The organism is Paenibacillus sp. NPDC056579 (genome assembly GCF_042793215.1).
Lineage (GTDB): Bacteria > Bacillota > Bacilli > Paenibacillales > NBRC-103111 > Paenibacillus_S.
The window spans coordinates 1-57,671 of record NZ_JBHTVD010000010.1 but is presented as its reverse complement, the minus strand read 5'-3'; the positions used below and the strand labels follow the sequence as shown (position 1 = coordinate 57,671).

Here is a 57,671-nt window from a genome sequence, read left to right as displayed (position 1 = left end):
ATACGCTACCGCTCGTATTCGGTTCGTGGGGCACGTTCTACGACAAAGCCATGTTCACGAAAAATAACTGGGAGGAGCCTAAGGATTTCGCCGGGTTCCTTGCGGTCGCAGACAAAATCAAGGCTTCCGGCACCAGCCCTTATATTCATACGGGAGTATATCCTTACTACATCGCAGGAGGACTTCTGGACTCTGCAACGGTGTCCGCCAACAAGGACGACGCTTCAATTCTGAAAAAGGTAGCGGCTCTGGAGCCGGGTATTTTCAAAAGCGAGCCGGTTATGAAAGCGTTGGATAAAATCGTCCAGCTGAGAGATAAAGGATTCATCGATGCGGGCTCGGTATCCCTCAACCACACCGACTCCCAGTCGCTATGGCTGCAGCATAAGGCGGCGTTTATCCCGAACGGGCTGTGGCTGGAAAACGAAATGAAGAAGGACATTCCTCAAGGCTTCGATTTTGGTTTTGTTCCTTCCATCGCGCAGGATAAAGGCGGCAAATACGTAGCTATTCCTTACACAAGCACCATTGCCGTAGCCAAAAAGGCGAAAAACCCGGAAGCGGCCAAAGCGTTCATCCAATTCCTGTTCACCAAGCAGCACGCCGTTCGCTGGGCCGAACTCACCGGGGCATTGATGAATGTCAAAGCGGATCTGGAATCGTCCAAAGCAAGCAACGTCGTTAAATCGGCGATGAAATATTACAATTCGCCTAACACGGTAGTGGCTCCTGAGGTCGTACTGCCGGCGGATGTGGAGAAAGCGCGCAACGACGCCATCGTTGCACTGACGACAGGCAAGATCACTCCTGCGGAATGGGCGGATCGTATGGAGAAGGCGGCTGAAAAAGCCCGCGGCAGCAAGTAATCATTATTGCCCCACAACATGGTGAAGGCAGGGAGCGGAAGCTTCGCTGCCTTCCCATCCGCTTAATCCGAAGAAAAGGCGGGTTCAACCCATGAGCGCCAATATGAAACGGCTAATGTTCATCGTGTCTTTTATCGTTCCGACGTTCCTTCTGTTCTGCTTGTTTACGGTCTATCCGATCTTAAAAGGGATTTATATCAGTTTGTTCGATTGGTCCGGAAGCTCCGAGCATATGGACTTCATAGGCTTGCAAAATTTCCGCGAAATGATTAGCGATCCGGTAATCCGCACGGCGATCTACAACGACTATTTCCTTGTATTTTGGAAAGTAATCGGCATTATGCTGCTGGCAACGTTGTTTGCCGTAGCATTAACCCGCTTTCATATGAAGAAAGCCGCGTTTTTCCGCGTCGTCTTTTTCTTCCCGAATGTCATTTCCGTTGTCGTCATCGGGGTGCTATGGCGTTACGTTTACAACCCTAATTTGGGGTTCTTGAATTCATTCCTCTCTTTATTCACTGACGAACCGGTCAAGACGCCATGGCTTGGAGACGAAAAGCTGGCGATGTGGTCCTTGCTTCCGCCGTCCATTTGGGCCGGCATCGGCTTTTATATGATCTTGCTTATTGCGGCCATATTAAGCATCTCCGATTCGCTGTACGAAGCGGCTGAAATCGACGGCGCAACGCAATGGAAGCAGTTCTGGCAAATTACGCTTCCGCTCATTTGGGAGCAGATGAAGGTGTCCATTTTGTCGATCGTTATGACCACCCTGAACGGTTCCTTCATTATTGTTACGATTATGACGGAGGGCGGGCCGGACAACGCCACGCAGGTTATGGGCTCCTATTTGTACCAAATGGGATTCAAGCAATTCCATATGGGTTATGCCGCCGCAATCGGCGTGCTCATACTGGTCTTATCTCTCATCACTACAGTGGCATTGCAGCGATTAATGAAGCGGGAAGTCATTGAAATTTCTTAAGAGAAAGGGGAGGGGGCATCATGAAAACCGGTATAGCCAATCCGTTTCTGGGCTTTTGCATAAGACTTCTATTGCTGCTCTGGACCCTGTGCGTGCTGTATCCGCTGGTTTGGACGGTTCTCGGGGCGGTTAAGGACAATGCGCAGTTTATGCAGGGAAAGCCTTGGGATCTCCCGCAGATACCCTTATTATGGTCCAACTATTCTTATGTATGGGATAAATATCATATCGGAGGCTATTTTCTGAACTCGTTGACCGTAACGGTTGTCAGCACAGCGCTGGCGGCGTTATTGTCCGCTACGACGGCTTATGTTTTGGCTCGATTTACTTTCAGAGGCAGCGGTCTGCTCTATACGATCTACATCGCATCCATGATGATTCCGATGATCTTAGGGTTAATTCCTCTGTTCTTTCTATTAAATGATATGCATTTGATCAACAGCCATTTCGGGCTGAGCCTAGTTTACGGAATCGGGGCCTTGCCGTTCGGAGTGTTCGTGCTGGTCGGCTTTTTCAAGTCGCTGCCCAAAGAAATGGAAGAAGCCGCATCGATGGACGGAGCAAGCCATTACCGGACTTTTTTTCAAATTATGCTCCCGCTCGCGCGTCCCGGTATTGTTTCGGTCAGTATCATGAACGTACTGAATATATGGAATGAATATATTATGGGGACGGTGTTCCTGAACGATCCATCCAAGTATACCCTGCCTGTAGGCATCGCGATTATGCAGGGGGAGATGCAATACCGTACGGAGTGGGGGCCTTTGTTCGCGGCGCTGCTTATCTCGATGGTTCCGGTGCTGTTGTTTTATGTGCTCTTTCAAAAGCAAATTGCAGGGGGAATTACAGCCGGCGCGGTAAAATGACATTGTACATCTATAGTGAAGAAGCGGGACATGAGTCCCGTTTTTCCTTTCAACCCGTTCATACATAAATAAACCGGGGAGGAGAACAATAAAGCTGCATATTAGGCAAAGGATGAGATCTCATTGAAACGTGTATCGTTTGCTGTTCTTTTGGCGATTTGTGTTCTCTTTAGCGGTTTTGGACCGCTGTTTACCGTATTGGCCGCTCCGGACAATCCCCCTATCGAAGCTTTGCAGGAAGAAGGGGTATACATCGTAATAAATAAGCGGAGCAACTCCCTTATCGTGTACGTCAACGGACGGGCCCAGTATTATTTTCCCGTAGCTACCGGAAGAAGAAAGGATTTGACCCCGGTAGGCGAGTTTCAGATCGTAACGAAAATCGTCAAGCCCTTTTATGTCAGAAAACAAATTGCCGGCGGTCATCCCAAAAATCCGCTGGGAAGCCGTTGGCTTGGGTTGAGCGTTCCCGGGACAGGCGGATATACGTACGGGATTCATGGGACGAATCGCCCGTACTCGATAGGCAGTCATGCCTCATCAGGATGCGTTCGAATGCACAACAAGGATATCGAATGGCTGCACCGTCACATCCCGATCGGGACAAAAGTAATAATTCGTGAAAACTGATGTATAGAAAAAAGCAATGCGGACATAATACATTTAGCGGTGAAAAGAGAGGTGTGGTTCCGTTGAACGATTCAACGAAACAAACCGGGAATATTGTGGTAGACTCCAGATAGAAGCGAGGGGATGTGCCAAAGACACATTAATGTAGTACACGTACTGCAATAAGTGAACGAGGTAGTCGCTAGCTTTTGGAAGGTTTCGAGGCAAGTCCAAAAATCAATTCACCGCGAAAGGGATCCCGAAAGGGGTCCTTTTTCTCATTCGGGGCTCCCTGCAAAGTATCTGATTGCCTTCGAAGCCAAAGCTCCACTTTGTGGGGCTATTTTGTTTGCTGCCAAGAGGCAAAAATACCAAATTTTTTACACTTTTTTCACATTTACGTCATAGTTTTATCATGAATATGCGCTAAGTTGGTGATAAGATGGTGCATCGTTTCTCGGGAGCCTGGGTTCGTTGGCCACAGTGCCGCGGCATTTCCCGATTAAGGAAGATGGACAAGTATACATGGAGGTATGGGAATGATCAGGTGGATCCAAAACGTATCCAAAAAGTGGGTGGTTGCTGCGATTGCGGTGATTGCGATCGTTGCCGTCGTAGGAACCATGTTCATGAACGGGGCAGCGCCGAAGCAAGGACAGTCGGCGGCACCGAACGCGCAGCAAAGGGGAGGCCCGAGACAGTTTCCGGTAGAAACGCAAATCGTGAAGAAATCGGATGTGGGCGGAGGACAAGTGTTCACCGGATCGGTGACGCCGCTGTATACGACCAACATCTCGTCCAGAGTGGCCGGCAGAGTGGTGGAGCTCATGGTGAAGCCGGGGGATCGGGTCAAAGCGGGCGACGCGCTGGCCAAGATCGACACGACGCAGCTGCAGCAGCAAATTGCGCAGTCCCAGAGCGCCCTCGCGGTCAGCGAAGCTCAGCTTCAACGGACGACGAACGATCGGGCGAACAGCGAGGCGACAGCGGAAAAGCAGCTGGCTGTGCAGCGGGCGAATCTGGAAAAAGCGATAGCCGATCAGCAAAATGCCGTTACGTCGGCGAAGCAGCAGGTCGCGATTTCGCAGGCGAGCTACAACAGGGCGCTTAACGATCAGCAAAACTCGATTGCTTCGGCGAAGCAGCAGGTAGCGATTTCGCAGCAAAACTTGAATAACGCCATTACTACATATAATACGAATCTTACGAATGCTCAAAATACATTAAACGCTCAGCAGGACAGTATCCAAACGTCGCAGGTCAATTCCAGCAACTCGTTGGAGACGCTTCAATTAAAGCTCCAGCAGGCGATTATCAACTATCAGAATGTCAAGGAAGCGAGCGGCAACAAGCCGACGGATGTAGAGAATGCTTTGCAAAAATTGCAGCAGGCACAGCTGGATCTCGACCAGGCGCAGCAGACGACGCCAAGCTCGCTAGTATCAGCGACAAGTGCATTGTTGAAAGCGCAGTCAGATCTGGTTGCAGCCCAAAACTCGCAAACCGTTCAAATCTCACAAGAGCAATTGACACGGGATTCTATAACTCTTGCCAATGCGCAGAACACGCTGTCGGTCATTATGGATTCCCAAGAGCAGTCGCTGCAAAAAGATCAGCTCGCTCTGGCTAATGCGGTCTCGAACCAGCAGCTTAGCCTTAATGTGTCGAAAGCACAAGTCGCTCAATCGGAGCAGGCCTACCAAACGTCGCAATCGACGGACAGCGTAGCCGTGAGCCAAGCCCAATTCGAGCAAGCGCAGACGAATCTGAAGGTGTTGACCGAGCAGCTGCAGGACGGCGTGCTGCTGTCGCCGGTAGACGGCGTTGTCACCACAATCAATACGCCGATCGGACAAAATGCGGGGAACAACGGCAATATCGTCTCGGTAGCTGCGCTGAATCCGACCCAGGTTACAGTGAATATCCCCGAATCGGGCATCGGTAAAATTAAAGTCGGAATGGAAATGAAAGTCAACGTTCCGACGTTGAACAAAACGTTCGATGGGACGGTAGCGGCCATCCGCCCTACATTGGATGCGGTAACGAAGGCTTATGGAGTCGATATTCGCGTCAACGATCCGAAGAGTGAGCTGCTGCCCGGCATGTTCGCAACGTCCAGCCTGAAGAGCGAGGGGCGCCAGGCGATCATGGTTCCGGCGGATGCCGTGCTCAGCCAGCCGAACGGTACGGCTGCTTTCGTCGTGAAGGACGGCAAGGCGAAGAAAGTAACGGTCAAAATCGGCACGATGACCAGCTCGCTCTTCGAAGTGACGAGCGGCTTGGCCGAAGGGGACGAGCTCGTCGTCAAAGGACAGGAGCTGCTGTCCGACAAAGCGGCGGTACAGATCGTACAGCCGGGACAAGACGGCGCCCAAAAGCCGCAGGGACAGCAAGGGGCTCCGGCAGGCGGCCAGCGACCGCAGGGACAACAAGGCCAGCAAGGGCAGCAACAAGGGCAGGGACAGCAAGGCCAGCAAGGTCAGCGTCCTGCAAGCGGCGGCGCAGCGCCCGCACAGGGCGAGAAAGCGACGACGCAGCCGGCTCAAGGGGAGAAGCCTGCCCAAAGCGATAAGCCTGCTCAAGGCGACAAGCCGCAGGATAAGGCTGAGAAGAAGAACGAGAAGGATCAAACCGAAAAAGCCGAAAAAGCCGAAAAATCGGATAAATCGCAGGATGCCAAAGCAAAGCCGCAGGAGGGGCAGGGCCAGCAGCCGCAAGGCAACCGTCCGGCTAACCAAGGCGGCGGCGCCAACGGCCAAGCGGGAGCAGGTGGAGGACAGTGAACTTAGCGAATTTCTCCGTCAACCGTCCTGTCACGATCTTGATGATCATGATAGCGATAACGATTCTCGGCTCCATAGCGGCTCCGCTGCTTCCGGTCGATCTGTATCCGAACATGGAAATACCGACCGCATCGGTATCCGTCAGCTGGTCCGGCGCATCTCCGGGGCAAGTCGAGAATCAGGTGACCAAACGGGTCGAGGCGTCAATGGCCACGTTAGCCAACGTCACGTCGGTGACCTCCGTCTCACGAACGGGAAGCAGTAACGTCACGGTCCAGTTTAACTTCGGGACCGATATCAGTGAAGCGACGCTGGCGATGCGTGACCGGCTGGACCGCGTGCGCAGGCAGCTTCCGACCGACGCAGAGGCGCCCGTCGTATCGAAGGCGGACCCGAACAGCCAGCCGATCATGAGCTTGTCGCTGTACGGCAATGACGTTGACCTGATTACGCTACGTGATCTGGCGGACAACATTGTCAGCCCCGCCGTTCAGCGCGTCGAGGGCGTGGCGTCTGTCGGCGTTACCGGCGGCCGGGTAAGGCAAATTCAGCTGTTGGTCGATCAGAACAAGCTGACTCAATACGGCATCACATTCAACCAGGTTACCCAGGCATTGGGCAACGACAACCAGTCTATGGATGCCGGTCTCGTCTACAAGGGCGAGCAGCTGGTACCGCTTCGCATAAGCGGCGAGTTCAAATCGGCGACGGAAATATCGAAGGTCAGAGTTCAGCTGGCAAGAGGCCAGACGGTCGAGATCGGAGAACTCGGACAAATTATCGATACATACCAGGACGTAACGTTCGAGTCCCGGCGTAACGGTGAGCAGAGCGTTGGTTTGTCGGTGCAAAAGCAGTCCGACGGCAATACCGTCGCAGTTGCGGACAACATCCGTGAAGCGATGGAGGACATTCAGAGCAAGCTCCCTGAAGGAGTGAAGCTCGCCATTCTTAACGATTCGTCCAAATTTATCAAAAGCTCCATTAATACGGTTATTGAACATACATTGCTCGGTGCGGTCTTCTCGATTATTATTCTGATGCTGTTCCTGAACAGTATCCGCGCGACGTTGATCATCGGGGTCGTTATCCCGATTTCCGTTATCGGAACGTTCAGCATGATGTATTTCTCCAACCAGACGATCAATACGATTACGCTAGGCGGCTTGGCGCTCGGTCTGGGCTCGCTTGTCGACTTTGCAGTCGTCGTGCTGGAGAGCATTTACCGGAAGAAAGAAGAGGGGCTGTCGCCGATCGAAGCAGCCAAGCAGGGTACTACCGAGGTAGGGACCGCCGTATTGGCGTCCGCACTCGCGCAAATCGCCGTATTTGCACCGACCCTGTTTATTGACGGCATGATCAAAAACTTCTTCGTGCCGATGGCGCTCACGGTCAGCTTCTCCCATATCGCGGCGTTGTTCGCGGCTATTACGCTCGTTCCGATGCTGGCAGCCAAAATACTGACCAAGCATCACGATGAATCGCTTCCTGAGGGGCGCTCATACAATCCTGCCGTATGGTTCGGCCGCGGAATGAACCGTTTCACGCAGAGCTATGTCCGTTTGCTCCGCTGGTCGCTCGGCCATCGCTGGATCATCATCCTGATTACGGTCGGCATGCTGGGAGGCAGCGTCTATTTGGCCAAATTCGTCGGGCAGGAAATGATGCCACGATCCGATGAAGGCCAATTGAACATTAACATCAGCCTGGCGCAAGGCACCAAATTTGAAATTACGAACGCACTTGCGACCAAAGTGGAAGATTTGATCAAAGACATTCCGGATATCGACACGATCTTTACGACAGTCGGCAGCGCAGGAGGCGGCGCTTTCCAGAGCGCGTCCACCAACTCGGCCAACATAAGCGTTACGCTTAAGCCGTTGGATGAGCGGCAGCTGAAGACGGAGCAGGTCGTCGAGCAAATCCGTAACCTGACGCAAGGCAACCCGGGTGCGCAAATTTCGGTCAACAGCCGTTCGTCCGTAAGACTGCCGGGTTTGGGCGGCGGAGGAGGCGGAGCCGACATTACCGTCAATCTGAACGGTCCGGACATGCAGGTGTTGAGCAAGCTCGGCGATATGGTAGCTGAAGAGCTGCGCACGCTTCCGACGCTGCGCAACGTACAAAATACGCTGGAGCGGAGTATCCCGGCTTACGATTTGACGGTCGATCGCGATGCAGCAGCCTACTACGGCATATCCGTGCGGGAAGTAATGACGGCGGTGCGGACAGCCTACCAAGGCTCCGTTGCCACTAACTTCAAAACCGGGGATGCGCAAATTTCCGTTCTCGTCAAATATCCGAAGGAATTTACCAATAACCTGGAAAACCTGAATCAGGTCGTGCTGAATACGAATTCCGGCGCGCAAATTCCATTGAGCGCCATTGCCAAAGTAGCTCCGGGTTCGAGTCCGGTGCAAATCCGGCATACGAACCAGCAGCGGTTGACCACCGTTCAGGCTGCCATTACCGGCGCGGCGCAGGGCGAGGTGGAGAAGCAGGTTCAGGAGCGTCTTGATACGATCCAGGCTCCGGACGGCTATTCCATTTCGCTCGGATCGAAGGCGGAGTCCAACGATACGTTTAAAAGCTTGTACATCATGCTGGGCCTATCCGTTGTACTCGTATATATGGTTATGGCCAGCCAATTCGAATCACTGTACGGGCCGTTCATTATCATGTTCTCGCTTCCGCCTACGTTCATCGGCGCGATTCTCGGTTTGTACTTGACGAACCGGACGATCAACATGAACTCGGTCATGGGGATGATCATGCTGATGGGGGTCGTCGTGAATAACGCGATCGTACTGATCGACTACACGAACCAGCTGCGCAAGCGGGGCTATACGCTGTCCGAGGCATTGCTGGAGGCGGGGAAAATCAGGCTGCGGCCGATATTGATGACTACGGCAACGACGGTATTGGCGATGCTTCCTCTCGTCATCGGCTTCGGGGAAGGAGCGGAGGCGCAAGCTTCCATGGCTACGGTAGTGGCCTTCGGTCTAACCTTGTCCACCATGGTCACGCTCCTGCTGGTTCCTGTCGTCTACACGCTGATGGATGGCATGATGGAGGCGATCCGTTCCAAATGGAAGCGCCCAACCCCTCCAGCCCTGTCTGCCGATCATGACTCGAACCTGTAATTTGACAGGGTGCTTATAAATGGAACGTACATTGGAGGAGAGAAAGAACATGATTCGAAACCTTCGTAACAATACGCGATCCCGTATCGTATCGTGCGTGATGGCAGCCGCACTGGCGGTGTCCGGATTGCTTGGAGCCGGCTCCGCCAAGGCGGAGGAGACGCCCTCGGAGGCGTCCTCCTCTCCGGCTTCATCGGTGCCGAGCGCAATTCCTTCCCTTGGCATAGTGCAAATAACGGGCGGGCTAAGCCATACGGTTGCTTTGAAAAGCGACGGCTCGGTATGGACGTGGGGAGACGGCTTCCACGGAAAGCTCGGGACCGGACCCAACGTGAACCGTTACACCCCATCACGGGTGAAGGAGCTGTTCGATGTGACGGCGATTGCCGCCGGGATGAATCATACATTGGCATTGCGCAAGGACGGCACCGTATGGTCCTGGGGCCAAAATACAAAAGGCCAGCTGGGTGACGGAACAAGGGAAGACCGCACGGCTCCCTACGAAATTCCCTACTTGAGCAATGTTGTAGCGATAGCGGCAGGCAACAACCATTCTATGGCGCTAAAAAGCGACGGAACGATCGTCACCTGGGGAGATAATTCCAAAGGCCAGCTTGGTGACGGAACGTTCGAGGACAAGCTGGAGCCACGTCAGCTTTCTTATCCGAGAGATGTGAAGGCGATAGCGGCGGGTGGCAACCATTCGCTGGCGCTGCTCGACGATCAATTCGTCGCTGCCTGGGGAGACAATGCGTACGGCCAGCTGGGCGATGCCGTCACGCAGGAGAAAGCGAATACGCCGACGCGGGTCAACTTTACGAATGAAACCAAAGCCATCGCAGCCGGAGGCAATTTCTCCGCAGCCTTGAAGGACAATGGCGAGGTATGGACCTGGGGCTACAATTCATCGGGCCAGCTAGGCAACGGGGGTGGCTTTAAAGACCGGAATTTTGCGGCGAGAGCTACCGGAGTGAACGATGCCGTCAGCATAGCGGCCGGCAATTCGCATATTATTGTTCTGCACAAGGACGGGACCGTCAGCGGCTGGGGTTTGAACAATTACGGCCAGCTGGGCACGGGGGATCTCAAGGAAGCCATTGTGAACACGAATATTGACAGCTTGAAACAAATCGCTGTTATTGGAACAGGTTTGTTCCATTCCATGGCAGTGAAGCCGGACGGAACGGTTTACGCTTGGGGCAACAGTACCTTGGGGCAATTGGGAGACGGGGAAGCCAAGAACCGGATTATTCCATCTGTCGTTCCAAGGTTCAGCTTGCTGGTAGCGCCGCCGGACATGTCAGTAGACGGCAAATACAGCTACACGAATACACTCGTACCCAAAGCGCTTGCGGCGGGAGACAGCTATACGATGGTTTGGAAGGCCGGCTCACTGTGGACGTGGGGCGAGAACGTTTATGGCCAACTGGGTCGAGACGGAATTATGGGTAAAAACAAACCCGGCGCAATGAATGGTATTACCGATGCGGCGTCTGTAGCAAGCGGCAGCGGTCATGCGGCGGTGCTTCACCCGGATGGCACCCTATCCGGCTGGGGGCTGAATTTGGGCGGGCAGCTGGGCGAGGAGCCGTCCATTGGACGCAAGACGCCTCAGGCACTACTGGGCGGATGGAAAGATATGACCGCGGTTGCGGCGGGCAACGCCTTCACTATAGCGCTCAGGAAGGACGGAACTGTCTGGGCTTTGGGCGACAACGCCTTCGGCCAGCAAGGCGACGGGACGATGGACCGTCACACCAGCCCCGTGCAAATACCTGGATTAATGCGCATCAAAGCGATTGCGGCCGGGTATAACCATGCATTGGCACTGGCCGACGATGGCACGGTCTGGTCGTGGGGCGACAACAGCAACGGCCAGCTGGGCGACGGATCGACGATGCTGAAGCGGTCCGCTCAGCAAATCGTCGGTCTGGAGGGCATCATTGCCATCGCCGCCGGCAAAAACCATTCCATCGCCCTTAAATCCGACGGTACCGTATGGACCTGGGGCTATAACGGTTACGGTCAGCTGGGCGATGAATCGACGACGAACCACTCGTATCCGGGCCGGGTGGCGGGGATCTCCAACGTGACCGCCATTGCCGGCGGCGCGTTCCATACGCTCGCCGTGCGTTCCGACGGCACGGTATGGGGTTGGGGCTATAACGCCTTCGGCCAGCTAGGCGATAACACCACCGAGAACCGGAAGCGCCCGGTTCAGGCCATAGGCATCCGCGGCGCAACGCAGATCGCCGCGGGGAGCAGCCATTCCGCCGCGATGTCGGCGGATGGTACCGTGTGGACATGGGGCGGCAACATGTCCGGCCAGCTGGGCGACGGTACGTTCAAGAACCGTACCGTGCCCGCGGCGGTGACCGGCTTCGTTCGCTCGATGAGCGATACGGCCGGTCACTGGGCGGAGGAGACGATCGCCTCCGCCTTGGAGAAGGGCTATGCCGACGGATACCCTGACGGCAGGTTCCAGCCCGACGGCACGGTGACTCGTGCCGAATTCGCCAAGCTGGCGGCATCCGCCGTCAAGCTGACGATTCCTGCCGCCGAAGCGGGGCAGGAATGGTACGCGCCGTACGCCGCCGCTTTGGCTAATGCAGGCTATTACGGGCCGGAGGATACCGGAGCGGCGTGGAACGAGCCGATTACCCGCGGCGAGATCGCGGCCATCGCCGTTCGCGCTGCAGACAAAGAGCTGCAGAAGCCGAACACGGTCATGACGAAGGAGTACGCGATGCAGACCGCCGTGCAAAAAGGCATTCTGCAAGGGCTGGACAACGGCCGTCTCGCACCGGAGGAAACGACAACCCGCGCCCAAGCGGTCACGATAATCGAACGGATGCTGACACTGCTCGGCGGCGGAAAGCTGCCGGTAGACGAGGCGGCGCTCCGTCTGGCTGCATCCTGATGGAGCTGCCCGTTCAGAAGAAGCAAAGGACTTGAAGCCTTTGCTTCTTCTTTTTTTCATCTGAGCAGTAAGAAACACAGAAAGTAACGATTGACAGAATAAGCGCCTAGGCATAAAATAAACAAAAAACAACAACAAACATCAATAATCAACATCGAGTAAGGTAAAGGAAACCTTCCTTTTTTATGGACTCATGAAGGTAATTTAATGAGGGGGACGATGACAGTGAAGCAACATTTGACATTCCGTGAAGACGGTACTTTTACCATTGTGCAATTTACCGATGTGCATATGAAAGCGGGAGGAGAAGCTGATGATCGGACGCTGGCTCTTATGAGCGCCGTACTGGAGCAAGAAAAGCCCGATCTTATTGTCTTTACGGGCGATGTTATCGAAGCGAACCGGTGCGACGATCCGCTGCATCGGTTTCATTTGGCCGCTTCCGTTGTCGAAACCAGCGGGACTCCTTGGGCTGTTGTATTCGGCAATCACGATACGGAAGCGAAGATTACGAGACGTCAGCTGATGGAGCAAGCCTGCAGTTACTCGCATTGCCTCGCGGAGCCGGGTCCTGAGGCGCTGAACGGTGAGGGGAATTACGTGCTTTCCGTGAAGGATAGCAGCGGCCGGACAGCGACGGCGTTGTACTTTTTCGACTCCGGCAGCGTGTCGACGATACCTCACGTGAAAGGGTACGGCTGGATTCAAAAAGATCAAATTGCATGGTACGAGGAGCAATCCCGCGGATTAACGGCAAGCAACGGCGGTGTGCCGCTGCCAGCCTTGGCATTCTTTCATATCCCGCTGCCGGAATACGCCGAGGTATGGAATCGCGAAGTATGCTACGGGAATCAGTTCGAAAAGGTGTGCTGCCCGATGCTTAACACCGGCTTATTCGCTTCCATGGTCGAAATGGGTGATGTGATGGGCACGTTCGCCGGGCACGACCATGCCAACGACTACTGGGGAGCCCTGCACGGGATTCGTCTATGCTACGGTAGAGCGACCGGCTACAATACGTACGGACGCGAAGGCTTCCCTCGCGGGGCGAGAATGATCCGCTTGCGTTCCGGCGAGCGGCAATTCGATACGTGGCTCCGGCTCGATGACGGATCGCTAGTGCTGAACCAGCAGGAGCATCAGCCCGAAACGGTTGCGAAATAATCATTTTTGATCATTGATTTTGGCATTTGCAGTTATAATGTGAATCACATATAAACGAATGGTAAGCTTTACCTTAAAATCGTCCGGATGTCGGGTAACCTGAGTGAGACTTCCAATGTCCTTACAGATTTTCCGAAATTTATGGGTTCTCGACCAGCTTGGGACGTCCCATTATCATGCGGGCTTTCCAGTTTGCTGGCATAGCCTATTATTTTTATTGTTTAGGAATACTAGAACGGGCCTCTGACGAGGATTGTAAAATTGCTTGCGGACCGTAGATCCGTTATTTTACCAAAAACGGTACTTTTTATATAGTGATCGGACCTTAGATCCGTTATTTCATCAAAATCAGCTATTTTCTCATGAAAAATTAGCAAATAGCGGATCCTATGTCCGATCGCCCTTCAACAGATGCATAAATTTAAGGAATAGCGGATTCGGTGTCCGATAGGCTGGCTGCTCTCGAGTTGGTGGGCAGCCGCTGTTGTTTTCAGAAAACGCATGTTAGCGTAATTTTCTGAAAACAAAGCCGGACGCTTAAGAAAGGAAAACTGCATCATAAGCAGCAGTCCCCTTTAGCATTTCAACCCGCTTCCTTCAAAAACAAAGGCGACCTTTATGATAAGGTCGCCTTCTTCTTGATTATCGGGTTAACGCAGGATCAGGTTTACCAAGGAACTTCCAGAACGTACCGCCGAGCAGGTCTTCCACGTCGCGGCGGATTTCTTCTTCCTCCAGACGCCAGCCGGCATCCAGCAAGTCGCTGTATTTATCGCACAGCACCTTCGCAATAATGCCTCGGGAATGATCCCATTTATACAGCAATTGATCGAGGATGCGGCAATCAGAATGCTGCGGAATGATGCTTCCGCCCAGCAGCTCCAGACGCATGCGTGTAATTTCTTCGATAAGGCTTGGGTTATTCAGGAACCACCAGCAGCCGAATACAAGCAGGTTGCGGTTTTTACGCGCCGTAACGGCAAGCTCGTGCTGATTTTCCCGTGACAGCATCGTTACGAGGAATTTCACGTCCTGGTATTTGCTGACGATGCGCTCAACGGCTCCGATATCGCTCTTGCCAAGACTGTCGCCTGCATCCTTAAGTGACGGATTGACTTTGCGCTTGACACCGATCATCATGGAGAACGGAATACCTGCTTCGCGGGCTACCGGTACGATACATTCGTCGATAATTTTGACGCGCACAGAATCTTCCGGATAAGCAAAATCGTTAGGCAGGGAAACGGCCATATAAAGCGGGTTCATGCGGCCGATCCAATCCTTCAGGAAACGGCGGATTTCCGCCAGCGTTTCGCCGGACAAATCCTGCTTCACCTCATAGCCTTGCTCTACCAGCTTGCTCCAGCTTGTATCCCACAAGTTCAACAGCGGATCGATGCGCAGCGCAGCAAGGAAACGGGAGTCGGTGCTGCCTCCTTCGGCCCATTTGGAACGCTCGTAAGCATCGAACGGATCGTTAGTCATCACGACCGTCTTGACTTTGGCCAGCTCAAGAATGCGGTCGATGTAGTCCGAAGCGCTGACCGAACGGAAATATTCGCGGTATGAATTCAGATCGCGGCTCGACAGATCGAAGCCAAGACGGTTCAATACCGTAACGACACCGCGGCAAGCCTCGCTGTATGGAGAGTGCTCGATGAACAGCGTTTGCCAGATCAGATCGGCCTGCTCCTGCTTGCTCATGGCCCAGAACGATTCATAGGACAGGTCGGTGCGGAAACGGAATGTTTCGGCAATGAGATAATGGTACGTAAGCAGCTCATCTACACCCCACAAAAGCAGGTCGCCGAACGATTCGGCAAATAAGTGCGTATGTATGTCGGTGACTTGAGTGTTTTTCACTGTTTCTTGTACGAAGGATAAGAGCTGCTCTTTACTTTGAATCGCCATGAATGAGGTAGCCTCCCGCAAAATAAGTTTATGTTAACGTGAACAATGATCTTATTATATCATTATTTTCGAAATAGGCATATACACATTCCAAGTGTTTTCGCCCGGCATACTTTATTAGGAGCTTTAAGGAAGTAAAATGTGTTTGTGGATTGGAGCCGACATGTATGAATAATAAAACGCCCCTCGTGATCATTCTCGTGCTCTTCATCTTGCTGGTCCTGCTGCTTATTGCCTTTTTGTAGACGCTTATGGATAAACGGTCTTGTGCCTTAGGAGCACAAGGCTGTTTTTATGAAAGTTGCGGTTTTCTGCGGCAATAAAAAGCCTTGCACATCACGCGAGGATATGCAAGGCTGGGGCTTCTAAAGCTCATTAGAAAATTAGAAGCCCTTGTATTGAGGCTCTTCATTTTCCAGCTGTTGTACGCGGCCGCTAATTTGATCCACAACGGATTGGGTCGTCTTAGCCGCTTGCTCAAACATTTGCTTTGCCTCTTGATTTTGCGTGCTTAGAGCAAAGGTTTCCAAGCTTGCTTGAGCGCTTTTCAACGAAGCAAGCGTTGTTTTTACGTTAGATGCAACTGTCATTGTTTTCACCTCCCTTACAAGTCCTATACTAATGTGTGCAGGGTCAAAACATATGATTACTGGAATAAGTTGGGGGCCAGCTGGAAAAAAGTGAACGGCTCGACCTTTTATAACGATCCCGCCGGTGGTAAATAATTTACTTGTGAAACATTTCGTTATCGGAAAGGAGAGGACGGAATGGACTGGCCTCATATAGTGCTCCGATCGCTCAGCGCTATCGCGATGCTCTATATATTGACGAGAATTTTAGGAAAAAAGCAAATTTCCCAGCTTACTTTTTTTGAGTATATTACCGGGATTACGCTGGGCGAGCTTGCAGGCTTCATTTCCACCGACGTTGAGGCTCATTACGCTCACGGCATCGCCGCGTTGCTTACCTGGTTTCTGGTGCCATTGACCATTGAACTGATTACATTAAAAAGCATTAAGCTTAGGCATCTGTTAGAGGGTAAAGGAACCGTGATGATTCAGGAAGGCAAGGTAATGGGAAAAAACCTGAAGAAGGAGCGGTACACCATTAACGAGCTGCTCGAGCAGCTGCGTACAAAAAATGTGTTCAACGTGGCCGATGTGGAATTTGCCGTTCTGGAGCCGAGCGGGGATTTAAGCGTGCTGCTGAAAAAAGAAAATCAGCCTCTCACAGCCAAGGACATCGGGCTTCAGGTCCGGCACGAGAAGGAGCCGCAAGCCGTTATTCTAGACGGTCGTATTATGAATGAATCGCTGGCGATCGCTGGCTTCAGCCGCGAATGGTTACATACCGAATTGGAGAAACTAGGGGTTACTTCCGACAATGTATTTTTAGGGCAGGTCGATTCATACGGTTCTTTATATGTCGATTTGTATGACGATAAGCTGCAGGTGCCGCAAAATAACGAGAGACAGCTGCTGATGGCGAATTTGAAAAAATGCGAGGCCGATCTGGTCTTGTACAGCCTGTCCACCGAGAGTAAAGAGGCCAGAGTCATGTACGAGAACGCCGCCGCCCAAATTCGGTCGGAAATAGAGAAGCTCGCACCAATGTTGAAAAGTTAACGGAAGGGATGGTCTCGATGGCTACAAAGGCAAAGCAAAAGCAAAAACTCACTTGGACACAGCAGGAATATCAAGCTTTGGCCAAGGCAAAGGAACCGCCAAGACCGGTTTTTAAAAATTGCGTTCGCGCATTTCTAGTCGGCGGGTTGATCTGTGTCATCGGACAAGCCTTTAGCGAGATGTTCATTCGCTATTTCGGATTTACGGAACGGACTGCGGGCAATCCTACCGTGGCCGTAATGATTTTTATTTCCGTCGTCCTTACTTGCTTTGGGGTGTACGACAAAATCGCGCAGTGGGCCGGTGCCGGCTCGGCCGTGCCTGTAACAGGATTTGCCAACTCGATGTGTTCTGCCGCCCTGGAGCACAAAAGCGAGGGCATTGTCCTCGGGGTAGGAGCCAATATGTTCAAGCTGGCGGGCTCCGTCATTGTATTCGGGACTGTCGCCGCTTTTGTCATCGGGATTATTCATCTTATCTTTGGGATGGGGAGGTAATCTGGCATGCTGCAGGGACATCAAAGCTGGATTTTTCGCGAAAAGCCGGTGATTCAGTCTACGGCGACCGTCGTAGGGCCGGATGAAAGCGAAGGGCCGCTGGTCAACGACTTTGATATTGTGCACGGTGATCTGACGCTGGGACAGGACAGCTGGGAGAAGGCGGAGCGGGCATTGATGGAGGAAGCGGGCAAGCTGGCGGTGGAGAATGCGGGCTTGACCAAAGAGCAAGTGCAGTTCTATGTCGGCGGCGACTTGATGAATCAAATCATAAGCAACACCTTCGCGGCAAGAACCTGGTCTATTCCTTACATCGGCATCTTCGGCGCCTGCTCGACGTCCATGGAAGGGCTCGCCCTGGCCTCGCTGATCATCGATTCCGGCTCCGCCAAATATGCGATGACCGGTACTTGCAGCCATAACTGCACCTCGGAGAAGCAGTTCCGCTATCCGACCGAATACGGCTCGCAGAAGCCGCCGACGGCCCAATATACCGTAACCGGAGCAGGAGCGGCCGTGCTGGCCCGCAAAGGGGACGGTCCCGTTGTTACCGGTGCGACGATAGGCAAAGTGACGGATATGGGGATCAAGGATCCTTTCAACATGGGAGCCGCCATGGCTCCGGCTGCCGTGGATACGATTCAAGCCCACTTCCGCGATTTCAAGCGGGAGCCCGGATATTACGATCTGATCGTCACCGGTGACTTAGCTAAGGTGGGATACGATATCGCCTGCGAGCTGTTCGAAAAGCATAAGGTGCCGATGAACCAAACGACCTATAAGGATTGCGGCATGATGGTCTATGATATTGAAAACCAAGCGGTCATGGCCGGAGGAAGCGGCTGCGGGTGCTCCGCCGTCGTGACGTACGGGCATATTATGAAAAAGCTTCGCAAAGGCGAGCTGAAGCGGGTGTTGGTTGTAGCGACCGGTGCGCTGCTGTCCCCGCTATCGTTTCAGCAGGGAGAGAATATCCCTTGTATCGCTCATGCCGTAGCAATAGAAAGCGGGGCGCAGTAAATTATGTTCATGCAGTTTGTATGGGCTTTTGTCATTGGAGGAGCTATTTGCGTCATTGGTCAGCTGCTGATGGACGTTGCGAAGCTGACGCCGGCTCACACGATGAGCACGCTCGTCGTAGCGGGTGCGGTGCTGGACGGAGTCGGTTTGTACGAGCCGTTCATCGATTTCGCTGGGGCTGGGGCTACGGTCCCGATTACGAGCTTCGGCAATTCGCTTGTTCATGGGGCGATGGCAGAGCTGAAGCAGAACGGAGCGATAGGGATCATTACGGGTATTTTCGAAGTGACGAGTGCCGGTATATCCGCCGCGATTATTTTCTCTTTCCTGGCTGCGCTAGTGTGTAGACCGAGAGGTTAAATTTGAAAAAATAAGCAACTTATCCAGGGTTACATGCGTAATAATAGTAAGAGCGCTCGCTTGACGCTTCAAGGATTTTTCCTTGGGGCGTTTTCTTTATTTCGGATGCTTGAAAGTGGTTCTGAAAGGAAGCAGGAGCGCGGAATGGAGGGACAAGCTGGCGAAAAGGTGCCAAAATGTGTAATTATACAAACAATTTTAGCATTATTGCATGTATACGGCTTTTTTTGAATCTTGTAAAATAGAATTAGGGCTTTTGCCGTATATCTATGTTCACCCACATATCATAAGGAGGATCAGGATCATGGAGCCTATCGTAAAAGAAGATATACAAATTGTTAAGCGCATACAAGCAAATTTGGAATCTTGCATCCTCGGCAAATCGGAAGAGATTATGCTGTTGCTGACAGCCATGCTGGCGGGAGGACACGTCCTGCTGGAAGATGTTCCCGGAACCGGGAAAACCGTATTGATCAAGTCATTGGCCAAGTCGATTCGAGGACAGTTTCGCCGGATCCAGTGCAATCCTGATTTACTCCCTACGGATATTACGGGAGTTTCCATATATCATCCCAAGGACGAAGTATTTATTTTCCGTCCAGGCCCTATTATGACACATATATTGCTTGCCGACGAAATTAACCGCGCTACGACCAAAACGCAATCCGCTCTGCTCGAAGCGATGGAAGAACGCCATATTACGGTGGACGGGGAGACGCATGAGCTTCCGCATCCATTCCTGCTGCTGGCGACGCAAAATCCGATCGATTTTGAAGGCACCTACATGCTTCCCGAGGCTCAGCTTGACCGTTTCATGATGAAATTCAGCCTTGGCTACCCGGATGAAGCGACCGAGACCAAGATGATCCTCTCCCAAAGCGTCGTGCATCCGATCGAGCTGCTGCAGCCTGTGGCGGATGTGGAGCAAATCGGCGCCATCCAGCAGCGCGTCAAGCAAGTGCATATGGACGATGCGGTGGCAGGGTATCTCGTTGCCATCACCCGCTTGACCCGCGAGCATCCGGCGATTTTCCTCGGAGCAAGTCCGCGCGCTACGCTGGCGCTTGTTCAGGCGGCCAAAGCTTACGCGCTGATCCAGGAGAGGGATTACGTCATCCCGGATGACATAAAGGTTCTTGCGCCGTTCGTCCTGGGCCACCGCATTCTGCTTCATGCTGAAGCGAGAATGGACGGGGCTACGGTACAGTCCGTGCTGCAATCGGTGTTCCAGCAGGTTAGAGTGCCTATCCGATTGGAGAAATGACTATGATGAGGGAAACTTTCGTGCAGAAATGGACCGAACGACAGCGGGCAAGCAAGCAATTTTGGGCTGTTCTGGCGAGCTTCCTCGGGAGTTTGTGCTTCCTCCTGTTTCAAGGCGGCAAGCTGGCATTGATGCTTTTTGTCATTATGAGCATTTTAAGTATATATTTGCTGCTCGGCCAATGGAGCGGCATCAAGCGCACCCAAGGGGCGCGTACGCTATATAATGTTGATCACGGCGGCACTTTGGAGGCCGGGAGCTCCCTAGGCATAGCGATTCAGCTGCAAATACCGGGCTTTTGGCCCATGCCCTATATTTTCGTGAAAGACCGGCTGTATCATAAGAACGGAAGCGAGCTCGTCTTCGAAGCGACTATCGTTCCCGATTGGCGCCGGAGAGGGGAGTGGGAGTACCGGACACCCGCTCTGAGAAGAGGCTCGTATTCGTTTGGTACGACCGAATGCGTGACGGAGGATATATTCGGCTTGTTCGAGCATAGCGGCTCGCTGGATTTGCCGCACAGCATTGTCGTTCTGCCGCAAACGATTCAAATCCGGGAGTGGCAGCAGTTCCATCAGATGATGAAAGGTACGAACCATCACTCGACCACGACGCGGGCGGTCCGTGAGACCACCCAAATCAACGGGGTTCGCGAATATATTTACGGCGACAGGCTATCCCGGATTCACTGGAACGCTACGGCGAAGACGGGAACGTGGAAGTCGAAGGAATTCGAACGGGAATCGCTTCCCAAAACGTATCTTGTGCTTGACCGGGAGCGGAAGGCTTACCCCGATCCGGAGCTGTTCGAGCTGGCGGTATCCGTAGCCGCTTCGTTGTTTCAGTACGGTCACAGCCGGGCGCTTGCGCTCGGATTGCTGTCCACCGGAGCCGATGACACCTATTTCGAGCCGAAGCTTGGCCAAAACCAGCAAAAGACGGTTCAGCAGCATTTTATCCAGGTAGAGCCCGACGGTGCATATTCGCTGCGGCAGGTGCTCCGCGAGAAGGTGCAGACTTTGGTTCCCGGCAGCTTTATCGCCATCATTTCTCCGATTCATGGCGAGCCGATGCTGCAAATTATTAGCTGGCTGAAGCAGCTGCAGCTGAACCCTTGCCACCTGTGGCTTTGCACGGACACGGACGCCAAGGAGCGCTGGATCAAGCAGCTGCGTTCCTCCGGCATTACCGGCTACGCGATATCGTCCCTGCATGAGCTGCCTGTCGTGTTGGGAGGTCGAAGCGGATGAGTACAGCCATTTCTACGGTACGGCGGGTGTTTTTGAGCAATTGGCCGCACCGCTTGAGCGTATTGCTGGTCGGTCTGTTCCTGCTTCAATTCGTGCTATGGTTTACGAAGGAAGATCATTTGTGGCTTCCGGAGACGGTTTTGATCGTTGAGCTTTGTTTACTTGCCACTTTTATCGTGGAGCATTTTCCAAGAGTTCATTGGCTTGCAAGATGCTTGCTCCAGCTGCTGCTGGTGGTTGTCATCAACGTGCAGGTGCTTGAGCATTTCGAGGCTATCGAGGAGATGGAGCTGAAGAGCTTCTTCTCATCCCAATTGTTTCTGAACTTATATCAATTAACGCCTTACCTGTGGTTCGGCCTGGCTGCATGGGCCGCATATTTAACCGTCATTTGGTGGGTTGAAGTCAAATGGCGCGTCTATGTGCTAATGATTGTCAGCGTAATCGCCATGTGCGTAAGGGATTCCTTTTCCAGCATTTATTTGTGGCCGCAAGTGGCCATGGCGGTCTGCTGCGGATTGTTTCTGCTCATCCTGAGCCATTTTCAGCAGCTGCGCAAAAACGATCCGACGGCCTGGAGCTATATGGCCGACTACCCGGCCTCCATTGCCGTTCCGGTCATCTCCTTGATTAGCCTCACGGTGCTAGTCGGCTCGTTCATGCCGGAGGTAGGTCCGCTTGTAACGGACCCGTATACCGCCTGGAGAACGTACCGTGGTGAAGCCGTGAATTTCACAACGGGCAAAGGCGTCGAGGTTGCGACGGCCGCCGGCGATACGTCGTCCGGTTACAGCCGCAGCGACGCGGCGCTAGGCAGCGGATTTCAGTTCGATTTCACACCGGTCATGACGGTGGATACGTCCCACCGCAGCTATTGGAGGGGCGAAACCCGCGCCCTTTATACCGGAAGAGGGTGGGACAGCTCGGAATCCGACCGGAGAGCGTCGCTATCCAGCGTAAGGCCGGATACGGTTCTGGCTGAGGACCAGCGCAGTGCCGGAAGCAAAATGAAGACCATCGAAGTGAAGCAGACGGTCAACATTTTGTCCGAAGATAAGTATCCCGTATTGTTCGGAGCTTACGATATCGAGAAAATTGTCGATATTAACGGCGAACGCGCCGGATTCGAGCCGCTGCGGTGGGCCGCTTCGCAGTCGGAGCTGCGTGTAAGTCCGCAGTCCAGTCTGCCTTATCCGAAGGCGTATACGCTCATATCGCAAATGCCGATCATCGATGAAGAAGGGCTGCGGACGGCTCCGGATGCAGTCAGTCGCGGGGACATGAACGAGTTTCTGCAGCTTCCAGAGCAATTGCCGGGCCGGGTTCGCCAGCTGGCGGCCGAGATCACCAAAAGCGCGGCCAATCCTTACGATAAGGCGAAAGCCATCGAGAAATATTTGCGCGAGAATTACCCTTACACGAACAAACCCGATTTAACGAAGGGACGGAGCCGCGATTTCGTAGACCGGTTCCTGTTTGAAATCAAGGAAGGATACTGCGACTACTATTCGTCCGCAATGGCGGTGTTGTCCAGATCCGTCGGCTTGCCGACGCGATGGGTCAAGGGCTATGCCTCCGGACAATCGGTGACGATGGATGAAATGTTCGGAATGTTCGGCGATCAGGAGCTGGTGGATCCGGATGCGGGCGGCGTCTACACGGTCCGCAACGCCGATGCCCATTCTTGGGTAGAGGTGTATTTCAGCGGCTGGGGCTGGGTGCCGTTCGAGCCTACTTCCGGCTTTGCATTGCCTCGTGCCGTACAAGTGGAGGAGCTGTCGCTGGAAACCTCGACCGTTCCTGAAGCAGCACCGGCCGTTCCGGAAGAAACGGGTATGGCGCGTCATGGTCGAACCGCAGCTATCGCTGCTGCGTTCGCTGTGGCTGCCGCGGCAGTAGCATTTGCCGTGTGGAAGCTTCAACTGATCGAGCTGCTTCAGGAGAAGCTGGAGCGCCGCCGCGCTTCGCTGCTGAAGCAGAAGGTCATTATCGAATGCGAGCGATTGCTCCGCATCTGCCGCCGCAACGGCTATACCCGCCACGAGCATGAGACGATGCGCGAGACGGTTCGCAGATGGTCGCAGGAGAGCAAATGGATGAGAGCCGATCTGGAGCACATATTAACCGTGTTCGAGAAGGCTAAGTACAGTAAAGAGGAAATAACCGAAGAAGACTGGCAAAGCACCGCTTCCATTGTGGAAAAGCTGCGTTCCCAGTTTTAAACGGGAAAGAGGTACACGTTATCGCCGTGTATCTCTTTTTTTCATGGTAATCCTGTATCCTGCGGGTGTGGTAAAAGATGTCGTTCATATAGCCATTTGGTTCTACAAATAATTTAGATAAGAAGGAAGTTCAAGCCTGAGAATGCGGAGGGACCTGAAACATGCCTGATTGGATACAGGTTGCAATAAGAACCTTGTTGGCGGTTGCCGTTTTATTCATGATGACCAAGCTCCTTGGGAAACGGCAAGTATCCCAGCTGTCGTTATTCGAGTACATCACCGGAATTACCATCGGCAGCTTGGCGGGCTACATATCGCTGGATATGGAAGCGGAGTGGCATCTTGGCGTAGTGGCGTTGCTCGTCTGGGTAGCGGTCTCTCTGTTAATCGAGTTTCTGCAGATCAAGAGCAAGCGGATGAGGGATTTTATTGACGGCACACCTACCATACTCATTAAGGATGGCAAGCTGCTCGAAGATAATTTGAAGAAAGAAAGGCTTACCACGGATGAGCTGTTAGGAGTCTTACGACAAAAAAACGTGTTTAGGGTCGCCGACGTCGAATTTGCGATCATGGAACCGAGCGGCGATGTGAATGTGCTTCTAACCCGCGAGAATCAGCCGTTGACGCCTAAGCATCTGGGTGTTAAGGTTGCCCCCGAGCAGGAGACGCAGACGGTCATTATGGACGGCAAAAGGCTGGACGAGCCGCTGGCTACGATCGGACTCAGTCCCGGATGGCTGCATACGGAGCTGGAGAAGATCGGGGTGACGGTCGAGAACGTCTTCTTAGGTCAGGTTGACTCCTACGGACAGCTCTATGTCGATTTGTACGACGATATGCTGCAGGTGGCCGCGCCGCAGCAAAAAGCGGCGCTGCTTGCAACTATGAAGAAATGTGAGGCGGATATCGAAATGTTCAGCTTGAGCACCGACAATCCGGAAGCGAAAAGCATGTACGAGCAATGCTCGAAACAGCTCGACGCGGTCATTCAGGAGCTCAAGCCGCTGTTGACCCGCTAGATCAGCCACTCAGATTGGAACTGCCATCTCTTTCGTTAAAGGGGTGGTTTTTTTGCGTAATACTGGAAATTTCTTGGACTTGCAGCATATATATATAGACATGCTGTAGTAGGAGCTGATTCGCTTTGATACCACTCCCCCGGAAAATAGCTGCGATCCTTATCGGGAGCCTGTTGATTTCCATAGGCATTAATTTTTATTTGATTCCGTTTATCGTCTTGGATGGAGGGGTCATCGGAATCGCTCTTATCATCAGCTATTTGTATGAACTGAAGGTAGGACTCGTGATGATATTGGCGAGTATTCCGATATTTCTGATCGCCTGGTTCCGGTACAGAGCTTTATTTTACAATAGCCTGCACGGCATGCTGGTCTCATCGTTTTTCGTTGATTTATTGGAACCGTACCAATATCATTTTCTATATTACATTGAGCTGTCACCTATCAGCAGCTCCATAATCGGCGGACTCTTTATCGGGAGCGGTATCGGGATTATGCTTCGGTATGAGACGAGCACGGGCGGAACCGATTTGCTGGCGGTCTTTATCTCAAGATGGATTCGTGTTAATGTAGGCGTCATCATTTTTGTTATCGACGGCATTATCATATCTCTCGGCGGGCTGCTGCTTTCTGCGGAAACGATGGTCTTGTCCCTGCTGACGATAACAGCCGGGGGGCTCGCCACGAGCCTGTTCACCTTGCATACCCGGCATTCTTAGGCCGTGCTTCCCTTAATGGCTGACATAGGTACAAACTCGCCGCGCATACATTCCTATTAAATGCAGCGTTTGGGAGTCTATGAACGGGGAGAAGGGATGCATGTGCAGATTAATGCGGTATTCGAGGGCGGCGGGGTAAAAGGAATCGCGCTGGCCGGTGCGGTGGGCGCGGCGGAGCGGAGAGGCCTGAAGTTTCACCAGGTTGCCGGAACCTCTTCCGGCGCGATCGTAGCCTCTTTGGTGGCGGCAGGCTATAATTCGGAAGAAATGAAACGATTGATCATGGCTGCGCCTTTCAGTTCGTTCCTGAAACGGGCTCCGATCTTCAATACAAAAATCATCGGGCCGGTCACCCGGCTGTTTCTCAAGAAGGGACTCTATTCGGGAGAGGCGTTGGAGCACTGGATTCACCAGCTGCTGCTGGCCAAAGGAATAAGGACGTTCGGCGACCTCAAATTCAATCAGCTTCGGATTATTGCATCGGATATATCGGACCGCAAATTGCTTGTTCTGCCGGAAGATATCGCCCAATACGGCATCGATCCCAAACAGCTGCTCGTATCCAAGGCCGTTCGGATGAGCACCAGCATCCCTTATTTTTTCGATCCCGTGATTGTACGTAAAGCTGCAAGCAAGAAGCTCCCGAAGCAGTCCTTCGCCGATCAATTCGCTTATATCGTGGACGGCGGCTTGTTAAGCAACTTCCCGCTTTGGGTATTTGACCAGGAAAACAGCCCGAATTTCGAAGTGGAGCAAATGGTTCCCACGATCGGGTTCCAGCTGGTAGGGAGAGGTTCCGGACAGCCGAATACCATTGCAGGTCCCGTTTCTATGCTGAAGGCGCTGTTCTCTACAATGATGGATGCGCACGACGAGCGGTATATCGAAGACGCCAATCGGTTCAGAACGATCAAAATTCCAACGCTGGGCGTCAGCGTGACGGATTTTGACATCTCCAACGAGAAGAGCAAGGAGCTGTACGAGGCAGGTTCCTTGGCCGGAGAGCATTTCTTCAATAAATGGAAAATGGCCGATTACAAGCAGGGCTACATGGAGCACGTGCTGCGTAAAAAGAAGTGAAGCGCAAAAAAAAACGGCGAGCAATCGCCGTTTTAATGATATTTGGGAGGCTCGTCAGCATTCCCTTTATTTCCGTCTATAACGCGGAAGGTTGCGTTTCGTGTTCGTTTTTCTTTGGTTCTGCCGCCGCTGCCTTTAGCTGTAAAAGTAGGTTTGCGCCAACGGTTGGGCGGAAATTTGTACAGCAGGAAGATGATGCCGAATACAATGATCGGAATAATCAGCTTCAGCGCAACGGAAGCGACTCCGATCAGCGCTAGCCCCAATATGATATAGGTGGCAATGGAATACCGGTTCTTCATCGCTGCTTCCCCCTTTAATCCATATTATGCTCTTGCTTTATCGTCTAATTCCCTCATACGGTTAAATGAAGCAATCGATACTTCAACTTGCGAATCGTCGGGCTGCTTGGTCGTCAGCATTTGCAGCCAAAGCCCGGGATAACCGAGATAGCGGAGCACGGGAACTTCGCGAAGGCTGTTGGTGAAGCGCAGCACCTCATAGGACACCCCGATAACTACCGGCAATAAAATCAAACGCTGCACGATGCGCTCGATGAAGGAATCATATTGGAAGAAGGAGTAAATGATTACTCCTACAAGAACCGTAAACACGATAAAACTGCTGCCGCAGCGGTAATGGAGCGTGCTGAACTTTTGTACGTTCTCGACGGTCAGCTCAACTCCGGCTTCATATGCGCTGATCACTTTGTGCTCGGCCCCGTGATACTGGAACAGACGCTTGATCATGGGTGTCAAGGAGATGAAATAAATGTAGCCGACAAGCAAGATGATCTTGATCAGGCCTTCCACCAGATTGTGTCCGATCTGATTCTCAAACATATTGGAGAACAACAGCTGTTCAATAGCCGTCGGTACCAGCGTGAAGACGAACTTGCCGAACAGGAAGGACAAGACCCCTACGACCGCTACTCCCAAAATCATGGACAGGCGTCCCGACGCGCTTTCCTTCTTCTCTTCCTTCGGGGTTCCGTCGTCCTCCTCCTCAGCGAAGGCTTCCGCCGAAAAGTTAAGATGCTGCGCGCCTTTGGCGCTTGCTTCTACAATACCGACAATGCCCCGGATAAAAGGGATTTTCTTCAAGGGCCGTACCCAGCCGATTTCGGTCTTGGGCACTTCGAGAAAATCGATGGAATTATCTTTACGGCGAACGGCCGTTACGTTAGTAGTCTGGCCTCCGAACATGACTCCTTCGATTACGGCTTGACCGCCGTAAATAGCGCATGGCTTATCATTTTGCGACAACGATTGCACCTTCTTTTGCTAAGATGAGAAACGCGTCTTACCGACGCATTTCAGATAATGTGAGATGTTATATATCGGGTTCACCTATTATTGTATCGGATTCAAAGGGAGAATGCTACCGTTTAGGGTACAAATATTTGTATATACTAACGGTATTCAGCGCAAATGTTCGTACGTTTGCCACGGGTATTGTGCCGTAATATAACGAATGAGGAGGAGTCCGCAATGCAAGCCGAACATAACAAAAAGCCCCGCACGAATCGATGGAATTTTTCCTTATATATCGGCTTTTATGCCGGGGTCATATGGGGAGCTGTGAAAATGCTGGAGCATTATTTGCATTTTACGTCCCTGCCGCCCGGATTTTTGGTGGAGCCCTTCTTTCTCAAGTCGTTCTTGCTCAGCGCTCAAGGCTATATCGTAGGCTGGATTTTCTTTATTCTCTTCTCGATTCTGGCTGCGCTGCTGTATGTCGCGATGCTGCCTAAGGCCATCGGCCCATGGCCCGGGATTGCTTATGGAGCCGCCTGGTGGGCGCTCATTTTCCTGCTGGTCGGACCGATTACGGGAATGATGAACTGGATCGCGTATCTTGATTGGAACACGATCATTACCGATTGCTGCCTGTTTCTGGTGTGGGGATTGTTTATCGGCTACAGCATCTCGATGGAATTTAACGACGAGAGCAAGCGGGAGCCGTTCCCCAATGCAAGGAGAAGGCCTCAGCCGGAATAGGGCGGGTTGGGCGAATTGATGCAAAAAACAGTTCTCAAACGGAAGAAAGTTATGGTAAAATAGTCGGGTGTGAATTTAGCCTATGCAAAGAAACACCGATGGAGGGACCGGTTTGAAAAAAATATTGGTTTTAAACGGTCCGAATTTGAACATGCTGGGTGTGCGAGAGCCCGGCGTATACGGCACTTTGTCGCTGCAGGCTATTGAACAGCGTTTGCGTAAGCTGGCTGACGAGCTGTCCGTGGATTTGGAATGCTTCCAGTCCAATCATGAGGGAGCGCTGATCGACAAGATTCATGAAGCCTACTCGAAGGTTGACGGCATTATCATGAATCCGGGAGCGTTCACCCATTACAGCTACGCCATTCGCGATGCTATCAGCACCGTTCAGATTCCGACTATTGAAGTGCATATATCGAACATTCATAAAAGGGAAGCGTTTCGTCACGTGTCGGTAATCGCCCCTGTCGCTCTCGGGCAAATCGCAGGACTCGGCGCGGAAGGCTACGAGCTGGGTTTGCGTGCCATAGTAAGCCATCTCAATAGTTTGGAGGGATGACCATGCAGCAAGCGAGATTGGAACGTCTTCGCACGGTTATGCAAGGGCAGCAACTGAAGGCATTGTTGATTACCAATGCGACGAACCGACTGTATATGACGGGCTTTACAGGATCTTCCGGCGTCGTTCTCGTTACGGAAGGCAAGGCGTATCTTTTGACCGACTTCCGCTATATGACGCAAGCGCCTGCGCAAGCGATAGGCTATGAGGTTGTGGAGCACGCTCCTAATCCAATGGAAACCGTTAAGGATTTGCTTGTGAAGAACGGCATTGCCAAGCTTGGATTCGAGCAAAGCGATATGACCTACGGTGCGTATCAAGCTTCAGCCAAATCGTTGGCCGGCATCGAAATGACGGCTACCGAAGGATTGGTCGAGCAGCTTCGGATGATCAAGGATGAGTCCGAAATTGCCGTCATGCAGGAAGCATGTGACTTGGCTGACCGCACGTTTACTCATATTTTGAACTTTCTGAAGCCCGGAGCCATGGAATCGGACATTGCGCTTGAAATCGAGATGTTCGTCCGCAAGAACGGCGCGGCTTCGACCTCATTCGAAACGATCGTCGCCTCCGGCGAGCGTTCCGCACTGCCTCACGGCAAAGCCAGCGATAGAATTCTCCAAACCGACGAATTTGTCAAACTGGATTACGGCGCTTATTATAAAAGATACTGCTCCGATATTACCCGTACGGTTGTATTGGGCAAACCGGCGGATAAACACAAAGAGATTTACAACATCGTTCTGGAAGCGCAGCTGGAAGCATTGGACAAGATCCGTCCCGGCATGACAGGCAAAGAAGCGGACGGCATCGCCCGAAGCGTCATTGCGCGTTATGGGTATGGAGACCATTTCGGTCACGGTACCGGCCATGGTCTTGGAATGGAAATCCATGAAGCGCCGCGGCTATCCAGGACGGGAGACACGGTTTTAACACCCGGCATGACTGTGACGGTGGAACCGGGCATTTATTTGCCGGGCTTCGGCGGGGTTCGCATCGAAGACGATATCGTCATTACAGAAACCGGAATTAAAATATTGACGCATTCAAGCAAAGACTTGATTGTGCTTGATTAACATTACAACCTGGCGGACGCACGGTCATGGAGGATTAATCCGGCCGGCGGTCTGCTCACATTTTTAGGGAGGTTTATCTCAGTGGTATCAGTAAACGATTTTAAAACAGGCTTGACGATCGAAGTTGAAGGCGATTTGTTCACCGTAATTGACTTTCAACACGTAAAACCGGGCAAAGGCGCTGCATTCGTGCGCTCCAAGCTGAAAAACCTGCGCAACGGCAACACCGTAGAGCGCACATTCCGTGCCGGCGAGAACGTTGGCCGCGCTCATATCGAGAACCGCGAAATGCAATACTTGTACGCTAGCGGCACAGAGCACACGTTCATGGATACAGAAACGTATGACCAGTTCAGCCTGCCGGCTAAACAGCTGGAATGGGAATTGAACTTCCTGAAAGAAAACATGATGATCCACATCATGAGCTACCAAGGCGAAATTTTGGGTATCAACCTGCCTAACAGCATTGAGCTGAAGGTCGTTGAAACCGAGCCTGGCATTAAGGGCAACACGGCTACAGGAGCAACGAAAAGCGCCAAATTGGAAACAGGCTTGAACGTTCAAGTTCCTCTGTTTATCAACGAAGGCGACGTTCTTCTGATCGACTGCCGCGACGGTAAGTACATCTCCCGCGCGTAGTCGTTATCCACAGGTATAACAGACACACCTCCTCCGGGATTCATCTCTCGGCCGGGGGGTGTTTTTTTGTTGAAAAGAAGCTGTAATAGACATGAAAATGTCCGTTTACAAACCGGAAATGTCAGTGATATATTTGGGAAATAAAGTTAAGAAAGGTAAATGTCACAAGGATGATAACGACCCTATACTTAACCCGGCACGGAGAAACGGAATGGAATGTGGAGAAGCGGCTGCAGGGCCATAAAGATTCCTCGCTGACGCCCCGCGGCGTGCTGCAGGCTGCCTGGCTGGGCGAGATGCTGTATCCGGTTTCTTTTCACTGCATTTACTCAAGTTCGAGCGAAAGAGCCAGAAGAACGGCGGAAATCATCCGCGGCAAAAAGACCGCACCGGTCCTAATCTGCGATCAGCTAAGGGAAATTCATATGGGCGACTGGGAAGGAATGACGGGAAGCCGTATCCAAGACCGGGTCCCGGACGAATATTACTCGTTCTGGAACACGCCTCATCTCTACCAACCTACTAATGGGGGAGAGACTTTTTTTGAGCTGTATGATAGAGTGGTTCCGTGGCTCAACGGAAAGCTCTCGGAGCATCAGGGCCAGTGTCTCTTAATCGTCACTCATGCGATAACATTAAAGCTGATCATGGGTTGTTTGCAGAGCCGTCCGCTGAACGAGCTATGGGCGCCTCCCTTGCTGCCTCCCGCCTCGTTGTGCAAGGTCGTCATTGAGGACGGGGATGTAAAGGTGATGCTGTACGGAGACACTTCCCATTTCCGTGAGATCAAAATGTGAGCGGCCGCGTCAGCTGCCGTCAAGCCTATGAAGATTAAACCTAGACGCCACCAGGTTAATAGTAAGAAAAGGTGCTGATTCTGATTTTGAAATCCCTGCTTCGTTCCAAGCTGCTGACCAGAATAGCCTGGGCTATTTTCCTATCGTACGGCGTTTTTATGGTTTATTTGCTGTTTTTCGGGTTTTCCCGATCGTCGCGGACCGAGCGCATGTATAATCTGGTGCCCTTTAAGACGATATGGAGCTATATCGATCATTTCCGTTACTTTAATTTCGATATTTGGATCATTAATTTGTTCGGGAATGTCGCCGCATTTATCCCTTTCGGTTTTTTGATTCCGTGGCTTTTCCCATTTTATGCCCGCTTGTCCGCTATTGTGAAGCTGTTTGTCGCAGCGCTGCTGGTAGTGGAATCGATGCAATTCATATTTAAAGTTGGCAGCTTCGACATCGACGATATTCTGTTGAATGTACTCGGAGGACTCTTGGGATTTGCGCTCTACGTTGGAATGATCGGATGTAAGACGGGCAGCAGCCGCATACACTGATACAACAACAAGACGCGAGGTGACGCGGATGGAAATCGTTTTTGTTCGACATGGTGAAGGAGAGCACACGTTGTCAATCCCCCACAGCTATCATGTGGCGGATCCCGGTTTGACCGAATTAGGGATGGAGCAGGCGGGAAGGCTGCGAGAGGAGCTGCCGCTCTCGGAGAACGATGCCGTTATCGTAAGTCCGACACGCCGGACTCTTCAGACGGCGCAAATCTGGTGCGAAGGCTCCAATGCCATCCGTTTCGTGCATCCAACGATCGGTCCCCGTCAAAATCCGCTGAGGTACGATTTTACAACCCTGCGCTGTGACGAGACAATGGAGCTGAGACGGATTGCCGAGCTGTACAGCGAGTTTTTAACGCCGGCCGATGTGCCGGATTATATATGGATCCAAGGGATCAATACGGTGCCAGTCCTGCTGTTCGAGAAGTTCGCGGGACAATTCCTGGCTTGGATTCGGCAGCTGGGAAAACATAAGGTGTACATAGTGACTCACGACGGCACGATTGCCTCGTATTTGCAATATTTGAACGGGTCGGGGCAATCCCGTCACCCTGTGCCAGGAGAAGCGGGATGGATCCCTTTGTCGGTATAATCCGACAATTTTCTACTTCTACGTTGGGTCCTCTTATGGTATAATGATACATTGTTATGCAAAAGTTTCGGTAGGGAGTGAACAGCTTTGTCTCTTATTGTGATGAAATTCGGCGGCAGTTCCGTTGGTGACGCGGAGCGGATGAAACGCGTGGCCAATCGTGTAGTAGAGAGACAGCGGGAAGGCAACCGATGCGTTGTTGTCGTTTCTGCGATGGGTGATACAACGGACGACTTGATTGACTTGTCCAAGCAAATATGCACGGTGACGCCTCCTGCACGGGAAATGGATATGCTGCTGACTACCGGGGAGCAGGTTTCGGTAGCGCTGCTTTCTATGGCTATCCAAAGCCTCGGCCAACCGGCGGTATCGTTCACCGGCTGGCAAGCGGGAATGTACACGGAAGCCGTTCACGGCAAAGCTAGAATTACGGATATTCAGCCTGAGCGCGTATTGAAGGCGCTGGAGCAAGGGAACGTAGTTATTGTTGCCGGGTTCCAAGGCATGACGACGGATGGGGAAATCACCACGTTGGGCCGCGGCGGATCCGATACGACAGCCGTTGCTTTGGCAGCTGCCATTCAGGCGGACGTATGTGAAATTTTCACGGACGTTGACGGGATTTATTCGACCGACCCGCGTGTGGTCAAATGCGCGCGCAAGCTTCCTGAAATTACGTACGACGAAATGCTGGAGCTTGCCAATCTGGGTGCGGCCGTACTGCATCCGAGAGCCGTTGAGTATGCCAAAAATTACAATGTGCCGCTGGTCGTGAGATCCAGCTTTAACCATAATGCAGGTACGAATGTGAAGGAGGAAGCAGCGATGGAGCAAGGAATCGTTGTTCGCGGAATTGCAAGCGATAAGAATGTAGCAAGAATCAGTATTCTTGGAGTGGAAGAAAAGCCGGGGCAGCTGGCGAAGGTATTCACCGCTCTGGCGAATGAGCAAATCGATGTTGATATTATCGTGCAAAGCGGCGTGATGAACGGAGCGGCAGACTTCTCCTTCACCGTAGCTTTGACGGATAAGGATAAAGCTCTTGAGGTCATTCAATCGATCCGCTCCGAAGTAGGCTTCCGCGAGGTGTCTTCCCAGGAAAACCTGGTTAAAGTATCCATCGTAGGAGCGGGCATGGTAAGCACTCCAGGCGTCGCTGCCAAGATGTTCGAAGTGATCTCCAACCTTGGTCTTAGCATCAACATGGTCAGCACTTCGGAAATTAAAACCTCCTGCGTGATCGACAACAGCCGTCTGAACGAAGTGATCCAGGCTCTTCATACGGCATACGGCTTGGACACCGATCAGCAAGCCTTTGTCGGCGGTCCTGCCGATAGACGCTAACCGGTAACCGGGATTATTTGATTTTATCCGCAATCAGCGTAAACAGCTTGAATAAAAATGCGGTAATTCCTGCGGCCATCAGCGGGCCGACAGGAATCCCTTTCAAGAAGATAATGCCAAAGATCGAACCGATAACAAGGCCCACAATTAATTGTGGGTCTATTTTTAATAGCTCAAGGCCTTTACCGTTCATATACGTAGCTATCGCACCGCCTAGGAGCGCCAATATCCCGGGCCAAGTCGTGAACATGCTGGTAACGTCTTTAAAGGAAATTCGTTCGCTGGCGAACGGAACCAGAACCCCCATAGTCAGGAACAAGAGGCCGAGCTCAAGTCCGCGGCGTTCGATTGTAGGCAAAAACCGGTCCAGGTGGATCAGCTTCACGATAAGCAGGACACAAGCTGCGGTGGTAATGATGTGGGAGCGGCCAATCAGTCCAATAATAATGAGTACTACCAGCAAAATGTCACCGTTCATCGTAAGACCCCTTGTCTCATGGATTTCTCTCTAATTGTATGAGAAGGAGCTAGATTTAGAACTACTTGTCTTAGGGCTAGGAGAGCTGAGTCACGGCGGAAGAGACCAGCTTGCCGTCACGGATGACAGGCACGATAGGGATCAGGTTCATACGAGAGCAGTAAACGACGTCGTCTTGGTACCCGATCTTGCTTAATCTTTTGCCGTTAGAGCAGTTGAGCAGGGCCTTGGTCATGTCGGATTGAACATATCGGAACGCGTGCAGCATGCTGAGGCCGAAGTCATTGATGTTGATCTCCTGGGCAGTCGGATCAAGCAGCTGTTGAAGCTCTTCTATTAACAGGCCTGCGCATAATCCGTCCTCCAACGAATATTCATCCTGTGTGCCGGAACAGACAATGACAATATCCTTCTTGGAAGCGGCGGCTTCCATGGCGCACGCTTTACCGTTGAGCAGCGAGGCGGCAATAATCGTGCTGGCTTTGCTGGCTTTCTGGATGGCCCTGGTGCCGTTAGTCGTTGTTATGACAAGCGTTTTACCGGCAATATGGTCATCCATATATTCGAAAGGAGAGTTGCCGAGATCGAAGCCGGGAATTTTTTTGCAATAACGTTCTCCGCCCAACACGAACCCGGGCTGCTGCAATTGCTTGGCCTGCAGTACGGTTTCGACAGGATATACAGCCTGGCACCCGTGGGCCAAAGCCGTCAGCATCGTACTTGTCGCGCGAAGAACGTCGATGACAAGAACCGTCTTATTGATAAGCTCATCCGAACGCGCATCGTTGACGCTGGGTACTACGGTAATATCCACACTTTATGTCCTCCTAAGAGTTTTTGCGTCAGCAAAAACTGACGTCGAAAGCATAGGCTTCCTCAAATCTCCCAATTGCCGATATCTTCGGCTTCCTTCCCGAGATGCAGCGTATCCGAGCGCAATCCGCGACGCAAAGCTTCCAAAGAAATCATATCCGCAGGCGCAATATTTCCCAGATGAATGTCGGAGCCGAGTGTATTGATCAGATGAACCTGCTGATCTTTGTTAGGAGCTTCCCACAAGAGCAGATGTTTGCTTGGTACCTGGTCCAGCACTTGAGCTATTTCCGCGTCTTTACAGCCCCCGTTCTCATCGTAAATACCGACGCCCTTGCCTGATTCCCGCCCTTCAATGGTAATGAGGCTCGCTCCCATCTCCGCGTCGATTATGACGGTTTCAATAAGCTGTTCGACCTCAATGGAAGATCCCCAGCATTTTTTGCCGTATTCCGTTATTACCGTGAGTCCTTCGTCGACCGCTCTGCGAATCAGCTCGCTGCGCAAGGTCCGTTCTATCTCGATGGTGCCGTCCGATATTTCCAGCGCGTTAAATCCGAGAAAGCTTACCATATCGAAGAAGGAGTCGACCGCTCCTTGCATGATGGCAACCTCTAGGAACGTGCCTCCAGGATAGATCGAAATGTTATGCTCCTTGGCCATTTCGATTTTTTTTCTAAGCAGCTGTGTTGTATAGAGCGGAGACGTACCAAAGCCGAATTTCAGCATATCCACATAATCGCCGGCGGTTTGCAGCAAATCCTCAAGCGCATGAATCCCCATGCCTTTATCAATGACCATCGTCTTGCCGAGTGTTCTCGGTTTATCCGTACGCTTTCCCGTCGGATCGCTAAGCAGGGGATGCCACTTGACGTGTGACGTAACCTCCATGTCCTATCGCCTCGCTGTCAACATTTTGTTTGAATTTCTGAAAACATCATATGCAGATGGAAATAGGGGTGTGCCCATGAAGCCTAAAATGAGACAAGCATGCATAGATTGATAGAGAGACGGGGGAGAGCTCCCGAGAAAACTGGATTCAAGGAGCGGTGGAAGAGAATGTTAAACAAGATCGTATTAAGCATGGCGTCTTTACGGATATTTTCCGGCTGTCTGGAGATTATAGCGGCGCTCATTATGCTCAGGCTAAACCAGATCGACAAGGCGCTGATGGTCAACACCGGACTGGCAATGGTAGGTCCGCTCGTTCTGTTGACAACGACGACACTCGGATTGGTCGGTTTGGCTGACAAGCTATCATTTGGAAAAATGATCTGGGTGCTAGTAGGAGTCAGCTGCATCTTTATAGGGATTTTGAAAAAGTAAATGGTCATAATCCAATAGTCCAAGCATACATATGAGTATGAAAGATGGACAGCTTGGGGGGATGAATCACGATGCAATCACTTCTCCGGCTTTTTTCTGTCCCCTTGCGGCAAAGACTAGCAACTCTACCAAACGAGGTCATTGCGCAAATACAAGAAATCAGGGTTCGCGAAGGGCGGCCGCTCGAGATTGTATGGGGGCAGCGATACAGTTTTATAGCCCAAGCCTCCGGACTCTGTGACGATCCTGACGATGCGTACCGCCCAACCCGCGACGATTGCTCGACACTATTGGAAATGCTCACTCAGCATTCGCTGTACACATTCGATGAAGAGCTAAGGCGCGGTTACATCACGGTCAAAGGCGGGCATCGGATCGGACTTGCCGGCAGAGCGGTACTGGAGCAGGGAAAGATCAAGCATCTGAAAGAAATCAGCAGCTTCAACATCCGGATTGCGAGCGAGCGGAAAGGGACGGGAGCCCGGGTGCTTCCGTACTTGGTCGATCAGCAGTCGGGTGGATTGCACCACACGCTCGTCGTATCGCCGCCTCAGTTCGGCAAGACCACGCTCATTCGCGATTTGGCGCGGCTAATCAGCACCGGATCTGCCGACAGGACGAACCGATGGTTAAGCCGGGGCTACAAGGTTGGCATCGTCGACGAACGATCCGAGATAGCCGCTTGCGAGAAGGGGGTGCCGACCTTCGATCTGGGGCCCCGTACCGATGTGCTGGATGCCTGTCCGAAAGCCGAAGGAATGATGATGATGATCCGCTCCATGTCGCCGGAGGTTCTGGTTGTGGACGAGATAGGAAGGCCTGAGGACGCGGAAGCGATTCATGAAGCGCTGCATGCGGGAATCCGGGTTATGGCTACCGCTCACGGCTATGATCTCGACGATGTTCGCCGGCGTCCCGTCATGAAGCAGCTGCTGAACGAGGAAGTGTTCTCCAGAGTCGTTGTCCTGGGCAACCAAGAGGGGGTTGGGACGCTTCAAGGGGTTTTTGATGCGAAGGGTCAGCTAGTGCACGGCGTACAGCAAATCGGCAGCAGAAAGCCATCCTCACCAACGGCGTCAGGAATGCATGCCGATTCGCCTCTAAACCGTAATCCGGGCGTTTCCCTGGATTGGACCGCGAGTCTCGGGTCCTTGCCTGTCGGCGGTGGAAGTGAGAGAAAGGGGAGGATCTGATGTTGAAGCTGATCGGAGCGATGATGATCTTGCTCTCCGCCACCTTGTTCGGCTTCTACCAGGCGCAGCAGTACTCCAGGAGACCGAAGCAAATCGCGGATCTGATCCGCTCGATGCAAAGGCTGGAGACGGAAATCGTCTACGGCTACACCCCGCTCAAGGAAGCGCTGGAGAAGGTCGCCAAAGCTTGCGCCCAGCCGGTAAACGCCATCTTCCGTTATTCGGCAGAGGCGCTAGATCAGTCGGATGCCCGATCCGTACAGAGCATCTGGCATCAAGCGGTCGACGAGCATTGGAAGCATACCTCGCTAAAAGCCGGGGAACAGGACATCATCCGACAGTTAGGCTTCACGCTCGGCTTGTCGGACAGCACGGATCAGGTAAAGTACCTCCGGTTGGCGATACAGCAGCTGCAAGGCGAGCTGGAAGGGGCTCAGGAGGAACGCAAACGGTATGAGAGCATGTGGAGAAGCTTGGGCTTGTTGATGGGAGCGCTGATAGTCATTCTGATGTATTGAAGGGACACGATGCTGAACGGTTGAGCAAGCTAATTGAACTACAAGCCATGCCAAGGGGATGAATGAAGTCGCAGGGATGTTTCAGGTCAGAGGTGAGGGGTGCCAGGAATGAACGTAGATGTAAACGCGATATTTCAGATTGCCGGAATCGGAATTATTATCGCGATGATTCATACCGTGCTCAAGCAAATGGGAAAAGAGGATATGGCTCATTGGGTAACGGTCATCGGTTTTGTAGTCGTTTTGTTCATGGTAGTCAGCCTTCTTGACAATCTTTTCAAGGAAATCAAGACGATTTTCTTATTCCAGTAGGTGCAGGTGAAGCAATGTGGAGATTGTGCAAATCGTGGGACTGGGCTTAATCGCCACCATACTGGTTCTGATCATCAAAGAGCAAAAGCCGATGTTCGCCTTCCTGCTTACCGCTTTTACCGGGATCGTGATCTTCCTCTTTCTGATCGGCAAGATCGCCTCCGTCATTGAAATGCTGGAGGAGCTCGCGAATGATGCGAACATCAACATGATTTTTCTAAAAACGATACTGAAAATTATCGGCATCGCCTACATCGCCGAATTCGGAGCGCAAATCGTCCGAGACGCGGGGCAGGAATCGATAGCTTCGAAGATTGAGCTTTCCGGCAAAATTTTAATTATGGTCATGGCCATACCGATCGTCTCCGTCATAATCGAAACGGTAGTAAAGCTGCTGCCCGCCTAAAGTTACAGTGCCAGGAGTTGAAGCAGATGATGCGGCAAAAAGGGACATACACTCTAACATGGCGGCATCGCCGCCGCTTCTACCAGACGATCGCGTGCTTGCTGATCTGGATCGGTATCGTCTTAGCTGCCGACTTATCCGGCTTGGTTCACGCAGAGGCGACCACTCCGGTCGAGCAGATCATCAAGGAGCAGGCGGAGCGGTTGAATACGGATCAGGTGGAGCAATACTGGAACCAGCTGATGAAGAAATACGGAGGGTACTTTCCCGACGGCAAAACGCCTTCGTTCATGGATTTGCTCACGGGAGCCAAGCAGTTCAGTGTAGGGACGATTTTTTCCGGAGTGCTCCGCTATTTGTTCCACGAGCTGCTGTATAACGGCAAATTACTGGCCTCCATCGTCATATTGACCATTTTCAGCATGCTGCTGGAAACGCTGCAAAGCTCATTTGAAAAAAATACGGTAAGTAAAGTCGCTTACGCTATCACCTTCATGGTGCTCATGATAATGGCTATCAACAGCTTCAGCGTTGCCATAGGCTATGCAAAGGCAGCGATAACGGACATGATTCACTTCATGGTGGCGGTTATTCCGCTGCTGCTAACTCTGCTGGCGTCGATGGGAAACGTCGTCTCGGTGTCCGTCATGCATCCGTTGATCGTGTTTATGATTCATGCCGTTGGAACCGCCATTTATCTGATCGTCTTCCCGCTGTTGTTCTTCTCGGCGGTGCTGCACATCGTAAGCTCGCTGACGGACAAATACAAGGTGACTCAGCTGGCGAATCTGTTAAGAAATGTAAGCGTCGGGTGTCTCGGCGTATTCGTAACGGTATTTCTCGGGGTCATTTCCGTAAGAGGCGCAACCTCCGCGGTAGCCGACGGGGTCACGATTCGGACGGCCAAATATATCGCAGGCAACTTCGTTCCGGTTGTAGGGCGGATGTTCTCCGACGCTTCGGAAACGGTGATCGGGGCATCGCTGCTCGTGAAGAACGCGGTTGGATTGGCCGGCGTCGTAGTGATTTTGATCCTTTGCGCATTTCCGGCTTTGAAAATAATGGCTCTGGCCTTGATATACAACTTGTGTGCGGCGGTACTTCAGCCGCTCGGGGACAACCCGATGATCGCCTGCCTAGAAACGATCGGCAAAAGCCTGATCTACGTATTTGCGGCTTTGGCCGTAGTAGGACTGATGTTTTTTCTGGCAATTACCATATTAATAACGGCAGGCAACATATCCGTCATGATGCGCTAGCTGAGGGAGAGGAGAGGAGCGCTTGGAATGGTTAGGAAATTGGCTGAAATCCATCGTACTCGTCATTTTGCTTGCCACATTCGTGGACATCCTGCTGCCCAGCCAAACGATGCAGCGGTACGTCAAAACGGTGCTGAGCCTGTTCATCCTGTTAACGCTGCTATCGCCGCTGCTGTCGATTTTCCAAAAGCAGATCTCCCTCGAGCAATTGCTGAGCAATGCGATGTTTACCAAAAGCGGAGCGCTGTTCGCTTCAAGCTCGAAGCAAGGAGAAGCGGAGCAGATGCAATCGCTCGGGAGTATTCAGCAGCAGGGGGAGCAGCTTAAAACAGCACAAGAGCAGCAATCCCAGCGGATGATGCAGCAGCAGATCGAGGGCTTGATGAAGAAAGGCATCGAACAAGCCGGACCCGGCTCCGTCAAGGTGCAAAGCGTCAAGGTGGAGACCGGAAAAGACAGCAAGGGGCAAGTGCAGATCGTACAGGTCCATGTGCAGGTCGCTCCAGGCTCAACAGAAAGCAAGGGAGAGAGCAATTCGGGACGCGAGCCGATGAAGCCTGTGTACATAGAGCCGGTAACGATCGGCATCGGCCAGCAATCGAAACCGGCTGCTCAAGAAGCGCCGGATAACGGTGGGCAGGCTGGAGGCTACGAGCAGGAGAGAACGCAAATCCGAATGAGCCTGAGCAAAGAATGGCAAATTCCGATGGACCGAATCGCCGTCGATGTCGCCGGAGACAAAACGAAGTCTTGATCGGGTCAGCCAGAAGGAGGTGAACCAATGGGTGGTTTTATGAAATGGATGGAATCGTGGTTAGGCGGTGGTCCGAGCGGGACGAAGCGGGTGAAGACGTTTCGCTGGCTGGTGCTGTTGGGACTTGCCGGAGCAGCGTTTATGATACTCAACTCCTTTATTACGGTTAAGGATGTTGACCCCATTAGTGAAGGCAGAGCATCTCCGGAGGCGCCGGCCCAATCGGCTTTTGCAGGCGGCGCGTCGAGCAAGGAACGTACCGCATTCCGTGATTATGAGAGTGCTTACGAATCGCAGCTGAAGGAAATTTTGTCCAAGATCGTAGGCGTAGGCGATGTGGAAGTGATGGTGACGATCGAGTCGACTGAGGAGGTCGTCGTCGAACGCAATTCCAAGGATACGCAGCAGGTGACGAACGAGAAAGACCAGCATGGGGCCACACGCCATGTGACGGATGTAACGCGAAGCGGCGAAGTCGTCCTCTATGAGGTATCCAATGGCAAACAGCCGCTCGTGACGAAATATATTAAGCCGAATATAAGGGGAGTTCTTGTTGTCGCCCGCGGCGCGGAAAACCTGACTGTCAAAAAGATGGTCACGGAAGCAGTGGAACGGGGGTTGGGCGTACCGGCCAACCGGATTTCCATCCTGCCACGCAAGCAATAATCAAAATTATAAACAACCCCAATTTAAGGAGGATTTTACATGAACTCGAAAAGACAAACAATTTGGCTCGTCTCCATGCTCAGCTTGATGGTCGTTTTGTCCGCTTATTATTTGTTTACCGAAGATGTGAACAAGCTGGATTTCAATGCAACAGGCACTGCGGAGCCGACTGCAAAGGAAATCGTAGTGAACACTAACGATCTGAACGCCGCCAAGCAAGCTCCTGCTGCAGACGCACAAGGCAGCGCTCAAACGGGCACAGCTGCCCCTGATGCCAAGCAGGCTCCTGCAGCAGCCAAGCCGGAGCAAAAAGAGAGCAGCGTCAAGACCGATACGCCATCCGATGCCAAAGCCAAGCAAGATACGCAAGCGAAGGATCAAGCCACTTCCAAGGCTAACGACCAAATCAGCCCGGCGGACGCCAAAGTGCTTCAGCAAGTATCGGCGCAAGCCACATCCGGTACAGACTACTTCATCAATCTCGGCCTCAAACGCAATGAAGAGATGGCTAAGCAAACGGAACAATGGATGACGATCCTGTCCGATACGAAGCAAACTCCGGAAGCGGCCGCCAATGCCGCGGCAGAGCTTAAGAAAATCCAGGACAACGAAGCCAAGGTGACTAACCTGGAGGACATCCTGCTGAAGGACTTCCCCCAAGCGGTTGTAACGCAGGAAGCAAGCAAATGGAGAGTTACCGTTCAAAGCAACAAGCTGGAAAAAAGCCAGGCTGTAACCATCGTAGAGAAAGTGATGGAAGAAATGAATATCGGACCGGACAAAATCATCGTCCAATATATTCCATAATAGAGGACTTCATGACGCTTACCGTGAGAGAGCCTGGATTGATCCGGGCTCTTTTTCCGTTGTTTTTCCTAGTAAAAATGCAGGCCGAACACGGCTGGAAATTGTCGAGAAACCGCGTACATGCACGATGTTCCAAGAAACTCTTTTCTTGGACAAAGATTATGATATAATAACAACGTCGTGTTTCACCATCGTTGAAGGAGTGAATCTTGTGTTTAAACTTAGCGAAATAAAGGAATTGATCAAATTAATCGATCAAACCTCTTTACAAGAATTGGAAATCGAGAGTGAAGGCTCGCGCCTTTTGATTCGTAAACCTAATAAAACGGAGTCGGTGGTTGTAGCTGCAGCACCGGTTCAACAAACCTTTACGCCTGTAATTGGACAGCCTGCCGTACAGCAGACGACTGCACAAGTATCGGCAGCTGCCCCTGCCGCAGCAGCTGAAGCAGCAGATGCCGGACTACATACTATCGTATCGCCTATGGTAGGTACATTCTATGAAGCTCCGTCTCCCGGTGCGGCTTCTTTCGTATCGAAAGGCAGCTCCGTTAAGGAGAAAACCGTAGTATGCATTATCGAGGCTATGAAGCTGATGAACGAGATCGAAGCGGAAATCAAGGGCGAGATCGTTGAGGTTCTGGTTGAGAACGGCCAGCTTGTTGAGTACGGCCAGCCGTTGTTCAGAGTAAGACCGGAGTAACAAAGATGAAGCTTTGCCCTTTGCAAAGCTTAAGCCAATGCTTACGACGCCAGTTTTGCGTTCCGCAAAACTCAAAGTAACGCTTTCGAAGAAAGCTTTGCCTACGCAAAGCTCAGCCTATGCTTACGACGCCAGTTTTGCGTTCCGCAAAACTCAAAGTGACGCTTTCGAAGAAAGCTTTGCCTACGCAAAGCTCTCAGGAGGAGAAAATAAATTGAAGTTTCAAAAAATATTGATCGCCAACCGAGGCGAAATAGCCGTAAGAATCATTCGAGCATGCCAGGAACTGGGCATCTCTACGGTTGCCGTCTATTCCGAGGCCGACCGTGACGCACTGCATGTCCGATTGGCAGACGAAGCCTATTGTATCGGACCGACGCTTTCCAAAGACAGCTACCTTAATTTGACGAACATTTTAAGCGTAGCGACCTTGACCGAGACGGATGCGATCCATCCGGGGTACGGCTTTTTGGCTGAGAACGCCGATTTCGCCGATATTTGCGAAAGCTGCAACATTACGTTCATCGGGCCGTCGGCCGATGCGATCAGCCGCATGGGTGACAAGTCCGTGGCTAAGCAGACGATGAAAGAAGCTAACGTTCCTGTAATTCCGGGATCGGACGGCCTGGTGGAGGATATGGAGGAAGCGATCCGCCTTGGTCGTGAGATCGGCTATCCTGTCATTATCAAAGCAACCGCCGGAGGCGGAGGCAAAGGAATCCGCATCGCCGAGAACGAAGAAATGCTCATTCAGCAAATTACGACCGCGCAGCAGGAAGCGCAAAAAGCTTTCGGCAATTCGGGCGTTTATTTAGAGAAATATTTGACCGGCATGAAGCATGTTGAGATTCAGATTTTGGCGGATAAGCACGGCAATGTCGTTCATCTCGGAGAGAGAGATTGCTCCATACAGCGCCGGCGCCAAAAGCTGGTCGAAGAAGCGCCTTGCCCTATTCTGACGCCGGAAATTCGTCAGGCCATGGGCGAAGCCGCTGTTCGCGCCGCGCTGGCAGTCAATTATTCCGGTGCGGGTACGCTTGAGTTTCTTCTCGGACCTGACGGAAAGTTCTACTTCATGGAGATGAATACGCGTATCCAGGTCGAGCATCCGGTAACCGAGTTGATTACAGGTATCGACATCATCAAGGAAATGATTCACGTAGCCGAAGGGGAGCCGCTGTCGTTCACCCAGGACGAAGTGCAGATCAACGGCTGGGCTATCGAGTGCCGGATCAATGCGGAGGATTCTACGCGCAATTTCATGCCGTCCGCCGGTCAAATCCAGTTTTATTTGCCGCCAGGCGGTTTTGGCGTCCGTGTCGACAGTGCTGCGTATCCGGGATATACGATTTCGCCGCATTACGATTCGATGATCGCCAAGCTGATCGTATGGGGGAAAGACCGGGACGAAGCGATTCTTCGAATGAAGCGCGCTCTGTCGGAGTTTACCATCGAAGGCATTCACTCCACGATCCCGTTCCATCTGAAGCTGATGGAGCATAAGAAATTTATCGCGGGCGACTTCGATATCAAGTTTTTGGAAGAGCACGATGTGAACGATCCCGAATCGTAAAACGTGGATAAATTCGGTTTTCCATACCGCCAGGTTGCGGGCGAGAAACCTTAATTTGTCATCTTTTTACGATAATGGTATAGTATTCGATAAGACAAGTTTTGCAAAAATGATGCATATGCATTAAGTAAGCACTGTTACTCGTCTCGCATCAAGCGAATTAGGATGGCTGGGACGAGCCGGTGTCCAACTAAGCATGTTTTGCAATTGCAAAACTTCCAAGGAGGTTCCCGTAATGACTATGATTGCTGCCGATTATGAGAAGACCGACATAGGCACAATTCAAATTGCGCCGGAGGTTATTGAAATCATTGCCGGCATGGCGACGATTGAGGTGCCTGGCGTAGCCGGTATGAGCGGTGGATTTGCAGGCGGTATTGCTGAGCTGTTAGGCCGCAAGAACATGTCCAAAGGAGTTAAGGTGGATGTGGGCCAACGAGAAGCCGCAATTGATGTATCCATAGTCATCGAATTCGGCACGAGAATTCCGGAGGTCGCTTCCGGCGTTCAGCAAAATGTTAAGCATGCTATTGAGTCTATGACCGGGTTGAGCGTAGTACAGGTCAATGTGCATATTCACGACGTCATCTTCAAAGGAACTGACAAAGTGGAAGAGCCGGAAGTAACGCCTAATCGCGTCAAGTAGACACGTAAATACGCACTTGGCAAACCCCCTTCAAGAAGTAAGGGGGTTTGCTCTATCGGAAGGAGTCCGGGTTTGTGATTAAAGTCATCGACAAGTTGCTGCTTTTCATTTTTAGTCTGGCTGTTCTGATTGGCTGTATCATAATGCTTGTATGTTCATTTGGCTGGATTTCTTTGGAAAGCGTAGGCAACTTCATTCACGACGTTTACTACGACATGGATACGGCAATTGTGTTCATCCCCGTTACGATCGTAATGGCCCTGATCAGCATCCGCTTCTTGGTTGTCGCGCTTCGCAGAGGGAAGGCTAACGTTCCTTCCATTGACCAACGGACGGATTTCGGCGACATTCGCATTTCGATGGAAACGGTCGAGAACCTCGCTTTGAAAGCAGCGAAACGTTCACGAGGCGTTAAAGACTTGAAGGCCCGGGTCAAAGTCAGCCCTGCCGGACTTGAGATCATTATTAGAGCCATCGTCGACGGCGAAAGCTCCATCCCTCAGTTAACCGAGGAGATGCAGGCCGGCATCAAAACCCACATTGAAGAAATTACCGGCATTCCCGTTGCGGTAGTGTCCGTTTTTATCGCGAATATTCAACAAGCATCCCCCACTTTTAAAAGTAGAGTGGAATAGAGGTGAGCTCCCTGATGTGGAAACAACTATGGGAACAGCTTTGGGAAAAACACAGAGGCAAAACCATCTATTCTGTGCTCGGTTTGCTGCTCGGATTGATCTATTTGATTTGCGGCTTGTGGGATATGTTAATTTTTGTCCTAATCGTATATACTTGTTATCATATAGGGAGAAGAGTCGATCGTGGTCAACCGGCGTTTCCCGTAGAAGAAACGTTTCGTTGGTTAATGGACAAATGGAGATTGTTTAGATGAAATCCCTGGTTCTATCCAAGGATTTTTTTGTTTGATAACCGGATTTTTTGCTCAGTTTAAGCTTATGATCCGAGCTTACGAAGAAGGCTTTTCTACGAAAAGCCCAGCCAATGCTTACGATGTATGCTTTCTTTGCAGGAAAGCCCAGCCTGTGCTTACGATGTAGGCTTTTCCTTAGGAAAAGCCCTTAGGAGGAAACAAAACGAATGAGAAGAAGATTGGCAAGGGAACTGGCCCTCCAAAGCCTGTACCAAATGGAAATGAACGAAGTGAACGCACAGCAAGCGATTGCCCATGTGGTTGAAGAAGCTCAAACCGATGACGAAGCGAACTTGACCAAGGAGAAGGACAGCATCGCGACTCAAGACATCTTGGAGCTCGTAGCGGGAACGGCGACCAACAAAGCACAAATCGACGCGCTGCTCACGGATTACCTGAAAGGCTACCAAATGGACAGACTGTCGAAGGTGGACCGCGAAATTTTAAGACTCGCTACGTTCGAAATGATCTACCGCGACGATGTTCCGCCGAAGGTTGTCGTCAACGAGGCTATTGAATTGGCCAAGCATTTCGGTACGGAGGAATCGGGCAAATTCGTTAACGGAGTGCTCGGTAAAATGATCAGGGAACTCGAGCAAATCAAGTCGAAAAGCAAGTAGCACCACTTACAATGGAAAGGGGAACATCCAATGCCAGCGCAAGTTATTAACGGAAAAGAAATCGTCAGTACATACCGGGCCCAGATCAAGGAAGAAGTCGCAAAATTGACTCAGGCAGGCATTCAGCCGGGCTTGGCGGTCGTTATCGTCGGAGACGATCCGGCATCCCACGTATATGTGCGCAATAAAGCAAAGGCATGTGAGGAAGCGGGGATTTACTCCGAGGTTCACAAGTTGCCGGAGCAGACGCCGGAATCGGAAGTGCTCGCGCTCATCGAGAAGCTGAACCGCAGCGGGAACATTCACGGAATTCTTGTCCAATCGCCGCTTCCGAAGCATATTTCCGAGGAAAAGGTTGTCGAAGCGATCGCGGTTGAAAAAGACGCGGATTGCTTTCATCCGGTTAACGTCGGCAATCTGATGATTGGCAAGGAAGGACCTGCTCCATGTACTCCCGCGGGTGTCATCGATATTTTGAAGCATGTTGGTGTGGACATCGCCGGCAAGCATGCCGTAGTCATCGGAAGAAGCAATATCGTCGGCAAGCCGATGGCCATTTTATTGCTGAGAGAGAATGCAACGGTGACGGTTGTTCATTCCAGAACTCAAAATATGGCTGAAATTACGCGGCAAGCCGATATTTTGATAGCGGCTGTAGGCAAAGCGAAAATGATCAAGAAAGAGCACGTCAAACCGGGCGCGGTCGTTGTTGACGTTGGCATTAACCGTCTAGACACCGGCAAATTGGCGGGCGACGTCGATTTTGACGATGTGCTTGATACGGCAAGCTACATTACGCCTGTTCCGGGCTGCGTTGGACCGATGACGATCACCGTCCTGTTAAAAAATACGCTGGAAGCGGCTAAACGGGCGGCGGCTCAGTCGCAGTCCCATGCATAAGCTATGAGTCAAAAAACGGTATTTTCGATCAAGGAATTAAACCGGTATATCAAAATGCGGCTGGAAAGCGACAATGTGCTGCAAAACGTATGGGTTCGCGGAGAGATCTCGAACTTCACGCATCATTCGAGCGGCCATATGTATTTCACATTGAAGGATTCCGACAGCCGCCTGAAAAGTATCATGTTCGCCTCGCATAACCAAAGGCTGGGCTTTATTCCGCGGGAAGGCACCAAGGTGCTTGCCTGCGGAAATATTTCCGTCTATGAACGGGACGGACAATATCAGTTCTATGTAACACAGATGCAGCCTGACGGAATTGGCAGCCTATATTTGGCTTTTGAGCAGCTGAAAAAAAAGCTTGATTCCGAAGGGCTATTTGCCGTCTCCAGGAAAAAAACGATTCCCCGGTTTCCGCGGGCGATCGGGGTTATAACTTCGCCGACCGGCGCAGCCGTGCGCGACATTATGATCACGCTGCAGCGCCGTCATCCGAACGTTCCGGTGCTGCTCTACCCTGTGCTGGTTCAAGGGACGCAGGCGGCGCCCTCAATCGTCAAGGCGATACAAGCCATGAACGAGAGGAACGAAGTGGATGTTCTTATCGTGGGCCGCGGCGGCGGTTCCCTGGAGGAGCTGTGGGCGTTTAACGAGGAAGCGGTAGCGCGGGCCATGTTCGCGTCGGCGATTCCGATTATTTCGGCGGTCGGGCATGAGACCGACTTTACGATCGCCGATTTCGTCGCCGATCTCCGGGCGGCGACACCTACGGCAGCAGCGGAGCTGGCGGTTCCTCACCATCTGGAGCTGAAGCAGCAGCTGTCCTATATGAGGCAGCAGCTGCAGGCCGGCTTGACGAATCAGCTGCAGCGCAGCCGCGACAGATTGAAGCGCACACAGCGCTCGCCGGTGCTGTTAAATCCGCGAAGGCAGCTGCTAGTGCAACCGATGGAGCGTCTCGACCGTACTAAGGAGCAGCTGGCTTTTCAGTTGCGCCGCAAAGTCGCGAAGCTCCAGGAGAAACGGATGAGGCTCGACAAGCATTTATCGGCCTTCAATCCGAAGGAGCAGACGATCTATGCGAGGAAGCGTCTCGACGCGGCCGGCCGTCAGCTTCAGCAGGCGATGCAGCAGCAGCGGAGGAGCAAGCAGCAGCAGCTGGCCTCGATGATCCGGCATTTGGATGCGCTTAGTCCGCTCAAGATTATGCAGCGAGGCTACAGCCTCGTGTACGATGAAACGGAGCGCCAACTCATCAAATCCATTCATCAGATACAAATTGGGGATGTTGTAAAAGTAAGGCTGGCAGATGGTCAAGTGGATTGTCATGTGTGGTCAATGGAGGAGAAGCAAAATGACAAAACCGGAAACGACGCCTAGCTTCGAGCAGGCTATGGATAAGCTGGAGCAGATCGTTGCGCAGCTGGAAAGCGGGGACGTGCCCTTGGAGCAAGCGATCGAGCTGTTCCAGGAAGGCATGAATTTGTCCAGGCTATGCGGTCAAAAGCTGGAGCAGATTGAACGCAAAATCGAGATTTTGATGGAAGAAGAGGGTGGACTGGTCAAAAAGCCCTTCAACCCTTCAACCGACGAGAAAGGTGATATGAAATGATCACAGGCCCTTCCATAAAGGAATACCTGGAACAAAAAGCGGTATTGATCGAAGAGGAGCTGGCTGAATCGTTTCCCGGCATCTGGAATATTCCGGAACCGCTGCGGGAATCGATGATGTACTCATTACTAGCCGGCGGCAAAAGGCTGCGTCCTATTATGGTGCTTGCGACTGTCGAAGCGTTGAACGGCAGCACGGAGAACGCTCTTCCCGTCGCTTGCGCGGTTGAGATGATTCACACGTACTCGCTGATTCATGACGACCTTCCGGCGATGGATAACGACGATTACCGCCGCGGCAAGCTGACGAACCATAAAGTATACGGCGAAGCGATGGCTATTTTGGCAGGAGACGGATTGCTTACGCATGCGTTTTATTCCATCGTTCAGGCGTACCGCTCGTATGATGTTCCTGCGGAAAGAATCGTCGAGATCGTAGAAGATCTTTCCAGACTGGCAGGAGCGACCGGGATGGTAGGCGGCCAGGCGGCGGATATGCTGGGAGAGCAAGGGATTACAGGTCTGGAGCAGCTCGAATATATTCATCTGCACAAGACTAGCGATTTGATCGTGTTCTCTTTAAAAGCAGGCGGGCATATTGCCGGCGCAACGCCGAAGCAGCTGGAAGCGCTGGAGCGGTTCGGAACGCAGATCGGCCTGGCATTTCAAATTCAGGACGATATTCTGGATCTGATCGGCGACGAAGAGAAGCTGGGCAAGCCGGTGAAGAGCGACGAGAAGCAGCAGAAGGTCACTTACCCTTACTTCGTCGGCATCGACGCTTCGAGAGAGAAAGTAAGTCAATTGACGGAACAAGGCAAGCAGGCGATTTTGGATGCGAAATTCCCTAATCCGGATCGGCTCCTTCAAATTGCCGATTTCATGATGAAGCGCGATCACTAATTGAAGCAAGCGGGTGACTAGGCTTCATGTGAATTTGTCATATCCTATGGGCCGTAAGGTTTCTGTTTGAGCGTTTCTTTGCGGGTATGTTATAATGGGTTCAATATTATGAGACGATCCGCCCATTGACTGCAATACCTATGGGAACGGTTAATAAGGAGTAAGGTCCGGGATATGAAAGGTTCCGCAAGAAGTGCAACGGCAAGCTTTATATTATCATTTGAGCAATGTTTCGGGGGTCCCATGGCATCAGCTACAGACAAAATCTATCAAGGAAAGCGAGGGAACAAGCATGCTGCTCGAACAAATCAATCAGCCTAAAGACTTGAAGCAACTGTCAATTGAGCAACTGGAACAGTTGGCTGCGGAAACAAGGCAGTTTCTTGTTGAGAAGCTATCCGTTACTGGCGGTCACCTCTCGTCTAACCTTGGTGTCGTTGAGCTTACAATTGCATTGCATTATTTGTTTAACAGTCCCGAGGATAAATTCATTTTTGACGTGGGACATCAATCGTATGTGCACAAAATGTTTACGGGGCGCATGGACAAGTTCGATACGCTGCGTAAATATAAGGGAATGTGCGGCTTTGTCAAGCGTTCCGAGAGCGAGCATGACGTATGGGAAGCGGGTCACAGCAGCACATCGTTATCCGCAGCGATGGGGATGGCGATTGCGCGCGATATGAAGGGTGAAACGAACCGTGTCATTGCCATTATCGGCGACGGCGCTTTGACCGGCGGTATGGCTTTGGAAGCTATGAATCACATTGGCCATGAGAAGAAGAATCTGATGGTTATTTTGAATGACAACGAAATGTCCATCGCTCCTAATGTAGGGGCGCTTCATAACTATTTGGGCAAAATTCGCTCCGACCGGAACTATGTGAAAGTGAAGGAAGAAGTCGAATATTTGATTAAAAAGATTCCGGCGATCGGAGGCACTCTGGCGAAAACACTGGAGAAGCTCAAAGATTCGCTGAAATATATGGTGGTGTCCGGCGTACTGTTCGAAGAGCTGGGCTTTACTTACCTTGGTCCTGTGGACGGCAATAATTTGCCTGTACTGATGGAGACGCTTAAGCAGGCGGAAAAGGTGGAAGGCCCCGTGATGGTTCACGTGCTTACCCTCAAGGGTAAGGGCTATTCTCCAGCTGAAGAAGACTCCCATGCTTGGCATGGCGCAAGTCCATACAAGATCGAGTCGGGCAAAATGGTGAAATCGGCGGGACCGCCTATGTACACAGATGTGTTCAGTAACTCGATCATCGAGCTGGCCAAGGAAGATCAGCGTGTGATTGCCGTAACGCCTGCCATGCCGGGCGGCTCCGGCTTGATGAAGTTTGCCAAGGAATTCCCGAACCGGATGTTCGACGTAGGCATAGCCGAACAGCATGCGGCCACCCTGTGCGCTGCGCTGGCAAGCGAAGGCATGAAGCCGGTGTTTGCAGTCTATTCCACATTCCTTCAAAGAGCTTATGATCAAGTGGTCCACGATATTTGCCGCGCTGATCTGAATGTGATCTTCGCTATCGACCGTGCCGGCTTTGTCGGACCCGACGGCGAGACGCATCAAGGCGTTTACGATATAGCCTTCCTGCGCAGCATTCCTAACATGACTTTGATGATGCCAAAGGATGAGAACGAGCTTCGACATATGCTCAAGACAGCGGTCGAGTTCAACGACGGGCCGATTGCGGTTCGCTATCCGCGCATTAGCGGTAGTGGCGTATCGATGGATGAGCCGATGAAGGTGATTCCTATCGGGTCGTGGGAAGTATTGAGAAACGGTGACAGCGCCGTCGTACTGGCGGTTGGACCGATGATTCCTGTCGCTATGGAGGCAGCCGAGCTGCTAAGCAAAGATGGCTTCCAGCTTCGGGTTGTCAACGCGAGGTTCATCAAGCCAATGGATGAAGCGATGCTGCTTCAGCTGGCGAAGGAGAACATTCCAATCATTACATTGGAGGAAGGGGCCCAGGCAGGCGGCTTCGGCAGCGGTGTGCTTGAGTTCTATTCCCATCATAACCTTCATGGAATGCGTGTCAAAATTATCGGTATACCCGATTATTTCGTAGAGCATGGCTCTGTACCGGAGCAGCGTGCGGAGGTCGGACTTACCGTAGAACGTGTCGTGACCGAGGTTCAAGCGCTTGTACCGCGCAAACGGCAGCGTGCCTGACGGACGGAAAGTGAGATCAACAACTAATGGCGGCAGATAAAGAACGTTTGGATATATTGCTTGTAGAGCAAGGCTTTTTCGAATCGCGGGAGAAAGCCAAAGCATCCATCATGGCGGGGCTTGTGCTGGTAGACGATGAGCCCATGGATAAGGCGGGGACGAAGATTCCAAGAACGGCGAAGCTCGTCGTTAAAGGAGCCGTTCACCCGTATGTCAGCCGTGGCGGATTGAAGCTGGAGAAGGCGCTTAAGCTGTTCGAGATTGATTTGACCGGTGTGACGATGCTCGATATCGGGGCGTCTACCGGCGGGTTTACCGATTGCGCGCTGCAAAACGGGGCTTCCTATGTGTATGCGATTGACGTAGGATACAACCAGCTGGACTGGTCGCTGCGCAGCGACTCGCGTGTCAATGTAATGGAGCGGACGAACTTTCGGTTTATGCAGCCGTCCGATTTGAAAGGGCCGCAGCCATCGTTTGCTTCCATCGACGTGTCGTTCATTTCGTTGAAGCTGATTTTGCCTCCGCTCAAGAATATTCTTGTAGAGAACGGAGAAGTGGTGGCATTAATCAAGCCGCAATTCGAAGCAGGGCGGGAGAAGGTTCCCAAAACAGGCGTTGTGCGGGAGCCTGCCGTTCATAAGGAAGTGCTGCAAACGATCTTAACGTTCGCAACCGACAACGGCTACGTGCTGAAAGGTCTTACCTTTTCTCCTATCAAGGGCGGGGAAGGCAACGTCGAGTTTCTCGCTTTCTTCCGCTGCAATACCGATGAAACGCCCATTTCGGCGCAGGAGATGGAACGCTGGATCGACCAAGCGGTGGCGGACGCGCAAAAGCTGCAAAACTCATCAGGATGATGAGTTTTTTTCTTTTATTTGGAGGATATCGGCGCGGTTTTCTCGAATACTAAGGCTGAGGTGAGGGGGCCATGCAGAACGGGGATGGAATCGTTGTCTTTCTCATTTTATTGGTATTGGGAACCTGGCTTTTTATATACGTACGCACGCGTTTGAAGGAAACGGTACAGCAAGGAATACACCCGCTGCCGGAATACACCGAAGTTCCAGAAGATGATGCAACCCGTCTGTTGGAGGCGGAAGGCTATACCGTTACCGGAAGCAAGCAGCGAGTACCCTTGCATATTACCGTCGATGGCGAAGCGGAGCTGCAAAGCCGGCTGTTTATCGATTATTTCGCCGAGCGTGACGGGCTGTATTACGCTGTCAAGCTGGCCAAGGAACGCAAACCACTGGAAATGACCGGAAGCGCCGTGCGCGATCATCTGCTTATTTATCAGCTGCTGTATCCTCAGACTGCAGGTGTTCTTTATTTGGATCTGCAGCAAAATAAAGTACAATGTATAGTATTCCATGTGGATTTGGAACATGACGAAGATGAAGTGAGTTAAAACTCAGCTTATGCTTACGACGCAAGTTTCCTTACAGGAAACTCAGCTTATGCTTACGATGCCGGCTTTTCTTATCAGAAAAGCCCTTAGGAGGTAAATAATGAAAGGCCAACGCCACATCAAAATTCGTGAAATCATCACGAATAACGAAATCGAAACCCAGGACGAGCTGGTAGAGCAGCTGCGCAACGCGGGCTTTCCGGTGACTCAGGCAACCATATCCAGAGATATTAAGGAGCTTCACCTTATCAAAGTGCCGCTGGACGACGGCCGCTACAAATATTCGGTTCCGGCGGATCAAAGATACAATCCGATGCATCGGCTGAAAAGAGCGTTGAACGATCATTTCGTTCATATCGACTATACCGAAAATCAGGTTGTGATGAAAAGCCTTCCGGGTACCGCCAACACCATTGCCGCTTTGCTCGACAGCCTTGAGTGGCCGGAAATTATGGGGACGATTTGCGGCGACGACACCATTCTTATTATTTGCAGGAACAAGGAACAAAGCGCAACAGTAGTCAATCAAATTTTATCCATGTTAAGTTAACGGGAGAGATCGCGATGCTGCTTGAAATGACAATACGCAATTTAGCTGTTATTGAATCGGTGCATTTGAATTTTCGCAAAGGGTTTCATGTGCTGACAGGGGAAACCGGCGCAGGGAAATCGATTATTATTGATGCATTGACCCTTATTGCAGGAGGGCGGGGCTCTGCCGATCTGGTTCGATACGGAAGCGATAAAGCTTTTATTGAAGCGCTGTACCAAATCGAAGAAGGGCACCCGGTATGGAACTCCCTCGAGCAATTAGGAATCGAAGCCGATTCCGAAGGACATCTGATCGTCCGGCGTGAGATTACGGCCCAAGGCAAAAGCACAAGCCGCATTAACGGGCAGCTTATCAATTTGTCCGGGCTGAAGGAAGTCGGTCAATGGCTCGCCAATATTCATGGTCAGCACGAGCATCAATCGTTATTTCAAGTTGAAGAGCATATTGGCTGGCTCGATACGTTCGGTGAAGAAGAGATTGAATCGGCTAAGAACGAATACCAGGCTGCATTCCAAGAATACACGGAAATTCGCAAAAGCGTGAGAGATCTTGAGGAAACAAGCAAGAAATCACTGCAAATGCTGGATTTATACCGGTTTCAGGTCGAGGAGATCACTTCTGCGCAATTAAAAAGCGGCGAGGATGAATTATTATTTGAAGAAAAGCGTAAACTAGCCAATGCGGAAAAATTATATCAGCATGCGGCGGATGCCTACGATTTGCTGTATACCGGCAATAAAGGTCTCGATGCGATTCGGAAAGCGATTCAGAAGCTCGAGGACATCGCCAATCTGGATCCGGACAAGCTGAAGGCAATGGTCGAGCAAGCTCAAGGCGCGTATTATCAGCTGGAGGATTCGGCTTACCAAATCCGTGACTATAGAGATGAAATCGAATTTAATCCTGCAAGACTGGATTACATAGAACAGCGGCTGGATACGATTGCAACCCTGCGGCGCAAATATGGTGAAAATGTCGACGATATTTTAGTGTATTTGGACAAAGTAACCCGGGAGCTCGATCTGATCGAGAATAAGGATGAGAAGCTGCAGGAGCTGCAGAAGAAGGAACAGCAGGCTCTGCAGCACGCGCGTCAGCTTGCGCAGAGCTTGTCGGACCGGCGTCAATCGGTTGCGGAGCGGCTGGCACATGAAATTGTAGTGGAGCTTCGTGAGCTTCATATGGAGAAAACGCAGTTCAAGGTTCAAATTACATACCGCGAAGATCATCTTACGACGGAAGGCGCAGATGAAGTCGAGTTTCTTATTTCCGCCAATCCCGGAGAGCCGCTGCGCAGCATGAGCAAAATCGCCTCCGGCGGTGAGATCTCCAGAATCATGCTGGCTTTGAAGTCCATTTTTGCCAGAGTGGATCAAATTCCTGTCCTCGTCTTCGACGAAGTGGATACGGGGGTCAGCGGGCGTGCGGCCCAAGCGATTGCGGAGAAAATGTCCAAGCTGTCCCGCAGCTGTCAAGTGTTCTCGATTACCCACCTGCCTCAGGTGGCCTGCATGGCTGACGCACATTATAGAATCCATAAGGAAACGGTCGGAGAGCGCACCTTTACGCGCGTTGACGATCTTACATTAGAAGGACGCATTCATGAATTAGCGCGGATGCTGGGCGGTGTTGAGGTAACGGACAAAACTTTGGAGCATGCTCAAGAAATGATCGATTTGGCATTTGACAAGAAATCAAGGATGTAAGCCGACTGGCGTGGCATCATTTTCAGTTATAAAACGGTGGGCGCAGGGTTAACTTATAGTTACACAAGCGGCGGTTCACCACAGCCGCCAAGCGAAGGAAGCAAGGGAGCGTGACACCGTGAGTTCCAACCAAAGAAAAAGAATGATTGGATTAATGCTCGTCTTCTTCGTTTGTCTGGGTAGCTTATCCACGCCCTTCCAAAGCTTTGCCTCATTTCCTGAAGAGCTTCGGCTCTTTACCGGACAACAGACCAGCTTGCAGCTAGCCATGCCGGTAAGTGCGCAAGTTACGGTTAACGATCCGGAAATATTGAAAGTCAATGGCTCCACCAAGCACTCATTTCAGGTAGATCTGCATAAGCCGATATCGCTGGAATCGTATAAAGCGGGACAAGCCGAGATGAAACTGAAGCTTTTCGGTAAAATTCCTCTGAAGACGGTCAAAGTGAATGTAGTACCCGATTTGAAGGTCATTCCCGGAGGGCAAACCATCGGAGTGAAGCTGAAATCGGCAGGCGTATTGGTTGTCGGTCATCATTTAGTATCGGTAGCGGAAGATAAAAAAATTTCTCCGGGCGAAGACGCAAAAATTCAGCTGGGCGATTTGATCGTCAAGATTAACGGCAAACCCCTAAAGGAAATTGCCAAGGTTTCCGAGCTTGCAGCCGAAGCGGGACAGAGCAAGAAGCCGCTAACCTTGACAGTGCAAAGAAACAACGAACTGGTTGACGTACAAATTCACCCTGCCTACGACATCGTAGACAAAGCGTACCGGCTTGGCCTCTATATTAGAGACTCTGCGGCAGGAGTAGGGACGCTGACTTTTTACGCGCCGGATCAAGGCGTTTATGGGGCATTGGGTCATGTCATAACCGATATGGATACGCAGACTCCAATCGTAGTTGGCTCAGGCGAGATCGTCCATTCCAATGTCACATCTATTTCGAAAAGCCAGAATGGCGAACCGGGCGAGAAGCGGGCTCAATTTTCCAAGGAAAGCAAAGTATTAGGGAATATCGAGAAAAATACGTCCTTCGGGATTTTCGGCAAAATGACGGAGCTGCCTGATCACGGACTGATCAAAGAAGCGCTGCCTGTAGCGTTCGCTGAGGAAGTCAAAGAAGGACCGGCGCAAATCTATACCGTCGTCAACGGGCAAAAAGTCGAGAAGTTCGATATCGAAGTGATCCACGTAGCCAAGCAGGATTTCCCGGCAACCAAAGGGATGGTTATCAAGATTACGGATCAACGGCTGCTTGATAAAACAGGTGGCATTGTGCAGGGGATGAGCGGCAGTCCGATTGTTCAAAACGGAAAAGTCATTGGAGCCGTAACTCATGTCTTCGTCAATGACCCGACCAGCGGCTATGGATGCTTCATTGAGTGGATGCTTCATGATGCGGGGATTATGCTGCGAAATACTAAGAATGCCGAACCGAGAGCGAGCTAGAGGCTCTTGGTTTTTCTTTTTCAGGGTCGTTCAAGCTTTTGTCGAATAATGTACTTATTTGAAGTAAAATAATTATTATAATT

General features: G+C 51.7%; 58 protein-coding genes (1 of these 58 running past the window's edge). 51 read left to right on the top strand and 7 right to left on the bottom strand.

All coding sequences use genetic code 11. The annotated features are described in order from the left end of the window. From ACFQ88_RS30135 to ACFQ88_RS30100, 8 genes are all read left to right on the top strand, one after another. Nucleotides 1-866 carry the 3' portion of an extracellular solute-binding protein gene (locus ACFQ88_RS30135; RefSeq protein ID WP_379460143.1) on the top strand. It extends 508 nt beyond the left edge of the window, so the window shows 866 of its 1,374 coding nt (coding positions 509-1,374); its start codon lies beyond the left edge, outside the window; the stop codon is at nt 864-866. 91 nt (nt 867-957) lie between these two features. Next, entirely contained in the window at nt 958-1,851 is an 894-nt protein-coding gene (locus tag ACFQ88_RS30130) for a carbohydrate ABC transporter permease (protein WP_379460141.1), read from the top strand. A 20-nt stretch (nt 1,852-1,871) separates the two neighbouring features. After that, nucleotides 1,872-2,717: a carbohydrate ABC transporter permease gene (locus tag ACFQ88_RS30125; protein ID WP_379460139.1), complete on the top strand. Its 846-nt coding sequence runs from the start codon at nt 1,872-1,874 to the stop codon at nt 2,715-2,717. Between the two features lie 123 nt (nt 2,718-2,840). Next, a complete protein-coding gene (locus tag ACFQ88_RS30120; RefSeq protein ID WP_239634246.1) occupies nt 2,841-3,347 on the top strand; it encodes a L,D-transpeptidase in 507 nt (168 codons plus the stop codon). A gap of 518 nt (nt 3,348-3,865) precedes the next feature. After that, nucleotides 3,866-6,109, top strand: coding sequence for an efflux RND transporter periplasmic adaptor subunit (locus ACFQ88_RS30115; RefSeq protein WP_379460137.1), 2,244 nt, complete (start codon nt 3,866-3,868; stop codon nt 6,107-6,109). Further along, nucleotides 6,106-9,252, top strand: a complete 3,147-nt coding sequence (locus ACFQ88_RS30110; RefSeq protein WP_239634248.1) for an efflux RND transporter permease subunit — start codon at nt 6,106-6,108, stop codon at nt 9,250-9,252. Before ACFQ88_RS30115 ends, ACFQ88_RS30110 begins: the two co-directional genes overlap by 4 nt. Nucleotides 9,253-9,301: 49 nt before the next feature. Continuing rightward, nucleotides 9,302-12,172 carry an RCC1 domain-containing protein gene (locus tag ACFQ88_RS30105; RefSeq protein ID WP_379460134.1) on the top strand — a complete coding sequence of 957 codons (2,871 nt, stop codon included), beginning with the start codon at nt 9,302-9,304 and terminating at the stop codon, nt 12,170-12,172. 225 nt (nt 12,173-12,397) lie between these two features. Next, nucleotides 12,398-13,336, top strand: a complete 939-nt coding sequence (locus ACFQ88_RS30100; RefSeq protein WP_379460132.1) for a metallophosphoesterase family protein — start codon at nt 12,398-12,400, stop codon at nt 13,334-13,336. A 642-nt stretch (nt 13,337-13,978) separates the two neighbouring features. Here the strand turns inward: ACFQ88_RS30100 and ACFQ88_RS30095 are convergent. Then, the gene (locus ACFQ88_RS30095) at nt 13,979-15,247 is read right to left on the bottom strand and encodes a glucuronate isomerase (RefSeq protein WP_379460130.1); all 1,269 of its coding nucleotides are present in this window, start codon (nt 15,245-15,247) and stop codon (nt 13,979-13,981) included. A gap of 383 nt (nt 15,248-15,630) precedes the next feature. Next, complete coding sequence (locus ACFQ88_RS30090; protein WP_379460128.1) at nt 15,631-15,837, bottom strand: DUF1657 domain-containing protein; 207 nt, start codon at nt 15,835-15,837, stop codon at nt 15,631-15,633. Nucleotides 15,838-16,014: 177 nt separating this feature from the next. On the opposite strand from ACFQ88_RS30090, the gene ACFQ88_RS30085 reads away from it, so the two are divergent. The 10 genes from ACFQ88_RS30085 to ACFQ88_RS30040 all read left to right on the top strand — a co-directional run bounded on the left by ACFQ88_RS30085 (nt 16,015) and on the right by ACFQ88_RS30040 (nt 26,306). Then, nucleotides 16,015-16,872, top strand: a complete 858-nt coding sequence (locus ACFQ88_RS30085; RefSeq protein WP_239634253.1) for a DUF421 domain-containing protein — start codon at nt 16,015-16,017, stop codon at nt 16,870-16,872. A 17-nt stretch (nt 16,873-16,889) separates the two neighbouring features. Beyond that, a complete protein-coding gene (spoVAC, locus tag ACFQ88_RS30080) occupies nt 16,890-17,369 on the top strand; it encodes a stage V sporulation protein AC (RefSeq protein ID WP_239634254.1) in 480 nt (159 codons plus the stop codon). Nucleotides 17,370-17,375: 6 nt separating this feature from the next. Beyond that, the gene (spoVAD, locus tag ACFQ88_RS30075) at nt 17,376-18,389 is read left to right on the top strand and encodes a stage V sporulation protein AD (protein ID WP_239634255.1); all 1,014 of its coding nucleotides are present in this window, start codon (nt 17,376-17,378) and stop codon (nt 18,387-18,389) included. A gap of 9 nt (nt 18,390-18,398) precedes the next feature. Further along, nucleotides 18,399-18,749: a stage V sporulation protein AE gene (gene spoVAE / locus ACFQ88_RS30070; protein ID WP_239635360.1), complete on the top strand. Its 351-nt coding sequence runs from the start codon at nt 18,399-18,401 to the stop codon at nt 18,747-18,749. A 304-nt stretch (nt 18,750-19,053) separates the two neighbouring features. Beyond that, complete coding sequence (locus ACFQ88_RS30065; RefSeq protein ID WP_239634256.1) at nt 19,054-20,013, top strand: AAA family ATPase; 960 nt, start codon at nt 19,054-19,056, stop codon at nt 20,011-20,013. 2 nt (nt 20,014-20,015) lie between these two features. Further along, entirely contained in the window at nt 20,016-21,263 is a 1,248-nt protein-coding gene (locus ACFQ88_RS30060; RefSeq protein WP_379460125.1) for a DUF58 domain-containing protein, read from the top strand. Beyond that, the gene (locus ACFQ88_RS30055; protein ID WP_379460123.1) at nt 21,260-23,485 is read left to right on the top strand and encodes a transglutaminase TgpA family protein; all 2,226 of its coding nucleotides are present in this window, start codon (nt 21,260-21,262) and stop codon (nt 23,483-23,485) included. The genes ACFQ88_RS30060 and ACFQ88_RS30055 overlap by 4 nt, the downstream gene beginning before the upstream one ends. A 161-nt stretch (nt 23,486-23,646) precedes the next feature. Continuing rightward, the gene (locus ACFQ88_RS30050; RefSeq protein WP_379460121.1) at nt 23,647-24,507 is read left to right on the top strand and encodes a DUF421 domain-containing protein; all 861 of its coding nucleotides are present in this window, start codon (nt 23,647-23,649) and stop codon (nt 24,505-24,507) included. Nucleotides 24,508-24,632: 125 nt separating this feature from the next. Continuing rightward, nucleotides 24,633-25,226, top strand: coding sequence for a YitT family protein (locus ACFQ88_RS30045; RefSeq protein WP_345774054.1), 594 nt, complete (start codon nt 24,633-24,635; stop codon nt 25,224-25,226). 102 nt (nt 25,227-25,328) lie between these two features. After that, complete coding sequence (locus tag ACFQ88_RS30040) at nt 25,329-26,306, top strand: patatin-like phospholipase family protein (RefSeq protein WP_379460118.1); 978 nt, start codon at nt 25,329-25,331, stop codon at nt 26,304-26,306. Between the two features lie 32 nt (nt 26,307-26,338). Here the strand turns inward: ACFQ88_RS30040 and ACFQ88_RS30035 are convergent, their stop codons facing one another. Together ACFQ88_RS30035 and ACFQ88_RS30030 are read right to left on the bottom strand one after the other, a co-directional pair. After that, nucleotides 26,339-26,608 carry a hypothetical protein gene (locus ACFQ88_RS30035; protein WP_239634261.1) on the bottom strand — a complete coding sequence of 90 codons (270 nt, stop codon included), beginning with the start codon at nt 26,606-26,608 and terminating at the stop codon, nt 26,339-26,341. Nucleotides 26,609-26,632: 24 nt separating this feature from the next. Further along, entirely contained in the window at nt 26,633-27,511 is an 879-nt protein-coding gene (locus tag ACFQ88_RS30030; protein ID WP_379460459.1) for a DUF1385 domain-containing protein, read from the bottom strand. A gap of 285 nt (nt 27,512-27,796) precedes the next feature. On the opposite strand from ACFQ88_RS30030, the gene ACFQ88_RS30025 reads away from it, so the two are divergent. From ACFQ88_RS30025 to ACFQ88_RS29990, 8 genes are all read left to right on the top strand, one after another. Continuing rightward, a complete protein-coding gene (locus ACFQ88_RS30025) occupies nt 27,797-28,306 on the top strand; it encodes a YqhR family membrane protein (RefSeq protein WP_239634263.1) in 510 nt (169 codons plus the stop codon). 112 nt (nt 28,307-28,418) lie between these two features. Next, complete coding sequence (gene aroQ / locus ACFQ88_RS30020; RefSeq protein WP_379460116.1) at nt 28,419-28,865, top strand: type II 3-dehydroquinate dehydratase; 447 nt, start codon at nt 28,419-28,421, stop codon at nt 28,863-28,865. Between the two features lie 2 nt (nt 28,866-28,867). Next, nucleotides 28,868-29,941 (top strand): M24 family metallopeptidase, encoded by a 1,074-nt coding sequence (locus ACFQ88_RS30015; protein ID WP_379460114.1) that lies wholly within the window; start codon nt 28,868-28,870, stop codon nt 29,939-29,941. Nucleotides 29,942-30,022: 81 nt separating this feature from the next. Continuing rightward, nucleotides 30,023-30,580, top strand: a complete 558-nt coding sequence (gene efp, locus ACFQ88_RS30010; protein WP_239634266.1) for an elongation factor P — start codon at nt 30,023-30,025, stop codon at nt 30,578-30,580. Nucleotides 30,581-30,750: 170 nt separating this feature from the next. Continuing rightward, nucleotides 30,751-31,377, top strand: a complete 627-nt coding sequence (locus tag ACFQ88_RS30005) for a histidine phosphatase family protein (RefSeq protein WP_239634267.1) — start codon at nt 30,751-30,753, stop codon at nt 31,375-31,377. 86 nt (nt 31,378-31,463) lie between these two features. Further along, nucleotides 31,464-31,925, top strand: coding sequence for a VanZ family protein (locus ACFQ88_RS30000; RefSeq protein WP_379460111.1), 462 nt, complete (start codon nt 31,464-31,466; stop codon nt 31,923-31,925). Between the two features lie 28 nt (nt 31,926-31,953). Continuing rightward, complete coding sequence (locus ACFQ88_RS29995) at nt 31,954-32,529, top strand: histidine phosphatase family protein (protein ID WP_379460109.1); 576 nt, start codon at nt 31,954-31,956, stop codon at nt 32,527-32,529. A gap of 87 nt (nt 32,530-32,616) precedes the next feature. After that, nucleotides 32,617-33,873 (top strand): aspartate kinase, encoded by a 1,257-nt coding sequence (locus ACFQ88_RS29990; protein ID WP_379460107.1) that lies wholly within the window; start codon nt 32,617-32,619, stop codon nt 33,871-33,873. A 13-nt stretch (nt 33,874-33,886) separates the two neighbouring features. Here ACFQ88_RS29990 and ACFQ88_RS29985 read toward each other — a convergent pair whose 3' ends face one another. The 3 genes from ACFQ88_RS29985 to comA form a co-directional block, all read right to left on the bottom strand. Further along, entirely contained in the window at nt 33,887-34,351 is a 465-nt protein-coding gene (locus tag ACFQ88_RS29985) for a DUF441 domain-containing protein (protein WP_239634271.1), read from the bottom strand. Between the two features lie 76 nt (nt 34,352-34,427). Further along, nucleotides 34,428-35,165 (bottom strand): 2-phosphosulfolactate phosphatase, encoded by a 738-nt coding sequence (locus tag ACFQ88_RS29980; RefSeq protein WP_379460105.1) that lies wholly within the window; start codon nt 35,163-35,165, stop codon nt 34,428-34,430. A gap of 62 nt (nt 35,166-35,227) precedes the next feature. Beyond that, the gene (gene comA / locus ACFQ88_RS29975; RefSeq protein ID WP_239634273.1) at nt 35,228-36,055 is read right to left on the bottom strand and encodes a phosphosulfolactate synthase; all 828 of its coding nucleotides are present in this window, start codon (nt 36,053-36,055) and stop codon (nt 35,228-35,230) included. A gap of 168 nt (nt 36,056-36,223) precedes the next feature. On the opposite strand from comA, the gene ACFQ88_RS29970 reads away from it, so the two are divergent. From ACFQ88_RS29970 to spoIVB, 25 genes are all read left to right on the top strand, one after another. Continuing rightward, nucleotides 36,224-36,490: a YqhV family protein gene (locus tag ACFQ88_RS29970; RefSeq protein ID WP_239634274.1), complete on the top strand. Its 267-nt coding sequence runs from the start codon at nt 36,224-36,226 to the stop codon at nt 36,488-36,490. 71 nt (nt 36,491-36,561) lie between these two features. Next, nucleotides 36,562-37,683 carry a stage III sporulation protein AA gene (gene spoIIIAA / locus ACFQ88_RS29965; protein ID WP_379460102.1) on the top strand — a complete coding sequence of 374 codons (1,122 nt, stop codon included), beginning with the start codon at nt 36,562-36,564 and terminating at the stop codon, nt 37,681-37,683. Continuing rightward, a complete protein-coding gene (spoIIIAB, locus tag ACFQ88_RS29960; RefSeq protein WP_379460100.1) occupies nt 37,683-38,201 on the top strand; it encodes a stage III sporulation protein SpoIIIAB in 519 nt (172 codons plus the stop codon). The genes spoIIIAA and spoIIIAB overlap by 1 nt, the downstream gene beginning before the upstream one ends. A gap of 108 nt (nt 38,202-38,309) precedes the next feature. Next, nucleotides 38,310-38,513 (top strand): stage III sporulation protein AC, encoded by a 204-nt coding sequence (gene spoIIIAC / locus ACFQ88_RS29955; protein ID WP_127605509.1) that lies wholly within the window; start codon nt 38,310-38,312, stop codon nt 38,511-38,513. 16 nt (nt 38,514-38,529) lie between these two features. Next, the gene (spoIIIAD, locus tag ACFQ88_RS29950; protein WP_379460098.1) at nt 38,530-38,919 is read left to right on the top strand and encodes a stage III sporulation protein AD; all 390 of its coding nucleotides are present in this window, start codon (nt 38,530-38,532) and stop codon (nt 38,917-38,919) included. Between the two features lie 29 nt (nt 38,920-38,948). Continuing rightward, nucleotides 38,949-40,178, top strand: a complete 1,230-nt coding sequence (gene spoIIIAE / locus ACFQ88_RS29945) for a stage III sporulation protein AE (protein WP_379460457.1) — start codon at nt 38,949-38,951, stop codon at nt 40,176-40,178. Between the two features lie 22 nt (nt 40,179-40,200). Continuing rightward, on the top strand, nt 40,201-40,932 hold the full coding sequence (gene spoIIIAF, locus ACFQ88_RS29940; RefSeq protein WP_379460096.1) for a stage III sporulation protein AF: 732 nt from the start codon (nt 40,201-40,203) through the stop codon (nt 40,930-40,932). A gap of 27 nt (nt 40,933-40,959) precedes the next feature. Then, nucleotides 40,960-41,598, top strand: coding sequence for a stage III sporulation protein AG (gene spoIIIAG, locus ACFQ88_RS29935; RefSeq protein WP_239634279.1), 639 nt, complete (start codon nt 40,960-40,962; stop codon nt 41,596-41,598). A gap of 39 nt (nt 41,599-41,637) precedes the next feature. Further along, nucleotides 41,638-42,405, top strand: coding sequence for a SpoIIIAH-like family protein (locus ACFQ88_RS29930; RefSeq protein WP_239634280.1), 768 nt, complete (start codon nt 41,638-41,640; stop codon nt 42,403-42,405). Between the two features lie 211 nt (nt 42,406-42,616). Next, nucleotides 42,617-43,108, top strand: coding sequence for an acetyl-CoA carboxylase biotin carboxyl carrier protein (accB, locus tag ACFQ88_RS29925; protein WP_379460093.1), 492 nt, complete (start codon nt 42,617-42,619; stop codon nt 43,106-43,108). Between the two features lie 214 nt (nt 43,109-43,322). Then, a complete protein-coding gene (gene accC / locus ACFQ88_RS29920) occupies nt 43,323-44,681 on the top strand; it encodes an acetyl-CoA carboxylase biotin carboxylase subunit (protein WP_379460091.1) in 1,359 nt (452 codons plus the stop codon). 235 nt (nt 44,682-44,916) lie between these two features. Then, nucleotides 44,917-45,327: an Asp23/Gls24 family envelope stress response protein gene (locus tag ACFQ88_RS29915; RefSeq protein ID WP_239634283.1), complete on the top strand. Its 411-nt coding sequence runs from the start codon at nt 44,917-44,919 to the stop codon at nt 45,325-45,327. A 74-nt stretch (nt 45,328-45,401) separates the two neighbouring features. Next, entirely contained in the window at nt 45,402-45,962 is a 561-nt protein-coding gene (amaP, locus tag ACFQ88_RS29910; protein ID WP_239634284.1) for an alkaline shock response membrane anchor protein AmaP, read from the top strand. Nucleotides 45,963-45,976: 14 nt separating this feature from the next. Then, a complete protein-coding gene (locus ACFQ88_RS29905; RefSeq protein ID WP_239634285.1) occupies nt 45,977-46,216 on the top strand; it encodes a DUF2273 domain-containing protein in 240 nt (79 codons plus the stop codon). A gap of 206 nt (nt 46,217-46,422) precedes the next feature. After that, nucleotides 46,423-46,875 carry a transcription antitermination factor NusB gene (nusB, locus tag ACFQ88_RS29900; protein WP_239634286.1) on the top strand — a complete coding sequence of 151 codons (453 nt, stop codon included), beginning with the start codon at nt 46,423-46,425 and terminating at the stop codon, nt 46,873-46,875. 30 nt (nt 46,876-46,905) lie between these two features. Next, on the top strand, nt 46,906-47,775 hold the full coding sequence (gene folD / locus ACFQ88_RS29895) for a bifunctional methylenetetrahydrofolate dehydrogenase/methenyltetrahydrofolate cyclohydrolase FolD (RefSeq protein ID WP_379460087.1): 870 nt from the start codon (nt 46,906-46,908) through the stop codon (nt 47,773-47,775). A 3-nt stretch (nt 47,776-47,778) separates the two neighbouring features. Then, the gene (gene xseA, locus ACFQ88_RS29890; protein ID WP_379460085.1) at nt 47,779-49,155 is read left to right on the top strand and encodes an exodeoxyribonuclease VII large subunit; all 1,377 of its coding nucleotides are present in this window, start codon (nt 47,779-47,781) and stop codon (nt 49,153-49,155) included. Then, nucleotides 49,130-49,387 (top strand): exodeoxyribonuclease VII small subunit, encoded by a 258-nt coding sequence (xseB, locus tag ACFQ88_RS29885; protein WP_239634289.1) that lies wholly within the window; start codon nt 49,130-49,132, stop codon nt 49,385-49,387. Before xseA ends, xseB begins: the two co-directional genes overlap by 26 nt. Then, nucleotides 49,384-50,289: a polyprenyl synthetase family protein gene (locus tag ACFQ88_RS29880; RefSeq protein ID WP_379460083.1), complete on the top strand. Its 906-nt coding sequence runs from the start codon at nt 49,384-49,386 to the stop codon at nt 50,287-50,289. Before xseB ends, ACFQ88_RS29880 begins: the two co-directional genes overlap by 4 nt. 292 nt (nt 50,290-50,581) lie before the next feature. Continuing rightward, on the top strand, nt 50,582-52,468 hold the full coding sequence (dxs, locus tag ACFQ88_RS29875) for a 1-deoxy-D-xylulose-5-phosphate synthase (protein WP_379460081.1): 1,887 nt from the start codon (nt 50,582-50,584) through the stop codon (nt 52,466-52,468). Nucleotides 52,469-52,494: 26 nt separating this feature from the next. Beyond that, nucleotides 52,495-53,328 (top strand): TlyA family RNA methyltransferase, encoded by an 834-nt coding sequence (locus ACFQ88_RS29870; protein WP_379460079.1) that lies wholly within the window; start codon nt 52,495-52,497, stop codon nt 53,326-53,328. 71 nt (nt 53,329-53,399) lie between these two features. After that, nucleotides 53,400-53,879: a hypothetical protein gene (locus ACFQ88_RS29865; protein ID WP_239634293.1), complete on the top strand. Its 480-nt coding sequence runs from the start codon at nt 53,400-53,402 to the stop codon at nt 53,877-53,879. Nucleotides 53,880-53,979: 100 nt separating this feature from the next. Then, on the top strand, nt 53,980-54,429 hold the full coding sequence (gene ahrC / locus ACFQ88_RS29860) for a transcriptional regulator AhrC/ArgR (RefSeq protein ID WP_275590472.1): 450 nt from the start codon (nt 53,980-53,982) through the stop codon (nt 54,427-54,429). A gap of 14 nt (nt 54,430-54,443) precedes the next feature. Then, the gene (gene recN, locus ACFQ88_RS29855; protein ID WP_379460076.1) at nt 54,444-56,138 is read left to right on the top strand and encodes a DNA repair protein RecN; all 1,695 of its coding nucleotides are present in this window, start codon (nt 54,444-54,446) and stop codon (nt 56,136-56,138) included. A 118-nt stretch (nt 56,139-56,256) separates the two neighbouring features. Beyond that, complete coding sequence (spoIVB, locus tag ACFQ88_RS29850) at nt 56,257-57,588, top strand: SpoIVB peptidase (RefSeq protein ID WP_379460074.1); 1,332 nt, start codon at nt 56,257-56,259, stop codon at nt 57,586-57,588. The last annotated feature ends 83 nt before the right edge of the window (nt 57,589-57,671 follow it).

Coding starts and splice junctions, on each gene's coding strand:
- ACFQ88_RS30130 (WP_379460141.1), top strand. CDS start 958: ATGAGCGCCAATATGAAACGGCTAATGTTCATCGTGTCTTTTATCGTT.
- ACFQ88_RS30125 (WP_379460139.1), top strand. CDS start 1,872: ATGAAAACCGGTATAGCCAATCCGTTTCTGGGCTTTTGCATAAGACTT.
- ACFQ88_RS30115 (WP_379460137.1), top strand. CDS start 3,866: ATGATCAGGTGGATCCAAAACGTATCCAAAAAGTGGGTGGTTGCTGCG.
- ACFQ88_RS30105 (WP_379460134.1), top strand. CDS start 9,302: ATGATTCGAAACCTTCGTAACAATACGCGATCCCGTATCGTATCGTGC.
- ACFQ88_RS30095 (WP_379460130.1), bottom strand. CDS start 15,247: ATGGCGATTCAAAGTAAAGAGCAGCTCTTATCCTTCGTACAAGAAACA.
- ACFQ88_RS30090 (WP_379460128.1), bottom strand. CDS start 15,837: ATGACAGTTGCATCTAACGTAAAAACAACGCTTGCTTCGTTGAAAAGC.
- ACFQ88_RS30085 (WP_239634253.1), top strand. CDS start 16,015: ATGGACTGGCCTCATATAGTGCTCCGATCGCTCAGCGCTATCGCGATG.
- spoVAC (WP_239634254.1), top strand. CDS start 16,890: ATGGCTACAAAGGCAAAGCAAAAGCAAAAACTCACTTGGACACAGCAG.
- spoVAD (WP_239634255.1), top strand. CDS start 17,376: ATGCTGCAGGGACATCAAAGCTGGATTTTTCGCGAAAAGCCGGTGATT.
- spoVAE (WP_239635360.1), top strand. CDS start 18,399: ATGCAGTTTGTATGGGCTTTTGTCATTGGAGGAGCTATTTGCGTCATT.
- ACFQ88_RS30065 (WP_239634256.1), top strand. CDS start 19,054: ATGGAGCCTATCGTAAAAGAAGATATACAAATTGTTAAGCGCATACAA.
- ACFQ88_RS30060 (WP_379460125.1), top strand. CDS start 20,016: ATGATGAGGGAAACTTTCGTGCAGAAATGGACCGAACGACAGCGGGCA.
- ACFQ88_RS30055 (WP_379460123.1), top strand. CDS start 21,260: ATGAGTACAGCCATTTCTACGGTACGGCGGGTGTTTTTGAGCAATTGG.
- ACFQ88_RS30050 (WP_379460121.1), top strand. CDS start 23,647: ATGCCTGATTGGATACAGGTTGCAATAAGAACCTTGTTGGCGGTTGCC.
- ACFQ88_RS30035 (WP_239634261.1), bottom strand. CDS start 26,608: ATGAAGAACCGGTATTCCATTGCCACCTATATCATATTGGGGCTAGCG.
- ACFQ88_RS30030 (WP_379460459.1), bottom strand. CDS start 27,511: ATGTTCGGAGGCCAGACTACTAACGTAACGGCCGTTCGCCGTAAAGAT.
- ACFQ88_RS30025 (WP_239634263.1), top strand. CDS start 27,797: ATGCAAGCCGAACATAACAAAAAGCCCCGCACGAATCGATGGAATTTT.
- ACFQ88_RS30015 (WP_379460114.1), top strand. CDS start 28,868: ATGCAGCAAGCGAGATTGGAACGTCTTCGCACGGTTATGCAAGGGCAG.
- ACFQ88_RS30005 (WP_239634267.1), top strand. CDS start 30,751: ATGATAACGACCCTATACTTAACCCGGCACGGAGAAACGGAATGGAAT.
- ACFQ88_RS29995 (WP_379460109.1), top strand. CDS start 31,954: ATGGAAATCGTTTTTGTTCGACATGGTGAAGGAGAGCACACGTTGTCA.
- ACFQ88_RS29985 (WP_239634271.1), bottom strand. CDS start 34,351: ATGAACGGTGACATTTTGCTGGTAGTACTCATTATTATTGGACTGATT.
- comA (WP_239634273.1), bottom strand. CDS start 36,055: ATGGAGGTTACGTCACACGTCAAGTGGCATCCCCTGCTTAGCGATCCG.
- ACFQ88_RS29970 (WP_239634274.1), top strand. CDS start 36,224: ATGTTAAACAAGATCGTATTAAGCATGGCGTCTTTACGGATATTTTCC.
- spoIIIAA (WP_379460102.1), top strand. CDS start 36,562: ATGCAATCACTTCTCCGGCTTTTTTCTGTCCCCTTGCGGCAAAGACTA.
- spoIIIAB (WP_379460100.1), top strand. CDS start 37,683: ATGTTGAAGCTGATCGGAGCGATGATGATCTTGCTCTCCGCCACCTTG.
- spoIIIAC (WP_127605509.1), top strand. CDS start 38,310: ATGAACGTAGATGTAAACGCGATATTTCAGATTGCCGGAATCGGAATT.
- spoIIIAE (WP_379460457.1), top strand. CDS start 38,949: ATGCGGCAAAAAGGGACATACACTCTAACATGGCGGCATCGCCGCCGC.
- spoIIIAG (WP_239634279.1), top strand. CDS start 40,960: ATGGGTGGTTTTATGAAATGGATGGAATCGTGGTTAGGCGGTGGTCCG.
- ACFQ88_RS29930 (WP_239634280.1), top strand. CDS start 41,638: ATGAACTCGAAAAGACAAACAATTTGGCTCGTCTCCATGCTCAGCTTG.
- ACFQ88_RS29915 (WP_239634283.1), top strand. CDS start 44,917: ATGACTATGATTGCTGCCGATTATGAGAAGACCGACATAGGCACAATT.
- ACFQ88_RS29905 (WP_239634285.1), top strand. CDS start 45,977: ATGTGGAAACAACTATGGGAACAGCTTTGGGAAAAACACAGAGGCAAA.
- nusB (WP_239634286.1), top strand. CDS start 46,423: ATGAGAAGAAGATTGGCAAGGGAACTGGCCCTCCAAAGCCTGTACCAA.
- folD (WP_379460087.1), top strand. CDS start 46,906: ATGCCAGCGCAAGTTATTAACGGAAAAGAAATCGTCAGTACATACCGG.
- xseA (WP_379460085.1), top strand. CDS start 47,779: ATGAGTCAAAAAACGGTATTTTCGATCAAGGAATTAAACCGGTATATC.
- xseB (WP_239634289.1), top strand. CDS start 49,130: ATGACAAAACCGGAAACGACGCCTAGCTTCGAGCAGGCTATGGATAAG.
- ACFQ88_RS29880 (WP_379460083.1), top strand. CDS start 49,384: ATGATCACAGGCCCTTCCATAAAGGAATACCTGGAACAAAAAGCGGTA.
- dxs (WP_379460081.1), top strand. CDS start 50,582: ATGCTGCTCGAACAAATCAATCAGCCTAAAGACTTGAAGCAACTGTCA.
- ACFQ88_RS29870 (WP_379460079.1), top strand. CDS start 52,495: ATGGCGGCAGATAAAGAACGTTTGGATATATTGCTTGTAGAGCAAGGC.
- ACFQ88_RS29865 (WP_239634293.1), top strand. CDS start 53,400: ATGCAGAACGGGGATGGAATCGTTGTCTTTCTCATTTTATTGGTATTG.
- ahrC (WP_275590472.1), top strand. CDS start 53,980: ATGAAAGGCCAACGCCACATCAAAATTCGTGAAATCATCACGAATAAC.
- recN (WP_379460076.1), top strand. CDS start 54,444: ATGCTGCTTGAAATGACAATACGCAATTTAGCTGTTATTGAATCGGTG.